We start from the raw sequence: 57,426 nt of genomic DNA, 5'->3' as shown, positions 1-57,426 counted from the left end.
TGGCCCGCAGCGGGTCGCCCCTGACCCTGGAGCAGTTCCGCCTCCAGCAGCTGGAGTGGGCGGCCGCCGGCTTCCTGGTCGCCGTGGGTCTGGGAGCCCTGGCGGCGCTGACAGGCTCGACCCGCGTGCCCGCCTTCCTCCTCCTGGCCCTGGTGGCCTCGGTGTGCGGGGCGGCACTGCGCGATTGGCGCCTGTCCCAGGCCGTGCGTGCCCGGCGCGAGCGGATCGAGGCCCAGCTGCCCGACGTCGTCGAGCTGCTGGCCCTGGCGGTGGGCGCCGGGCAGGGGCCCGTGGCGGCCATGGAGCGGGTGGTGGCGCTGGGCCGCGGCGAGCTGGTGGCCGAGCTGGCCGCCACCCTGACCGATATCCGCTCGGGCACGGTCCTGACCACGGCCCTGGACCACCTGGAGTCCCGGGTGGGCTCCCTGCACGTGACCCGACTGTGCGAGGCGATCTCCGTGGCGCTGGAGCGCGGCACGCCCCTGGCCGAGGTGCTGCGCTCCCAGGCCGCCGACGTGCGCGAGGCGGCGCGCCGCGACCTCATGGAGGAGGGAGGCCGCAGGGAGATCGCCCAGATGGTGCCCGTGGTCTTCATCGTCCTTCCCATCACCGTGGTCTTCGCCCTCTTCCCGGGGCTGTTCGTCCTGCGACTGGGGCTGTGAGGCGCATGCGTCCCGCACCGGCCCGGTCCCTGAGGGCCCGCCAGATCCCAGTCCCCACCGATCCCCGCCGGATCCCCGTCGCTGAGCGGCACCAGAGAGCCCACACAGAGCCGATCCAGGGCCCAGATAGAGCCCAGCCAGCAAGGAGAAAGCAGATGAAGCCCATGCTCCGCCGGTCGCACCGCACCGCTGCCCGCCCGCTGCCCCGCCATCGACACCTGGTCCAGCGCCGCCCGCGCTGCCGGGGGCTTGCCCACCGCTGGTGGCGCGGCCTGCGAGGTGATGAGCGCGGGGATGTTCCCGGCTGGGTCCTGGTGACCCTCATGACGGCGGGGCTCGTCGTGGCCCTGTGGACCGTGGCCGGAAGCACGCTCACCCAGGTGTTCCTCGACGCCATCGCCAAGGTCACCGGTGCGATCTGAGCGGCAGCCGGCCGGCTGCCCGCCCTCACCGCGGCGCCCGCCGCGCCGCTGGTCTGTGCCGCCGCTGCGCCGTCGGGCGTGGGGGTACTGGGCCCCACGGTTGTCTGCCCGCTTGCGGGGCCTGGCCGGCCGACTGCTGAGGCCGTCCCTCCTGCCGGGCCGGTCGCGGGGGCAGGAGGGATCGGCTGTCGTCGACTTCGTGCTGGTGAGCATGCTGGTCCTGGCCGCGGTGGTGGCCCTGCTCCAGCTGGCGCTGGGGCTGCACGTGCGCAATGTGCTCATCGACGCCGCCGGGGAGGGGGCGCGGCGCGCGGCCCTGGCCGGTGGCACCCCCGCTGAGGCCCAGGCGCGCGTGCGCGCCCTGAGCGACGCCGCCCTGGCTGACGGCTACGTCCAGAGCGTGGAGGTCTCCCGTGCCCGCATTGATGGGCTCAGCGTCGTGGTGGTCACCGTGACCGCGCCCCTGCCGGTGCTGGGGCTCCTGGGCCCCGGAGGCGCCCTGCGGGTCCAGGGCCGTGCGGTCGACGAGATGGCGCTGCTGGAGGCCGGCCAGGACGCCGCACCGCCGGGTATTGCCGGCAATGGCGGGGATCGCGCCGGCCGGCCCGAACCCGCCGGGCCCGCCGATCTGGAGGAGGCGGCCCGGGCAGTGGGGCCGCCGGCCGTGGAGCCGCCGGACGCAGGCCCTCCGGCGGCCGCACCCGACGGCGATGAGGAGGTAGAGGCCGATGAGAATCCCGACGACGGTGCGGGCGAGCACGGGGCAGGGCGGTGAGGCCCCCGCCGCGCCCCGTGGCGCCGGGGCCGGCAGACCGCGCGCGAGACGGGCATGGCCGCCCGACCCCTGGAGGTCTCCGGCGTGGACGAGAGCCCTGGAGTCACTGAGGCGGCCGGGCCGCGCGGTGGACCAGGAGCGGGGCAACGCCTCGGTGGAGTTCATCGGCTGGAGCGTCATCCTCCTCATCCCCACCCTCTACCTGCTGGTCACCCTGTCCCAGATCCAGGCGGCGTCCTTCGCCGTGGCCTCGGCGGCCGATATCGCCAGCCGCATCCTGGAGGTGGACCACTCCCCGCAGGCGCTGTCCCATGCGCGCACCGCCGCCGGCCTGGCCCTGTCGGATCAGGGGGTGGAGGCCGATCCCGCCACGGCGGTCTCGGTGTCCTGCGAGGGTCGGTGCACAGGGACGGTGGTGCTGCGGGTCGAGGCCGCCGTGGACCTGCCGGGACTGGCGGCGATCGGGCTGGGCCGCGACGTCGTCGTCCTGGAGGCCCAGCGCGCCGTCGATCTGTCCGCCAAGGAGGAGTCGTGAGAAGAAGCACAGGCAGCACCCGCCCGGGCAAGCAGTCGAACCGCGCGCAGCGGCCACCGCGCCCCCGGCCTGAGGCCCTCGGGAGTGCGGTGCCGCGGCTCGCGATGCGGCGGCGACGGCGGGCGTGGCCGCGCCTGATGCGGCGGCTGCGCGGTGGCGAGGAGGGCCAGATCCTGCTGCTGGGCATCGGGATGGTCACCCTGATCCTGGCCCTGCTCCTGGTGACGGCCTCGGCTACCGCCGTCTACCTGGACCTCAAGGCCCTGACCTCGATGGCCGATTCGGCGGCCGCCGCCGGAGCGGCAGGGGTGGGCGGGCAGCCCTATTACGGCGGCGGGGTGCCGGATGCCGCCTCAGGGGCATTGACCTCGCAGGCGGTGCGCGCCGCGGCCCTGGAGGACCTCGCCGCCCAGGCCGGGGTCGTCGACGGCGTGGGGCTGAGCGGCGTCGAGCTCGTCAGTGCCCAGGCGCAGGAGGGGAACACCGCCGTGGTCACCCTGCGTGCTCACTGCCAGCCGCCCTTCCTGCCCTGGGGGATCATCCCGGCCCAGGGCTTCACCCTCACGGCCACGGGCACTGCTGCGATCACCACGGTGCCCTGAGCACCGGGGCCCTTGATCCCGGATCGGATCAGCGCGGCCCGGCGGGCGGGCGCGGCCTCGTCGGGTTCAGGCGCGCTCCAGGGGCGCCGCCATGCTCGGCAGGGAGGTGGAGGAGCGGCGCAGACGGGCCATGAGCTCGGCGCCCTGGCGGCGCGAGAGCTGGGCGATGTAGGCGCGCTTGACCGTCAGCAGGATGTTGATGCCCACCACCAGGTAGAAGAAGTTGGCGATGACGCTGGGCCAGGCCCCCGTGTAGGCGCAGTTGGTCATCAGCAGCAGGGAGCCGGAGATGTTGAGCGCCTGGTACCTCAGGGAATCGCCGGCCATGGAGCCCTTGGAGACCAGGACGTAGGCGATGAGGAGCTCGGCGGCGCCGATCCAGGCGCCGGCGGCGATGAGAAGGGGGAGGAGGTCGTTCACGACGACGATCGTGCTGCCTCGAGCGGTGAAGGTCAATCGCATCTATCTGCATGGGGCATGTAGTTTTTCTTCATGGAGATCTCCACCAACCGCCTCGCCGTCCTCTTGGCGGTCCACCGCGCCGGGGGAGTGGTGGCAGCCGCCGATACCCTGCACATCAGCCCCTCGGCCGTCTCCCAGCAGGTGCGCCAGCTGGAGCGGGAGTGCGGCAGCCGCCTGCTCCACCGCATGCCCACCGGCGCCACCCTGACCGAGGCCGGCCGTATCCTGGCCGAGACCGCCGAGCGCATCGAGGAGGAGCTGGTCACTGCCCGCCGCGAACTGGCGGGACTGGACGACTCGGTGCCCTCCGGGGTGGTGCGCGTGGGCACCTTCGCCTCGGCGGTGCGCGCCGTGCTCCTGCCCGTGCTCTCCACCCTGGAGCAGGTCCAGCCCGGCCTGGAGCTCATCATCGAGGAGGTCGAGGAGCGCGGCGGCCTGGCCCGTCTGCGCCGCGGGGAGTTGGACATGGTGCTCATCGAGCGCGATGAGCACACCCTGCCCAGCGCGCCGCGAGGCATGGCGGACGTGCCCCTGCTCGATGAGTCCTGGCTGGTCGTCGTCTCCCCGGGGCAGGCCCTGCCCGCCACCCTGGCCGACCTGGTGCGCGCCACCTGGATCGACCTGGCCCCCTCCACCGCCGGCGCCTTCGCCCTGGATCGCCTGGAGCGCCAGCTCGGCACGCCCCTGACCACCCGGCACGTGGCCGACGACTACGACGTCGTCCTGGCCATGGTCAACCAGGGCCTGGGCTGCGCGCTCCTGCCCGAGCTGGCCGTCTACTCCGGAGGGGTGCCCGAGGGGGTGGGGGTGGTGCGCCTGCCGGGCCTGGGAACCCGGCAGCTGGTGGTCCGGCACCGCGCCACGCGCACCGAGCCGGGCCCGGCCACGCGCGCGGTTCTCGAGGCGCTGCTCACCCAGGCCCAGAGCCTGGAGCTGGGCTGAGGATGCGCGGGCCGGGGCTGCCGTAGACTCGGGTCCGTGGCCACTGACTTCCCCGCCGAGATCGAACGACTCCGACACACCTACGCCTCCATCGCCGCGGTGACCGACCCCGAGGTCCTGCGCGGGCGTATCGCCGAGCTCTCCGAGCAGGCCTCGGCCCCCAACCTCTGGGACGACCCGGAGGCCGCCCAGGTGGTCACCTCCGCCCTGTCCCACGCCCAGGCCGACCTCAAGCGCGTCGAGTCCCTGGCCGAGCGCATCGACGACCTGGAGGCCATGGTGGAGATGGCCGGCGAGGAGTCCGGCGAGGACGCCGCCGAGCTGCTGGCCGAGGCCGACGCCGATCTGGTGGCCATCGGGCGGGACCTGGCCGACCTGGAGATCCGCACGCTGCTGTCGGGGGAGTACGACCAGCGCGACGCGGTGGTGACCATCCGCTCCGGGGCCGGGGGCGTGGACGCCGCCGACTTCGCCGAGATGCTGCTGCGCATGTATACCCGCTGGGCCGAGCGCCACGACTACCCCGTCAAGGTCCTCAACACCTCCTACGCCGAGGAGGCGGGCCTGAAGTCGGTGACCTTCGAGGTCCACGCCCCCTACGCCTACGGGACGCTGAGCGTGGAGGGCGGCACCCACCGCCTGGTGCGCATCAGCCCCTTCGACAACCAGGGCCGGCGCCAGACCTCCTTCGCCGCCGTCGAGGTCATCCCGCTCATCGAGTCCACCGACCACATCGACATCCCCGAGTCCGACATCCGCATCGATGTCTTCCGCTCCTCGGGCCCCGGCGGCCAGAGTGTCAACACCACCGACTCGGCGGTGCGCATCACCCACCTGCCCACCGGCCTGGTGGTCTCCATGCAGGATGAGAAGTCCCAGATCCAGAACCGCGCCGCGGCCATGCGCGTGCTCCAGTCCCGCCTCCTGCTGCTCAAGCAGCAGGAGGAGGATGCCAAGAAGAAGGAGCTGGCCGGGGACGTCAAGGCCTCCTGGGGGGATCAGATGCGCTCCTACGTGCTCAACCCCTACCAGATGGTCAAGGACCTGCGCACCGGCCACGAGGTCGGCAACCCCGACTCGGTCTTCGACGGCGATATCGACGGCTTCATCGACGCCGGCATCCGCTGGCGCAAGCAGCAGGACGGCGCCGAGGGCTGAGGAGGGGACCAAGCAGGGGGTCCGTCTGCGGACCCCTGTCATGGGGCGCCAGGACGCTGGCTCCGACGGCGGGATCAGGGGATGCGTAGGGGGCCGGCGGAGTAATATGGGTGGGCCACCGTAGGCCCACCTGACGTCGGGGTGTCGGGTGGCCGGTTAATACTCAGGGAGGTCCGGTGTCAGAGACCCAGGACAAGGACGTTGACGGACTGCCAGAGGGCGAGGAGATGTCGGTGGAGCTGGTTGAGATAGAACCAGGCTCAGGCTACGCGGTTCTCCTGAGCAGGTATCCGACGGTGGACCTTGCTTTCCCCTGGATCTGTCCCGTGGAGGAGAAGGACCTGGACAGGTGGCCCGGGTTGGGGGACGCGCTCGCGGCCGCCACGGGTGGTGCGAACGTGGCCGCTCAGGCAGCGGCAGCCGCCGTCGATGTGCAGGGGTTGGTCAAGCTCGCGCCGGAGACATTGGCCAGCATGAAGAGCGGTATGGTTCCCCTCACGTCGGGCGGATGGAACCTCGGGTCGCTCTCCGTCAACGGGAGCATAGCTGCCCAGGTGCGTTGGCTGCCCGCGGCAGGCACTCAGGCGGTGCTGGCGCTGTCATCCGTTGCTCCTGCGTTGGCACTGGTGGCGGCGCAGTGCCAGCTCATGTCGCTCTCAAGGCGGGTGAAGGGGCTCGCCAACGGGATCGAGGAGTTGAAGGAGGAGAATCGTAAGAATCGCCGCACGGGCCTGCTCAGCAAGTACCAGGAGGTCCTCAACACCGTTGACGAGGCGATCGCTCTAGGTTTCGTTAACCGTGATATGTACTCCAAAGTCGACGGGATGCTGGAGGGCCTTAGAGTCGGCCTGGACTCGTGCATCCAGGCGGTTAATGGTCACTGGGAGAAGGTGCGGGCAGGGGGGCTGGGGTCACCCAAGGATTCTGCAGGCGAGGAATGGGACGTGGTGTGCGAGGACATCTGTCTTATGGTTGCCATGCGGGAGGCGAAGTACATGGCCGACGCTTTGTGCTGCATGCATCTGAGGAGGGAAGGGGAGACCGAGGGTGACAGGAAGCGCCTTGCGGTGAGAATCAGGAACGCGGAAGAGGAGAACGGCCGGGCGCTGGAAGGTGTGCAGAACCTCCTGTGGGGGCTGGGCTGCCGGATTGGCCTCATGACTGACCTGTCGGCCAAGAACGCTTCTGACGGCAAGGAAGACGGCGGTGACGGCGACCGCCTTAAGGGGCTGTTAGGGGAGGTTGCCGAGATGGCCGGCAGGGTCGGCGTAGGATTTCCGGACTTCCCTGACTATGATGTCAAGGACAGGGTCGAAAAGGCGGGAGACGGCACCCTCAAGGCGGTGCGGTGGGTTCTGGAGCGGGGCGAGAGGCCGTTTGAGGTATCCTTGGTCAAGGAGCTCGTTGCGGGTTGTGGTGCGGATGTGGGAAGAAGGGTGCGGGAGAAGCTCGGAGATAAAGGGAAGAAGGCGGCTGAGTGGGTTAAGTCAGGTACAGATAAGAATGCCCGTACCGCAGTCACGGAGAGTCCTTTTATTGTGACGGTGACTTCTGAATGCGTTCGCTGGGGGCGGCGACGTGACCTGGAGAACAAAGGTGTTCTTGAACGCCGGATCCCGCTCGATGATGTGCGCTACGTGCGGTTCGTGACCGAAGGCGTCGTCTCGAAGGTCGACATTCTTACCGTGGGCCGTGACAATGATCTCCACCTGTCATTCAGTGGCGGCTATAGTAAGGCCGCGGAACACATCGCTGACCTCCTGGCGACCGTTATGCATGTCCCTGAGGACGAGATGAAGGAGGAGCCTTATATGGTCGAGGCACGTCGGGAGCTTCGGGAGATCGAGGCGGCACAGTAGGCGCAGTAGGTGTGCCAGGCTGGGACGATGCCGTGCCGGGCTCTGTGGCTGGTGGTGGAGGTGGGCATCGGCGTCGTCCACCTGCGGTGCTCCCGCAGGGCCGCGCGTGCTGATGACGCGGTACAGTACCACCACTGAGCCGCGAGGTGCTGCTGCGAAGGTGGGGGCTGGGGCGGGCTTGGGGGCTCCCGGTCCCAATCTGTTGCACATCTTCGGCCCTTGGCGGCCGGGTGCACGAAATGACTATCGGCATGATCGTGCGGCTCATATCTACACCGGGGAACTGAAGATGTGCAGAGCCGTCCGCGTTGCACATCTTCAAACTGCTGGCGCCTACCCGAACCTTGGAATCATGAGGATCCCGGAGGTCGGCCGCGCCTGGTAAGCGCTGAAGATGTGCAGTTCCAGCACAAGCACAGCAGCCTGAGCTCCCCGGCCAGCGCGACGCCGTTTCGTGCCGTGGTCCCCGCCAGTTCGCGACTGTCGGGACGATCCGCCTCCGCACTTCCAGGTGAGAGCGGACGTGCGGGCCGCCGTCGTCGTGCCCGGTGAGGATCAGGTGGACGGGGAGCCCGGCGCGTGCACTGCCTCACGGCGCTGCGCCGTCGCCAGGGCCACGGGGCTCCCGTAGGCTGGGGCGCGGTGCGCGCACGGCCCCGGGACGCCCTCGGGCCGCGGCGCGCAGGCGATCACCACTCACACCCTGACGAAAGGCGCAGCGAAGCAGTGGCTGAGTACATCTACCAGATGATCAAGGCGCGCAAGGCCCACGGCGACAAGGTCATCCTCGACGACGTCACCATGGCCTTCTTCCCCGGGGCCAAGATCGGCATGGTCGGCCCCAACGGGGCGGGCAAGTCCTCCATCCTCAAGATCATGGCCGGCATCGACCAGCCCTCCAACGGCGAGGCCCGCCTGACCCCCGGCTACTCCGTGGGCATCCTGCTCCAGGAGCCCCCGCTCAACGAGGACAAGACCGTCCTGGGCAATGTCGAGGAGGGCGTGGCCGGCATCAAGGCCAAGCTGGACCGCTTCAACGAGATCAGCGCCCTCATGGCCGACCCCGACGCCGACTACGACGCCCTCCTGGCCGAGATGGGCACCCTCCAGGACGCCCTGGACGCTGCCAACGCCTGGGACCTGGACTCCCAGCTGGAGCAGGCCATGGACGCACTGCGCTGCCCGCCGCCCGACGCCGAGGTCAAGCACCTCTCCGGTGGTGAGCGCCGCCGCGTCGCGCTGTGCAAACTCCTCCTGGAGGCCCCCGACCTGCTCCTGCTCGATGAGCCCACCAACCACCTCGACGCCGAGTCCGTCCTGTGGCTGGAGCAGCACCTGGCCGCCTACAAGGGCGCCGTCATCGCCGTCACCCACGACCGCTACTTCCTGGACCACGTGGCCCAGTGGATCGCCGAGGTCGACCGCGGCCACCTCTACCCCTACGAGGGCAACTACTCCACGTACCTGGAGACCAAGGAGAAGCGCCTGGAGGTCCAGGGCAAGAAGGACGCCAAGCTCGCCAAGCGCCTCAAGGAGGAGCTGGAGTGGGTGCGCTCCTCGGCCAAGGGCCGCCAGGCCAAGTCCAAGGCCCGCCTGGCCCGCTACGAGGAGATGGCCGCCGAGGCCGAGCGCACCCGCAAGCTCGACTTCGAGGAGATCCAGATCCCGCCGGGCCCCCGCCTGGGTAACCAGGTCCTGGAGGCCACCGACCTCAACAAGGGCTTCGACGGGCGCACCCTCATCGACGGGCTGTCCTTCACCCTGCCGCGCAACGGCATCGTCGGCGTCGTGGGCCCCAACGGCGTGGGCAAGTCCACCCTGTTCAAGACCATCGTGGGCCTGGAGCCCCTCGACGGCGGGGACCTCAAGATCGGCCAGACGGTCAAGTTGTCCTACGTGGACCAGTCCCGCGCCGGCATCGACCCCAAGAAGACCCTGTGGGAGGTCGTCTCCGACGGCCTGGACTACATCAAGGTCGGCAACGTCGAGATGCCCTCGCGCGCCTATGTGGCCTCCTTCGGCTTCAAGGGCGCCGACCAGCAGAAGCCCGCCGGCGTGCTCTCCGGCGGTGAGCGCAACCGCCTCAACCTGGCCCTGACCCTCAAGCAGGGCGGCAACCTCATCCTGCTCGACGAGCCCACCAACGACCTGGACGTGGAGACCCTGTCCTCCCTGGAGAACGCCCTGCTGGAGTTCCCCGGCTGCGCCGTGGTCATCACCCACGACCGCTGGTTCCTCGACCGCGTGGCCACTCACATCCTGGCCTGGGAGGGCACCGATGAGGACCCCGCCCACTGGTACTGGTTCGAGGGGAACTTCGCCTCCTACGAGGAGAACAAGGTCGAGCGCCTCGGCCCCGAGGCCGCCCGCCCCCACCGCGTCACCTACAGGAAGCTCACACGCGACTGAGCCGAGTCAAGCCGAGCTTGCTCGAGCTTGCGAGGCGATGGAGTGTGTCGGACCCGCAGGGGAGCACACGCGACTGAGCCGAGTCAAGCCGAGCTTGCTCGAGTTTGCGAGGCGATGGAGTGTGTCGGACCCGCAGGGGAGCACACGCGACTGAGCCGAGTCAAGCCGAGCTTGCTCGAGTTTGCGAGGCGATGGAGTGTGTCGGACCCGCAGGGGAGCACACGCGACTGAGCCCCGCACCCTTTGCCGAGCCCGGCACTCCTACCGACAGACGGCGCCACCGCCCGCCTCGGTCAGGAGTGCCGGGCTCGGCGCTACGAGCCCTCCGCGGAGGCCCTGCGGGCCTGATGCTGGTCAGGCTGGTTGACCAAGGGTAGCCAGGTGGGGAGAATGGCTTCATGAGAACGGTGAAGGTGCAGGAGGCCAAGACCCACCTGTCCTCGCTGCTGGCGGAGGTCGAGCGCGGCGCCACGATCAGTATTGCCCGAGGGCCGCAGACCATTGCGCGACTCGTTCCCGCTCGCACTGGCGAGCGGGAGCTCGGCTTCGGCGGCTACCGATTGCCCGACTCGTTCTTCGATGAACTGCCCCCGGAGGAGCTCAGCGCCTGGGAGGGGGAGTGAGCGGCTACCTGCTCGATACCCACGCCCTCCTATGGGCCATCCATGAGCCCTCTCGCCTCGGTGAGCGCGCCTTTGAGGTGCTGCGGGAGCGGGAGAGCCTCCTGGTGGTCTCCACGGCGAGCGCTTGGGAGCTGTTCACGAAGCACCGTATAGGCAAGCTGCCCGGTGCGGGGCCGTGGCTCGATGCTCTTGAGGACCACGTGGCCCGGCTCGGAGCACAGGTGCTGCCGATCGGCTGGGGCGATGCCCGTCTCGGCTGCCAGCTCGAGTGGGACCACCGCGACCCGTTCGACCGGATGCTGGCAGCACAGGCGATCAGGGAGTCACTGGTCCTCATCACAGCCGATTCGGCCTTTGATGCGCTTCCAGGGCTCAGAACCCTGTGGTGACCTGAGGTCGGAGTACCGGTGGGGGACTGCCTTCCGCCTCCCCGCCCGCCATCGACCGGTCCGGGCCCGGTGCAGAGGAGCGTGCTCTCAGCCGGCCTCGCCGTCGAGGCGCACCTGCCAGCGGCCCGAGCCGTGGTCCGCGCCGCCATCGTCCCGGGGCATGCGCACCATGCCCTCCTGGGCGATGGTGCACACCAGGCGGCCCTGGGCGTCGTAGACCCGGGCCCGGCCCAGCCCGCGCCCGCCCTGGGAGCTGGGGGAGTCCTGGGCGAAGAGCAGCCACTCGCCCACATTGACATCCCGGTGGAACCACTGGGCGTGATCCAGGCTGGCCAGGCTCAGGCCCTGGCTGCGCCAGCACAGCCCCTGGCTGCGCAGCACCGGCTCCAGCATCACCTGGTCGCACACGTAGGTCAGCAGGGCCCGGTGCACCGTCTGGGAGGCCTCCGCGGGCACGGGGCCGCGGGCACGCATCCACAGGTGCTGGGTACTGGAGGGCTCAGGAGCGGGCCGCAGGTAGAGGTTGCCCTCCACATGCTTGATGTCGAAGGCCGCGGTGCGCCCCAGGAACTTGGCCACCGGGTGATCGATGGTCCGGAAGATCTCCAGGGCGCTGGTCAGCTCCTCGGGACCCGGCACCTCGGGCGCCTCCAGCTGTACATCGCTGCCCTCCTGCTCCTCCTGGTAGGAGGAGATCATGCTCAGGATCTCCACCCCCGCCTGGGAGGCCGTGGTGCGGCGCTGGGAGAAGGAGCGCCCATCGTGCAGGCGCTCGACCCGGAAGGTGATGGGCTCCTCCAGGCGCCCGCCCCGCATGAAGTAGGCGTGCACCGAGTGCGGCAGGCGCTCGCCGTCACCGTCGTCGGGCACCGTGGCAGCGGCCGCCAGCAGGCCCTGGGCCACCACCTGCCCGCCGTAGACGCGGCCTGAGAGCTGGGGCAGGGAGGAGGCGGTGAACTCATCCCTCCCGCCCCCGGCATCGAGGTTCAGGATCCTGGCGACTGAGCCGAGTGGCTCCTGAGCGATGCTGGGGACGGGATAGGGAATCGTCACAGGCCGAGCTCCTCCAGGATCGCCAGCCTGGAGCGGACGGCCTCGCGGGCGTCCTCGGCGGTGGGGGAGTCCACGGCGAGGCGCGCCAGCTCCTGGCACTCGGCGAAGGTCACCGACTTCAGCACGGCGTCGACATCGGGCAGGGCGCGCGCCGTCATCGACAGGGAGGCCACGCCCAGGCCCACGAGCACCGTGGCCAGGGCAGGATCGGCGGCGGCCTCACCGCACACGCCCACCGGGCGGCTGCGGTGCGTCGAGCCCTCACAGGCGGCGGCGATGAGCCGCAGCACGGCGGGCTGCCAGGCCGTGGACAGGTCGGCCAGGGAGGACAGCAGGCGGTCGGCGGCCATGACGTACTGGGTGAGGTCATTGGTGCCGATGGAGGCGAAGTCGGCGTGCTCGAAGAGCTTGTCGGCCATGAGCGCGGCCGAGGGCACCTCGATCATCATGCCGGCGGTCTGCAGGCCGTAGGAGCGGGCCTTCTCGGTGAAGGCCCGGGCCTCCTCGGTGGTGGAGATCATGGGGGCCATCACCCACACCTTGGCCTCCGTGGCGGCCTCGGCCTTGGCCAGGGCCTCGAGCTGGTGGTCCAGCACATCGGGGTCACGGCGGGTAGTGCGGTAGGCGCGCACGCCCAGGGCCGGGTTGGCCTCCGTGGCGTCAGTGAGGAAGGGCAGGGGCTTGTCGGCCCCGGCGTCCAGGGTCCGCACCACGACCTTCTTGCCCGGGAAGGCGGCCAGTACCCCGGTGTAGGCCTCCACCTGCGCCTCGACCGTGGGCTCCTCGGGCTGGTCCAGGAAGCAGAACTCGGTGCGGAACAGGCCGATGCCCATGGCGCCGGCCTCGGCGGCGCTGCGCGCACCGGCGGCGTCCCCGACATTGGCCAGCAGCTGGACCTCGCGGCCGTCCTTGGTGGCGCCGTCGCCGTTGAACACGCGCACCCGGGCCGCCAGCTCCTTGGCACGGCGCAGGGCGTCCTCGGAGGGGTTGAGGGTGATGGTTCCCTTGGTGCCGTCCACCAGGACGATGTCGCCGTCGGACAGGGCGTCGGTGACCTCCTCACCGGTGCCCACGATCGCGGGCATGCCCAGGGCGCGGGCGAGGATCGCGGTGTGGGAGGTGGGCCCGCCCTCGGAGGTGATGAAGGCCACGACCTTCTCGGGATCCAGCAGGGCGGTGTCGGCGGGCGCCAGGTCCTCGGCCACCAGCACGAAGGGCTCGGGCAGGCGGGGGATGCCCGGCATGGGGGAGTCGGTGAGCACCGCCACGATGCGGTCGCGCACATCGGCGACGTCGCGGGTGCGCTCGGCCATGTAGCCGCCCAGGGACTCCAGCATGGAGGCCAGGGTGCCGGCCGCCTCCCACACGGCGCGCGCCGGGACCAGGCGGCGCTCGCGCACCATCGCCTGGGCCGAGGAGGTCAACGTGGGGTCGGCGGCCATCTGAGCGGTGGTCTCCAGCAGGGTGCGGGCCTCGGCCTTGGCCTCGGCCGCGGACAGCTCCAGGCCCTTCTTGACCCGCTGCGCCGCCTCGGCGATGCGCTCGCACTCCTTCTCCAGGTCGGTATCGGAGGGCAGAGTCGCGATCTCGGGCTCGGGAATCGACGGCGCCATGCGGGCGACAGGCCCGGCGACCAGGCCGGGGCTCACGCCGATGCCTGCGAGGGTGGTAGGGGTGACGTCTGACGCGCTCATTGCGTGCTCCTCATCGGAGGCGATACGGGATCAGCGCTCATTGTGCCCTGCCTGCACCCCATCCGAGGGCATTCCGCCAGGGGAATAAATCTTGCACGGTGGTTGACGCTGCACTCACAGCGAAGCCTCCCGGGTCGGGACCTGAGATAAAGTGATGACGAGCACGACTGGTCCCGAACCGTCCCCGCTCCCGCCTCCCGGCACCGCCGGCGCCGGAGGGCGGCCGGAGGACATGAGCACGAGGAGTTTTCATGAGTAAGGCAGCACAGATCATCGCCGGACTGGGCGGTCAGGAGAACATCGTCGACCTGGAGCCCTGCATCACCCGCCTGCGCGTGGAGGTGGCGGACCAGGACAAGGTCGAGGAGGAGGCCCTGCGCGCCGCCGGCGCCTTCGGGGTCGTGCGCTCGGGCAGCGTCGTCCAGGTCGTCGTCGGCCCGACGGCCGATGACCTGGCCTCGCAGATCGCCAAGCTCTGAGGCCAGGGGCCCGGCGCCGGGCGGGCCCGTGTGGCGCGGACCTGAGGCGCTCCGGGCCGGGCCCACCACGGATGGCGCCCCGGGGCGCGGCGGAGTGGACCAGGACCCCACCCGTTGTGCAAACTTTGCTGCAACGCATGGATCGCCCAGCGCTCGGCAGCGTCGCCCCCGGACGGCGAGGCACACGTGGGCACGGCACCACGCGCCCCATCCCTGCGGGCTGGCCCCGGCCTCCCGCGCACAACTGCAAACGGCAAGGCTGGCCCAAGCACATGACTGAGATCAACGACGACCACATCCCGGCTTCTGAAAGCCTCAAGCACCTGGCGGAGGTCCACGGAGTCTCCACCGAGTACTGGGACTACCACGGCAGGCTCGCCTCGCCCAGGCGCGCCACCCTCGTGGCAGTCCTGGCCGCCCTGGGCGTCAAGGCCCGCGACGAGGAGGAGATCGAGGAGGCCCTCAAGGAGCACGACATCGCCCCCTGGCGGCGCACCCTGCCCCCCACGGTGGTCATGCGGGCCGGGACGCCCTCCGGCGTCGTCGTCCACCTGCCCGACGGTGCCTCGGTGAGCCTGCGCGTGCGCCTGGAGGGCGGGGGCGAGAGAACGCTGCTCCAGACCGAGGACTTCACCGTGCCCCGACAGGTCGATGGGGTCCTGCGCGGCCGGGCCTCCTTCAACCTCCCCGGCGACCTGCCCCTGGGCTGGCACACGCTGGTCGCCCAGGTCGGCCCCGCCCGCGGCCAGGCCGCCACCACCGCCACCGCCGCGCTGGCCGTGACCCCCGAGCGCCTGGAGCTGCCCGAGTCCCTGGGCGGCCGCGGCTGGGGCGCCATGGCCCAGCTCTACTCCGTGCGCTCGCGCCAGTCCTGGGGAGTGGGCGACGCCGACGACCTCACCGAGCTGGTCAGCTTCCTGGGCGATGAGGGTGCCGACTTCCTGCTCATCAACCCCCTGCACGCCGCCGAGCCGGCGGGGGCCATGACCCCCTCGCCCTACCTGCCGGTCACCCGCCGCTTCATCAACCCCATCTACATCCGCCCCGAGAACATCCTGGAGGTCTCGCGCCTGTCCGGGCCGCGCCGCTCCCTGGTGCAGTGGGCGGTCGAGGAGGTCCAGGAGACCAACCTGGATACCGAGCCCATCGACCGCGACGCGGTGTGGAAGGCCAAGCGGGAGGCCCTGGAGGTCATCTTCGCCGTGGGCCGCTCCTACTCGCGCCAGCGCGACTTCGAGCGCTTCAGGGCCGAGCAGGGCGAGGGCCTGGAGCGCTTCGCCCTGTGGAGTGCCCTGACCGAGAAGTACGGCCCCCTGGAGGAGTGGCCCTCCACGCTGCACGACGCCGACTCCGCCTACGTGGCCAATGAGGCCCACAGCCTGGCCGAGCGCATCGACTTCTACGCCTGGCTGCAGTGGATCGTCGACGAGCAGCTCGCCCGCGCCCAGGCCACCGCCCTGGAGTCGGGGATGGCCCTGGGCATCATGGGGGACCTGGCCGTGGGCGTCCACCCGCGGGGGGCCGACGTGTGGTCCGACCCGCAGGCCTTCGCCCCGGGAGTCACGGTGGGCGCCCCGCCGGACATGTACAACCAGCAGGGGCAGAACTGGTCCCAGCCGCCGTGGAGCCCCGAGCACCTGGCCGAGTCCGCCTATGCGCCCCTGCGCGAGGTCGTGCGCTACGTGCTGCGCCACGCCGGGGCGCTGCGGGTGGACCACATCATCGGCCTGTTCCGCCTGTGGTGGATCCCCGAGGGCCTGGGCGCCGACGCCGGGGCCTACGTGCGCTACGACCACGAGGCCATGGTCGGCGTCGTGCTCCTGGAGGCCTACCGGGCCGGCGCCACCATCATCGGCGAGGACCTGGGCACCGTTGAGCCGTGGGCCCGGGAGTACCTGGCCAGCCGGGGGGTGCTGGGCACCAGTGTCCTGTGGTTCGAGAAGCAGCACGACGGCTGGCCCCTCCAGCCCGAGGTCTACCGCCACCTGGCCCTGTCCACCGTCAACACCCACGACCTGCCCCCCACCGCCGGTTACCTGGCCGACGAGCACGTCGAGCTGCGCGAGCGCCTGGGCCTGTTGAGCGAGCCCGTGGACCAGGTGCGCGCCGAGGCCCGCCTGGAGCGCGATCGCATGATCGTGCGGCTGCGCGAGCACGGCCTGCTGGGGGAGAGCCCCACCGAGCGCGAGATCGTCGAGGCCCTCCACCGCTACGTGGTGCGCACCCCCTCGGCCCTGGTGGGTGTGGCCCTGGTCGACGGCGTCGGCGAGCGCCGCACCCAGAACCAGCCCGGCACCGATGAGGAGTACCCCAACTGGAAGATCCCGCTGGCCGACGGTGCCGGCGAGGTGGTCCTGGTCGAGGACCTGCCCGGCAATGTCCGCCTGGGCAGCCTGCTGGCCGCCGTGCGCGAGGAGATCGACCTGCGCTCCTAGCGCCGGGCTCCCGGCTCCTAGCCCCAGCGCAGCAGGGCCTGGCCCGCCCGGACCCGCGTTCCCGGTCCGGGCAGGCTCAGGTCGCGCTCCCGACCACCCAAGGCCACCAGGGGCACGATCGGGTTAAGACCCGCGGCCTCCACCGCCGCCGGGGACCAGGAGACCACCGGTCGGCCCGCCTCGACCTCCTGACCGCGGTGGGCCAGGACCTCGAAGTGCCGGCCCTCCAGCCCCACCGTCTCCAGGCCCAGGTGGACCAGGACCTCGCGCCCATCGGGAGCGGTGATGACGAAGGCATGGGGGTGGAGGGAGGAGACGGCGCCTCCCACTGGTGCCAGGGCCGGGGAGCATCCCGGCGCCCGCTCGGGCGCGATGGCCAGGCCCGGTCCCAGGAGACGGCCGGAGAAGACCGGATCGGGGACCTCGGCGATGCCCACCACCACGCCGCTCACGGGCGCCAGGATGCTCAGGCTCACCGCAGCTCCGTCTCCGCCTGCTGGGCCCTGGCCGTGCGCTCAGCCGCATCCAGATTCTCGCGCACGGTGCGACGCAGCGCGGCCGGCGCCTGCTCGTGCTCGGACAGCCAGGCGCGCAGCGCGCCGATGGGGTCGGCCCCCTCCAGGCCCACCGTGGCCGAGGACCACAGACCGCTGAGCAGGTTCTCGGCCATGTGGAAGGTCCGCGACTCCCAGATCCCCTCGGCCTCGCGCACGTACTCGGCGATGTAGGGGACGAGCAGCTCGGGGCTGCGCCCCACATTGGTCAGGCCCCGCAGGACGCGCACCTGCGTCTCATTGGGCATGGAGGCGTTGTCCACCAGCTCGCGCCACGTGGCCTCCTTGGCCTGGGGGGTGGGGATGGAGGCCCGGGCCTCGGCGGCGCGCTCGCGACCCGTGGTGGTCACATCCCGCTCGGCCTCGGCCTCGATCTGCTCCTGGCCGTAGCGCCCGGCGGCCACCAGGCCGATGAGCAGCTCCCAGCGCAGGTCCTGGTCCACGGCCAGGCCCTCCAGCACCGCCGTGCCCTCCAGGATGCCGGCCACCGCCTCGAGCTGGTCGGGGGTCGTGGCGTGGGCGGCCACGGCGCGCACGAGCTGGAGCTGCTTGTCGCTGCCGGGCCGGGCCGCACGGGCCAGGTCCAGCAGGCCCTGGGCGGTGGGGGCGGCCAGCTCGCGGCGCCGCTGCGGGGGCAGGTAGGCCGACAGGCAGGTGGCGATCCGGCTGAGCAGCCCCTGGAGCACCGAGGAGTGCTCCTCGACCTCCAGGGCGCGCAGGGCCGCCTGGATGAACCGCGAGGAGGCCAGCTCGCCGTCGCGGACCATGTCCCAGGCCGAGGCCAGCACCACCGAGCGCGGCAGGGAGTCGGTGAAGGCCTCGATGTGCTCCAGGCCCAGGCGCAGGGAGTCCTCATCGAGGCGGGCCTTGGCGTAGGTGAGGTCCTCGTCGTTGAGGACGACGACGTCAGGGCGGGGCGAGCCGACCAGCTGGGGCACCGGTGTCAGTTCGCCGTCGACGTCGAGCTCCACGCGCCCGGTGCGCTCCAGGCGGGCCTGCTCGCCCTGGCCGGTGAGGCTGTAGAGGCCCAGGACCACGCGGTGGGGGCGCAGCGAGGCCGGGGAGCCCTCGGGGATCTCCTGGCGGATGGCGGCCTGGGAGACCAGCCCGTCGGTGAGCGCGAGCTCGGTGCGCAGCGTGGTCACCCCCGCCTCCTGGAGCCAGACCCGGGTCCAGGCCGACAGGTCGCGTCCCGAGACGGCCTCGAGCTCGGCCAGCAGGTCGGTCAGCTCGGCGTTGGCGTAGGCGTGGGCGGCCAGGTAGTTCTTGATCCCGGTGAAGAAGTTCTCCCGGCCCACGTAGCCCACGAGGGCGGCCAGCACCGAGGCGCCCTTGGCATAGGTGATGCCGTCGAAGTTGACCTCGACGTCGTGCAGGTCGTTGATCTCGGCGGCCACGGGGTGGGTGGAGGAGAGCTGGTCCTGGTTGTAGGCCCAGCCCTTCTCAATGGTCTGGAAGGTGGTCCAGGCATCCGACCAGCGCGTGGTCTCGGCGGTGGCCAGGGTGGAGGTGTACTCGGCGAAGGACTCGTTGAGCCACAGGTCGTTCCACCACTTCATCGTCACCATGTCGCCGAACCACATGTGGGCCAGCTCGTGGAGGATCGTCACGGCGCGCCGCTCCACGCGGGCCTCAACCGGCCGGGAGCGGAAGATGTAGTCATCGCGGTGGGTCACGCAGCCGGCGTTCTCCATGGCCCCGGCATTGAACTCGGGCACGAAGATCTGGTCGTACTTGGTGAAGGCGTAGGGGGTGCCGAACAGCTCCTCGTAGTAGGCGAAGCCCTTCTTGGTGATCTCCAGGATCTCGGCCGAATCCATGTGCTGGGTCAGGCTGGCGCGGCAGTAGACGCCCAGGGGGATGACGCGGCCGTCGTCGGCCACGTACTCGTCCCTGACCCCCTCGTACGGCCCGGCCACGATCGCGGTGATGTAGGAGCTCATGCGCTCGGTGGGGGCGAAGGCGAAGGTGTGGGCCTCCGGCCCGGCGTCGGTGGGCTCGGGCGTGGGGGAGTTGGACAGGACGGTCCAGGGGCGCGGGACGGTGACGGTGAAGGTGAAGGAGGCTTTGAGGTCGGGCTGCTCGAAGACGGCGTAGACGCGGCGGGAGTCGGGCACCTCGAACTGGGTGTAGAGGTAGGTCTGGCCGTCGGCGGGGTCGGTGAAGCGGTGGAGCCCCTCACCGGTGTGCATGTAGGAGCAGTCGGCCTCCACGACGAGCACGTTGTCCTGCGCCAAGTCCTCCAGGGCGATGCGCGAGTCGGCGTAGACCTCCTGGGGGTCCAGGACGCGGCCGTTGAGGACGATGCGGTGGACCTCCTCGGCGATGAGGTCGATGAAGGTGGAGCCGCCGGGGGTGGCGCTGAAGCGCGCGGTGGTGGTGGAGCTGAAGGTCTGCTCGCCGCGCGTGAGGTCCAGGACGACGTCGTAGCTGGTGGTGGTGACGGTGGCGGCGCGTGCGACGGCCTCGTCGCGGGTCAGGTTCTGACCGGGCATGTGTGCTCCTCGATAGGGGTCGATGGGATGGCTCGGCCGGGTCTGCCGCACCGGCGCGGGAGTCGGGGCCGGAGCCGTCGCCGATTGTCTCACCGCTCCCGCCCGGGGTGAAACACCGCCGGCCCCGGCCCGCCACCCCGGGGCGTCGCGTCGCACTGCGCCCGTCCCGCCCCGGCGGGCCCGGCCTCACCGGTCTCGACGGCCCAGTACCGGCCGACCGCGTTGACAACCCCCGGGCAAGCGCGGCTAAGGCGTGGCCGGGGTGCAGGCCCCGCGGGTGTAGCCGTGCTGGGCGAGGACCTCGTGGCTGCGCTCATCGGGGAAGGCCATCACGCTGCCGGCCTGGATGGGCAGGGGCAGGCCCTCCACCGTGAGGGTGCCGGCGCGGTGGGCGCGGGAGGCCGAGCGAGCCAGGGAGAGCAGGTCCAGGGTGCCGGTGCCCTCATCGAGGGAGAGGTGGGAGGCGATCTGGTGGATCCGTGTGCGCATCGTCCACGGGTTGGCCGAGCCGTCACTCAGGGCGCTGAGCATCGCCGTCATGACGGTGGAGGTCGACTCGCTGCGACGCTGGTTCCCCTCGGCCTCGTCCAGGGGCGTCCAGGAGCCTCCGCGCAGGACCTCGGGGTGGCGGGAGCGGACCAGGGCCAGGGCCTGGATACCGTCCAGTCGCTGGCGCCCCGCCTGGGGCAGGTCCAGACCGGAGTAGCCGTCCCGCACGGGCTCGGGGATCTCGACCTCCACGCCGCCCAGGGAGTCGATGATCGCGGCGAACTGGGCCATGTCGATGGTCACCAGGTGGGTGGTGGTCACCCCCAGGGCGCTGCACAGGAGGTCGACGGTGTACTGGGGGCCGTGCAGGTAGCTGGTGGCCAGTCGCTCCAGCTGACCGCCGGGGGCGCCGGCGGTCAGCTCGCGGGGGAGGGTGAGCACGGACAGTCCCTGCTCGCCGGGCCGGACCAGGGCGATGATATCGGCCCGGGAGCCCTCCACCTCGGCGGTGGTGCCGTAGTGGTTGGGGCCCGCGGGCACTGTCTCGCGGGAGTCCAGGCCCAGGATGAGCCAGGTCTGGGGGGAGGCGGAGGCCTGGGCGGTGGGCCGGGGCAGGGCCACCTCCACCCGCTGGGGCCGGCGCGAGAGGACCGCGAGGTCGGTGCAGACCGCGACCACCAGGGCCAGGACGAGGCCGACGACGATGAGCCCCAGGCGCCGTCGTCGGGACCAGCCAGGGGGCGGCGACCAGTGGCGGCGGGGCGTTCCCTGTGCGCTGGGGGAGGAGGAACGGGATGAGAACTCCGCCGGGGAGGGCACGGTGGGCGTGCCCTCCCCGGCGGAGGAAGTGGACGTCTGGGTCATCCCAGCATCATGCAGGCTTCTCAGGCCTTGCGACGACGGACGTAGAGCACGCCGCCACCGATGGCCACCAGGGCCAGGGCGATGCCGCCGAAGAGCATGCCGTTGGCACCGGTGCGGGCCAGGGCCGAGTCGCCCCGGGCGGGGGCGGCGGCCTGGGTGGCGCCGGCGGTCACCGAGACGGTGGCGCCGTTGCCCTGGGCGGAGGCGGGCTGCTGGGCGGCGGCGGTACCGGTGGAGCCCACGGTGCCGTCATTGCCCTGGGAGCCGGTGCCGGTGCCGTCCTCCACGGCGCTGTAGGTGCCACCGGAGACCTGGATGAGCTTGATCGAGTTGGCCGACTCGCCGTAGCGGCTGCCGGTGATGACCAGGCGGTAGGTGCCGTCGGGCACGTCCGTGGGGGCGGAGAAGGAGCCGCTGCCATCGCCGTTCTCGTCGATGGTGATGCTGCCCAGGGTGGCCACGACGGCGCCGTCCTCAACCGTGTTGAGGGTGACGGTGGCGGTCTCGCCGTTGGAGAAGCCGCCGACCTTCACGCTGATGGTCTGGGCTCCGGCCTCGCCCTCGATGGTGTAGCTGCCGGTGACCTCGGTGGTGTCGAAGACGACGCCCTCGGCGTCGGTGCCGGTCAGACCGCTGTAGGTACCGCAGGCGGCGGCGATGTGCCAGCCGTCCTGGTTCGGGTCGCCGCCGCTGGCCTTGATGGCTGCGGCAACGTCCAGGGTGGTGCTCCAGGAGCCGTCCGCGGCGGGCGTCACGGTCACGCCGCCGGAGACGTCATTGCTGCCAGGGGGCAGCAGGGCCACGCCGACGGTGGCGTTCTCCCCGGTGCAGCCGACGCCGGAGACGGCCAGCGCGGTGTCCGCGGGGTTGAGGACATTGTTGACACTCGTGATGTCGAACTGGCTGTCAGTGGATGTGGACTCGTCGGCCAGGGCCGGCGCAGCGACAAGGGAGGCGCCGAGGATGGTGGCGCCGACGCTGACGGCGATGAGGGGGCGTCCGGGACGCATTGAGACCTCCAAGGGTGGGATTGGGTTCTGTTGGGTTCTAGTGCGGGCTACGCCTCGAACGGGATCGTGACGTTGCTGTGATCACGACGAGGCTAGCGCGAAACCCCCGGGGCGCGCCATCTTTGACGGTGATGAAAATGTGATCTTCCTCGGATGCCTGCGGCTTGCGGCGTCGTGGCGCGGTCCGGTAAGGCTCGGCCGGGAGCGCCTTCGAATGGGAACGGCGCTGGTCAGGGGATGAATGCCTTGCCTCCGGGGTGCGGTGGAGGCATGCGCGGGCCCTGGGACGGCACACGCGGCTCCCCCTGGGAGCCGGCACCGGCCCGAGTGCCTCCCGGGCGCGTCGCGGGCCGGCCCGTTCACCGGGCCGGCCGGCTCACCAGATGGAGACCCGCTTGTCGGGGTCCAGCCACAGGGCGTCGTCGGGGCCCAGGTCGAAGGCCTCGTAGAAGGCGTCCATATTGCGCACGATCCCGTTGCAGCGGAACTCCGCGGGGGAGTGCGGGTCGATGGTCAGCAGCAGCTCGGCATAGTCCTCGCGGTTCTTCGAGCGCCAGATGCGCGCCCAGGAGTAGAAGAAGCGCTCCATGGCGGTCAGCCCCTCGATGACCGGGGCCTGGTCCACCGACTCGATGCCCTTCGCGGCCAGTGCCAGGCGGTAGGCCTTCAGGGCGATGCCCAGGCCGCCCAGGTCGCCGATGTTCTCCCCGATGGTCAGGGCGCCATTGACATGGGGCACCTCCTGGGCGGGGGTACCGGCGGCCTCGGCGCGCTCCACCAGCTGGGCGGGGCGGTAGGCGTCGTACTGAGCGATGAGGGCCCGGGTGCGCTCGGTGAAGGCCTCCCGGTCCTCGGGGGTCCACCAGTCGCTGACCTTCCCGGTCCCATCGAAGGTCGAGCCCTGGTCATCGAAGCCGTGCCCGATCTCGTGGCCGATGACCGCGCCGATGCCCGCGTAGTTGACGGCGTCGTCGGCCTGCGGGTCGAAGAAGGGCGGCTGGAGGATCGCGGCGGGGAAGACGATCTCATTCATCGTCGGGTTGTAGTAGGCGTTGACCGTCTGGGGCGTCATATGCCACTCATCGCGGTCCACCGGGCCGGTGAGCTTGTCCAGGGCCCGGGCCAGGTCCGCGGCCTCCACACTGCGCACCGAGGACATGACATCGCCCGGGGTCACCACCACGGCGGAGTAGTCCCGCCACTTGACCGGGTAGCCGATCTTGGGGGTGAACAGGGCCAGCTTCTCCAGGGCCCGCTCGCGGGTGGTCCGGCTCATCCACTCCAGGGAGGAGATGGACTCGCGGTAGGCCTCGATGAGGCGGGCCACCAGCTCCTCCATGGCCTCCTTGTGCGGGGCGGGGAAGTGGCGCTCGACGTACAGCTCCCCCAGGGCCTCGCCCAGGCAGGACTCCACCAGGCCCACCCCCCGCTTCCAGCGCGGCCGCAGCTCATCGGTGCCCTGGAGGGTGCGCCCGTAGAACTCGAAGCTCTCCTCCACGAAGGCCGCCGGCAGCAGGGAGGCCCGGCCGTGGACCACGTGCCACGCCGCCCAGGCCCTGAGGTCCTCCAGGTCGGTGGACTCCCACACGCCCGCGGCATGCGGCAGGTAGTCGGGCTGGGTGACGATGGCCTCATCGAGCAGGCGCGTGTGCTCCACGCCGGCCGCGGCGGCTGCCTGCTCCACCCCCGCGCGCCACTCCCGCCAGGGAAGGCCCGGGGCCGAGTCCGCCGCCTCCTGCCAGGACATCGGGTTGTTCATCCTCTCGATGTCACGGCAGGCCACCCGGTCCCAGTGCCCCTTGGCCAGCGCCGTCTCCAGGGCCATGATCCGACCGGCCAGATCCTCGGCCGGGGCGCCCAGGCGCTGGGGCAGGCCCGCCAGCCCCAGCATCCTGGCCACATGCGCCGTGTAGGCCCGCCTCAGCTCGGCCTGGGCCTCCTCGCGGTAGTAGGACTCGTCGGGAAGGCCGAGCCCCGACTGCCCGATCCAGGTGGTGTAGCGCTGCGGGTCGTTGAGGTCCACCTCCACGGCGGCGTCGATGACACCGGTGAAGCCGGTGGCGATCATGGCCCCCAGGGCCCGGGCCAGCTCCTCCTTGGTCGAGGCCTCCAGCACCGGGGCGAGATCGGCCTCCAGGGGGGCGGTGCCCAGGGACTCGATGCGCTCCTCATCCATGAAGGAGGCATACAGGGCGCCGATCCGCTCGCTATTCGATGCGGCCGGAGCCTGCGCGCCGGAGTCCTGCACCTGGCGGGCCGCCTCCTCGACGATCTCGCGGCAGGCCTCCTCCGAGGCGTCGCGCAGGGCGATGAAGGCGCCGGTGCCGGGCCGGTCGGCGGGGATCTCGGCCGTGGCCAGCCAGGATCCGTTGACGTAGCGGTACAGGTCGTCCTGGGGGCGTACGGCGTCGTCGACGGCACTGGTCTCCAGCACCCCGGCGATCGCCCGCGACTCTCCTGAGGACTCGGCGGCCCCGGCCGGCGCCGTCGGGTTGCCGGTTCGGTGGGAGGAGGACGAGGCGGGGGAGGCGGGGGCGTCAGTCATGGCGCCACGCTAGCGCCCTGCGAGCAGGACGGACCTCACGGCCCCGCTGCTGCGCGCAGGTGTTCGCGTGAGGCACAATCCCTGACATGCGTATCCACATCGCCTCCGACCATGCGGGCTTCGAGTTCAAGGCCGCCCTCAGCGAGCACCTGACGGGGCGCGGGCACGAGGTCATCGACCACGGCGCCTTCGTCTACGACCCCCAGGACGACTACCCCGCCTTCTGCCTGGCCTGCGGCGAGGCCGTGGTGGCCGACGCCGGGAGCTTGGGCGTTGTCCTGGGCGGCAGCGGCAACGGTGAGCAGATCGCCGCCAACAAGGTCGACGGCGTGCGCGCCGCCCTGGCGTGGTCGGTGGAGACCGCCCAGCTCGCCCGCCAGCACAACAACGCCAATGTGGTGGCCCTGGGAGGGCGCATGCACTCCCTGGACCGCGGCCTGGAGATCATCGATGCCTTCATCGCCGAGCCCTTCAGCGGTGATGAGCGGCACACGCGCCGCATCGCCCAGCTGGCCGACTACGAACTGCGCGCCCATGACGGGCTGGGGGCCGCCCAGGCCCCCGCGCCGGCCGCACCGCAGGACCCTGCCGACTCCCAGGACTGAGGGCCCCGGCCGATGCCCGAGGGCCATACCATCCACCGCCTCGCCGCTGCCCTGAGCGAGCTCTACGGCGGGCAGCCGCTGCGAGCCTCCTCCCCGCAGGGCCGCTTCGCCGCAGGCGCCGAGCGCCTCGACGGGCAGGTCATGCTCGGGGCCCAGGCCCACGGCAAGCACCTCTTCGTCCCCTTCGGCCCGCAGGCCGACCTCGCCGTGGATGATGAGGCCGTCACCTGGCTGCGCATCCACCTGGGCCTCTACGGCTCCTGGACCTTCGACGGGGACAGCCAGTTCACCGCGCCCCACGCCATCGGCGCGCCCCGGCGGCGGGTGGGGGAGCGGGGCGAGTACGCGCTGGCCCGCGGTGGGGGCTCGGCCCTGTCCGGTCTCAGGGGCGAGGATCCCCAGGCCGGGCCTGAGGGCGTCGCTGTGCCGGGGGATCCTGCCGCCCCGGCGCCGCTGCCATGGCAGCCGCCCGAGCCGCGCGGGGCGGTGCGCCTGCGGCTCCAGGGCGAGCACGGCGTCGCCGACCTCACCGGGCCCGCCGCCTGCGAGCTGCTCGACGCCGAGGGGGTGGCAGCCGTGCGGCGACGCCTGGGCCCCGACCCGCTGCGCCCCGACGGGGATGCGCAGGCCTTCGTCTCCGCGGCGCGGCGCCGGCGCAAGGCCGTGGGCGAGCTGCTCATGGACCAGTCGGTCCTGGCAGGAGCCGGCAACATCTACCGCGCCGAGACGCTCTTCCGCACCGGGACCAGCCCCTTCCGCCCCGGCAACCGGGTCAGCGAGCAGCGCCTGCGCGCCATCTGGGAGGACCTCAGGCCGCTCATGGAGTACGGGGTGGACACCGGCTTCATCACCACCGTCGATGAGCAGGATGTGCCCGAGCCTCTGCCCTCGGGCGACCAGGAGGCCGGGCGCTGGTACGTCTACCACCGCACCGGCCGGCCCTGCCTGCGCTGCGGGACGCCCATCGCCGAGAAGGAGGTGGCCGGGCGCCGTCTCTTCTGGTGCCCGCGCTGCCAGGCCCGCTGAGCGCTGTCGACCTAGAGTGCGTCCATGACGACCTCGCCCGCCTCGCTCCTGCACTCCACCGCCTGGTCCACGGCCACCGCCGGGCTCCTCACCCGCGAGCACCGCCTGGCCGTCCCCCTGGACCGCAGCGGCCAGGGGGACCGCATGCCCGACGGCGGGCTGACCCTGACCCTCTACGCCCGGGAGGTCGCACTGGCCGGCGAGGACCCGACCGCCAAACCGCCACTGGTCTTCCTCCAGGGCGGACCGGGATTCGAGGCACCGCGCCCCAGCGCCGATGCCGGCCTGGGATGGCTGGGCGCCGTCCTGGAGCACCACCGCCTCATCCTGGTCGACCAGCGCGGCACCGGCGCCTCCACCCCCATCGACCGCCCCGACGCCGGAGGGGAGGCCGCCGGCACGGCCCGCCTGCTCACCCATATGCGCGCCGATGAGATCGTGGAGGACTGCGAGGACCTGCGTCGCGGCCTGGGCCTGGAGCGCTGGAGCGTGGCGGGCCAGTCCTTCGGGGGCTTCTGCGTCACCCGCTACCTCTCGGCCCATGCCGGCAGCCTGGAGCACGCCTACCTCACCGGCGGCCTGCCCGCCGTGGGCCACGGCATCGAGGAGGTCTACGCCCTGACCTTCGAGGCGATGCGGGCGGCCAGTGAGGACTACTACGCCCGTCACCCCGCCGACCGCGACCGGATGGCCGCCCTCATGGAGGCCGCCGCCCGCGGCGAGATCCTCACCCCCGAGGGCCACCCGGTGGGCCCGGCCCGCCTGCGCGGCATCGGCATCGCCCTGGGCGCCAGCGGCGGCATCGACGCCCTCCACCACCTCCTGGAGGCCGACCCGGCCTCCGCGCGCTTCCGCCACGACCTGGCCGGGATGCTGCCCTTCGGCGCCCGCAACCCGCTCTACGCCGTCGTTCACGAGTCCTGCTGGGCCGATGGCGGGGTGACCGCCTGGGCCGCTGAGCGCGGCCTGCCGGCGGCCTTCGCCCAGGACCCCACCCTGCTCACCGGCGAGCACCTCAGCCACCCCCATCTGGCCGAGGACCCCCTGCTCGCCCCCTGGCTGGAGGTCGCCGACCTCCTGGCCGAGCAGGAGTGGCCGCGCCTCTATGAGGAGGACTCCCTGAGAGCCGCGCAGGTTCCCAGCGCGGCCGCCGTCTACGCCCGGGACGTCTTCGTGCCCATGGCGCTGTCCCTGGAGACCGCCTCCCTGATCCCGGGCCTGCGCACCTGGATCACCAGCGAGTACGAGCACAACGGATCGCGGGCCTCGGGCGGCGCGGTCTTCCGCCGCCTGCGCGACCTGGCCACCGGCGTGGTCCTGCGCTGAGCCGCCCGGAGCCCTCCTTCATCAGAGACGCTCAGATGTAGATGGTGGGGTCGAGCATGAGCTCGGGATCCGTGCGCGGATCGCGGGCCCGACTGGGCACGCCCACGGCCACATGCCCCTGGGGAAGGTTCTTGACCAGCACGGCATTGGCACCGATCTTGGCGCCGTCCTCCACCGTCACCGGCCCCAGGACCTTGGCCCCGGCCCCGATCTGCACGTTATTGCCGATGGTGGGGTGGCGCTTGCCCGGGTTCATCGAGACTCCGCCCAGGGTGACGCCGTGGAACATGAGGACGTCGTCGCCCACCTCCGCGGTCTCACCGATGACCACGCCCATGCCGTGGTCGATGAAGAAGCGCTCGCCGATCCTGGCGGCCGGGTGGATCTCGATACCGGTGGCGCCCCGGGCGATCTGGGCCAGTGCGCGCGCCGAGAAGTGGTGTCCGCGGTTCCACAGCTGGTGGGCGGCGCGGTAGGCCCACAGGGCATGCACCCCGGGGTAGAGCAGGGCGACCTCCAGGCTGGAGCGCGCCGCGGGGTCGCGCCTGCGTGCGGCGGCCAGGTCGCCGCGGGCCTGCTCCAGCAGGCGGCGTATCGGCGTGGCCGGTCTGGGCGGCTTGGGCATGGTGTTCTCCTCGATGGTGGGACGAGGCCGACCGGTGCGGCACGCCCGTGGTGCCCGCCCTGAGCGTGAGGGCGGGCACCACGGGCCCGTGGCTTTAGTTGAGCAGGTCCTGGAACAGCACCGTGGACAGGTAGCGCTCCCCGGTGTCGGGCAGGACCGTGACGATCGTCTTGCCCTCGAACTCGGGGCGCTTGGCCAGCTCGGCGGCCGCCGCCAGTGCGGCGCCGGAGGAGATGCCCACCAGCAGCCCCTCCTCGGCGGCGGCGCGGCGGGCGTAGGCGATGGACTGCTCCGAGCTGATGTGGAGCAGCTCGTCCCAGACCTGCTGGTCCAGGACCTCGGGAATGATGTTGGGGCCCATGCCCTGGATCTTGTGCGGGGACCAGGAGCCCTCGCTCAGCAGCGGGGACTCGGCGGGCTCGACGCCGTAGATCTTGACCTCAGGCTTCTCCCGGCGCAGCACCTGGCCCACACCGGTGAGGGTGCCGCCCGTGCCGATGCCCGCCACGAAGACGTCGAGCTCGCCGCCGGTCTGCTCCAGGATCTCCCGGGCCGTGGTCTCGCGGTGGACCTTAGGGTTGGCGGGATTGGTGAACTGGGAGGCCAGGATCGAGTTGGGGGTGGCGGCCTGGATCTCCTCGGCGCGCTTGACCGCTCCGGCCACGCCGCCCTCGGTGGTCAGCACCAGCTCGGCGCCGAAGGCGCGCATGATGGCGCGGCGCTCCTTGGAGAAGGTCTCGGGCATGGTGATGACCACCCGGTAACCCAGGGCGGCCCCCACCATGGCCAGGCCCACGCCGGTGTTGCCGGAGGTGGCCTCGATGATGGTGCCCCCGGGCTTGAGCTCGCCGGAGGCCTCGGCGGCGCGCACGATGGACAGGGCGATGCGGTCCTTGACGCTGGAGGCCGGCTCGAAGGCCTCCACCTTGGCCAGGACGGTGGCTGGAGCGCCGTCGGTGATGCGGTTGATGCGGACCAGGGGGGTGTTGCCGACGAGGCCGGTGACGTCGCTTGCGTAGGCCATGGTGATTCCTTTACTTCTGCTTCTGCGTGCGTGGGCGGGCTGGCAGGGCCTGGGCCGGTGCGGGGCCGGTTGCAGCGCCTGAGGGCAGTGCCGATCGGGGTCTGATCGGTGGCTGTGCCCACCGGGGCTCCGGGGTCCCGGAGTCGGCGTGAGAGCGCCGGCGGCACCAGACCTGTTCGAGGCGGGCCCGGGTGCGGTTCGCGGCCGCATGGGGTGGCAGCAGGATAGGGGCTGCACGGGGAGCGCCGGGCATGCGCGCAGCGACGCGCGCACTGGATATCGTGGCCTGGCGCCCTACCGACACCGACAGCAGGAGGACATGCGACGCATGACGGGCATGGCGGGAACAGCCCTCATGATGTCCTCCTTTCGAATCATCCCGGTCCCGGCTCCCGTGCTCCGGGTGCCCGGAGGGCCGCCCGGACGGGGCGTGGGGTTCGGTCGGTATGTGCAGCTCGGGCATGGAGCCCCTCTACGACGCCCATCGGCCACCGGCGTGGCGGCCTTCGAGTGACGGCGCTTGGCGGCACCCTACCGTCGTCCTGGGGTGTGGTGACCTGCAGGATCGCATCGTGGGCACTGTTTCGCCGTCGGCTTGACGGCCGCCGCATGTTCTGCTGGGTCACTCGCATCACGCTGGGCCGGTTCGTCCGTTCTGACCGGGCGGCATGCGTGTGAACCAGCAGAAGGCGTTCAGCTATGGGGCCACGGTGGCGGGGGCGCCGTCGGGGTCTCGATGAGGCGGCTGCCCGCGGGCTCGGGCACCGCCTGCCCCTGGGTGCGCGAGGCCAGGACCTCGGTCAGGGTGACGGCGTCGGGGGAGGTGGTGGTCAGGGTCAGGACGGCGTGGGTCGGCCCCCAGATGGTCTCCTGCGTGCCGATCCCCATCTGCGCGGGCAGTGCCCGCAGCTCGGCCTCCAGCCGGCCGGCCTGCGCGATGGGAATCCGGACCTCCCACAGGTGGACACTGCCCAGCGCTACCCACGACGCCGCGGCCAGGGCTCGGGAGGTGGCCTCGGAGTAGGCGCGCACCAGGCCGCCCGTGCCCAGCAGGGTGCCGCCGAAGTACCTGGTCACCACCACGACGGCGTTGACGGCCCCACTGCCGCGCAGGACCTCCAGCATGGGCTGGCCCGCGGTGCCCGAGGGCTCACCGTCGTCGCTGGAGCGCTCCACGGGCTGGGCGCCCTGCGGGGCCAGGAGGAAGGCCGAGCAGTGGTGGCGGGCGTCGGGGTAGGTCGAGCGGATGCGGGAGATGAAGGCCCTGGCCTCCTCCTCGGTGTCCGCGCGGGCGGCGCGCCCCAGGAAGTGGGAGCGCTTGACCTCCAGGTCGACCTGCGGGTGGTCGGTGCGCGCCGGGGCCAGGGGTGCCCGGGCTGAGGAGAACGGCTCGCTGGCCTGGGACGGGCTCATTCGCTCATCCTCCCATGGGGGAGAGCCCGACCGGTGAGGTGTCGCGGCGGGCGGGCCGGTAGGCGGGGGTCGGAGGCGGCCAGCGGTGGGTGGCTCGTCGGGGCCGGGTGACGGGACCGATGTCACATGGTCGACAGTGGTTTCGGGCTGGATGCCCCAGCCCCGGAGTCGTTATGGTGTCCCTCGGTCCAGTTTTCGCCGGATCGGATGATCCCCAGAATCTTTGAGAGGAGCGGCTCCATGGCAGTGCCCAAGCGGAAGATGTCCCGCAGCAACACCCGCAACCGCCGTTCGCAGTGGAAGGCCGAGCTCACCACGCTCGACACCATTCGTATCGGTGGCCGCAAGATCACTGTGCCCCGCCGTCTGGTGCGGGCCTACAAGGCCGGTCTCATCGAGCACTGAGGCCGGTGGTGGGGCTGGCAACCAGTCCCCACTCCTTGCGGGTGTAGCTCAATGGTAGAGCCTCTGCCTTCCAAGCAGATTGCGCGGGTTCGATTCCCGTCACCCGCTCTGAGAGTTACTCGGGGTCGTCGATCACGGCGGCCCCGACGGCTCTTCCGGGCTGTGGCGCAGTTTGGTAGCGCACCTGCTTTGGGAGCAGGGGGCCGCGGGTTCAAATCCCGCCAGCCCGACCCACCTCCTTCGGGCCCCGGCTCGACGTGACGACGCTGTTGACAGTGTGCCGCGGTCACGAGTGCCTGGCCTCCACACCTGCTTCGTGGATATGTGGACATGATGAGCCGCCGCTCCGCTTTCGTGCTGTCCGCCATCGCTTTGAGCGTCATCGGCGATTCGGTGGTCTACGTCCTGCTCCTGCTGTCGGCCTCGCGCCTGGCCGTCTCATGGTGGGTCACGGGCGTTGTCCTGGCGAATCTGCTCCCGCCCGTGCTGCTCGCCCCGATTCTCGGCTCACTGGTGGATCGCGCGACGGGGAGAACCGCCTGGATCTCGGCCATCGCGGCCTCCGCGCTGTGCGTGCTGGGGATGGCGGTGTCGACCCGTGCCTGGCTGGTGGTGGCCTGCGGCGCCCTGCAGTCGCTGTGCGCCGTTGTCGTGGCCGCCGGCTCCTTCGCCTTCCTGCCCAGGCTCCAGGGCATGACCCAGTCGCGGGCGAGCTCCTGGATTGTCGGGATGGGGGCGGTCGCCTCCATCGTGGGCCCGCCGGTGGCCGCACTGCTCTTCGGAGGTGGACGGATAGTCGCCTTCGGGGCCGTGGCGCTCGCCTTCCTCATCGCGGCACTGGCCATCGCCTGGCACGGGCCGGGCATGGGCCGGTTGGAGGTGGACAGGAGCACCCTGCCGGATGTGCGGGCAGGACTGGGGGCCGTGGCGCGGTCGGCCCCCGTGCGGCGCCTGCTGCCCTTCGTGCTCATCGTGGTCACCGCGACCTCCATCGAGGGCGTCGCCGGGGTCTACTACCTCCAGGACGTGGCCCAGGGGTATGTGGGCTATTCCCTCATGCTCGTGTGCTGGGCTGCGGGGACGCTGGCGGGCGCCGCGCTGGGGGCGCGGTATGAGTTGACGCCCAGTCGTGCCGCCTGCGTGGTCTACGGAGGGCTGGGCGTTTCGGTGGCGATCCTCATCGAAGGGGCGGTCGCCGTGCCCGCGGTCATCGCCGTGGTCTTCCTCGCCGGCGGCTTCGCCAACGCGATTCACAACATCGGTGTGCGCGACATGGTCTACAGCACTGTGGATGCGCGGCACCTCGGGCAGGCCTGGGCGATGGTGGGGGCCGGATTCTCCGCCTTCTCCGCGATCGGCAATGTGCTGGGCACCCCGGCGATCTGGGGAGGGGCGCGGCCCGCCGTGCTCATCGCCGGCGCGATCGGCACGCTTGCGGCGATTGCCACCATGCTGGCCCACCGCACGGTCGGTGCCCCGCAGGGGTCACAGTGTCACGATGCCTAAGGCCGTGCGGAGGCCTCGTTGATGGGGTCGCGCATGGACACGCCTCCCAGGCCTGGTCCGCTGCGCCATGTGATGCCCCTGCCTCCGAGGTGGCTGGACCGGCGCTGCGGCCGGGAAGGCCTGCGCTGACCAGGGCAGGACCAGGGGGAGAGGATGGCCGACCGCCCCCGAGGCTATCCTCGCAAGCATGCCCTCCTACCGCTCGATCCTCACCGTGACGGCCCTGCGCCCCGGTCGCGACCCGCGCGATGTCGAGACCGCGGCCCGCAGTGCCGTTAAGGCCACCACCGTCCTGGAGTCCTTCGACGTCGGCATCGTGGCCGGGCGGCCGCGCGTCACCGTCCGCTTCACCGGCGTCGATGATGCCGAGGCGCGCGAGGTCCACGAGCGCGTCCTGGCCGCGGTGCGCCAGGACGCCACCGTCCCGCAGGCCGTCCTGGCCCGGGTCAGCGGCGGGCGCAGCGTGCCGGTGCCCACCGTCCCGTAGCCCTGGGCCCGGGGCGCTGCGGTGGCGCCCCGCTGCGTGCCCGCGAGCCCGACCCGCCCCGGAGCGGCGGACCAGAGGCGCAGGCCGGCCTCGGGCTGTCACCGATCAGTTCGCCCGCTCAGTTCCCCGATCCGCCCGGGCCGGGCGCCGGGCCATGAGTGCGGGGCCGCCTGCGGAACCTGTGTCTAGGCTCATGAAAGCGCTGTCGCTGTCACGGTGCTGGTGCCCTAAGATGGCACGGATCGACGCCGGCAACGGGCGTCCGCCGGTGCCCGGCGTTTCCACCGACTCAGAACCTATGGGAGCAGCCCCCGTGAAGACCACTGTCGAGAACCTCGATCCCAGCCGTATCAAGCTGACCGTTGAGGTCCCCTACGAGGAGCTCCAGCCCAGCATCAACGCCGCCTACAAGGAGATCGGCTCCCAGATCCAGGTCCCCGGCTTCCGCCCCGGGCACGTGCCCACCCGGATCATCGACCAGCGGGTGGGCCGCGGCGTCGTTATCCAGGAGGCCGTCAACAACTCGCTGTCCGACCTCTACCGCGATGCGATCACCGAGGCCGAGCGCATCCCTATGCTCCAGCCCGAGGTCGAGATCACCGAGCTGCCCAATGTCGAGGGCGCCCCGGGCGGTGAGCTGGTCTTCACCGCCGAGGTCACCGTCCGCCCCGAGATCGAGATCCCCGCGCTGGAGGACATCGAGCTGTCCGTGGACGCCATCGAGGTCAGCGACGAGGAGCTGACCGAGGAGATGGACAATCTGCGCGCCCGTTTCGGCTCTCTGAAGTCGGTGGGCCGCAAGGCCAAGACCGGCGACTTCGTCACCATCGACCTCAAGGCCGTTATCGACGGCGAGGAGGTCGACTCGGTCTCCGGCGTCTCCTACGAGATCGGCAAGGGCAACATGCTCAAGGGCCTGGACACCGCCCTGCGGGGCCTGAAGACCGATGAGTCCGCCACCTTCACCACCGAGCTGGCCGGCGGCGAGCACGCGGGGGAGCAGGCCGAGGTCACGGTCACCGCCACCGCCGTCAAGCAGCGCGAGCTGCCCGAGGTCGACGACGAGTTCGCCGAGATGGCCTCGGAGTTCGACACCGTTGAGGAGCTGCGCGAGGACCAGCGCCGCCAGATCACCGAGCGCAAGACCAGCGAGCAGGCCGTGGCCGCCCGCGACGCGCTCCTGGAGCGCCTGCGCGAGAAGATCGACTTCGAGGTCCCCGAGGCCGTGGTCGAGCACGAGGTCGCCCAGCACCTCCAAGCCGAGGGCAAGGAGGGCGACGACGAGCACGGCAAGGAGATCCGTGAGGATGTCGCCAATGGTGTGCGCGAGCAGATCATCCTCGACGTCCTGGCCGAGCAGACCGAGGTGGGCGTGAGCCAGGAGGAGCTGTGGGACTTCCTGTTCCAGACCTCCCAGCAGTACGGCATCGAGCCCGCCCAGTTCATCCAGGGCGCCCAGCAGGCCGGCCAGATTCCCGCCTTCGTCTCCGAGATCGCCCGCAACAAGTCCCTGGCCATCGCCCTGCGCCGGGTCAGCGTCAAGGACTCCGAGGGCAAGGAGGTCGACCTGAGCGCCTTCATCGGCTCCGATGAGGCCGACGCCGCCGAGGTCGTCTCCGAGGTCGCCTCGCCCACCGACGTCGAGGCCGCCGGCTCGGGATCCTCGGCATCCTCCGCCTCCTCGGCCAGTGCCGCCAGCGCGGCCTCCGCCGGCTGAGTCCCGCCGCTCGATCCCGTCGGGCCCCTGCACCGCCTCCGGTGCGGGGGCCCGACGGCGTCCGGTGGCCCAACCCTCCCGGAATGCGGTTGGGGCGGTCCTAGCACCCGAGACGGGTGGGCCCGAATCTGGGACTTAGGGCTTCACCCGGGGCGGACGCCGACTATGGCATTGTCCACCTTCACCGGGATGGCAAGGCCCTGAGGCGGCGGTCATCGGCGGCATGACGGGGATAGGAGCCACTCGACGGCGCTGGCGGCGCTGACGGACAGCCCAGGACGGTACTCGCGCTCCTTGGAAGAATGCCTCTATGGCACGTGTGTTTGTTGTGACACCTCCCCAGGACGTGCAGCAGGTCCAGACCCTCGGCGCCCCGGTGGAGGACGAGGACTCCTCCCTGTCGCCCCAGGCGGTCCGCGACGCCCAGCTCGTCGCCGACCGCTTGCAGATGCTCATCCCCTTCGATGTCACCCCTGCCCTCTACACCTCGGACCGCTCCCGCGACTCTCAGACGATGGGCCTCATCGCCGAGGCTTTCGGCGCCTGCCCCACCTATCTCAGCGACCTGCGCGCCATGGGGCCCCTGCCCCCGCGGATCGCGGCGCAGGGCGGCGCTGGTGCTCTGGAGTCAGATGCTGTCGAGGCGGTGGGCCCTGCGACGCGGCCGGAAAGCCTTCCCCTGGAGCTCGGGCAGGACGGCCTGGGCCGGGCTCATCACGGTGATCGGGCGTGTCGCCAGGAGGGTCCGCCTGCCGAGGTCGTGGCCTCCCGGCGCGAGTGGGTGGAGCAGGCCTACCGGGCCATGGCGACGATCGAGTCTGACCCTGTCGACCAGCGGATCGTCGTCACCCATGGGGGCGCCTTCAGCGCGGTGGTGGCGGCCTGGCTGAGGATCCCGATCGAGGCGTGCTGCCAGATGCTCTTCCACGCCCAGCACGGCAGCATCACCGTGCTGGAGGAGGACGGGGAGCAGGACCGGGTCCTGCGCGCCCTGGGCGACACCGCCCACCTCATGGTCTAGGCGCGCCCGGGCGGGCGCGGAGGCTCCGCGCAGCGGGGCTCGGGGCGCCGATAGGAGTGCGCCGATGGGCGGGCCGCGCGCTGCGGGCGCGAGGGGACGCGCGGGCCGGCGCCCTCCCGCGCGTCCCCGGCCGGCGTGATCCCTCAGCCCTCGTGGCTCCGATCCCCGACCGCCACCATGACCAGCTGCATGCGGCAGGCGGTCACCGCCGTCAGGGCGTGGCGGTCGTCGGGCGCCAGGTAGAGGACGTCGCCGGCGCTCATGCGCTCGGTGCGGCCACCGACGGAGAAGTCCATCTCGCCCTCCAGGATGGTGACGACCACGGCCCTGGGGGAGGCGTGCTCGGTCAGCTCCTGACCGGCGTCGAAGGTGAACATGACCGTGCGCAGGACATCGTTGTTGACCACGACGCGCGAGGTGGTGGCGTCCTGGCTGATGGGCAGGGCCTGGCTCAGGCCCAGGCTGAAGAGGGACTCGCTGACGCCGGTGGTGGGCATGGGGCTCCTTGCTCGCGGTGGTGCACGATGACGCCCCCACTCTAGAGGGCCGTAGCCGGCTCCGCCCTATGTGCCGCGTTTCGCTGGCTCAGCCGCATCCCGCCCGGTCAGATCGGGCGTTCTGAGCCGGCGGTGAGCGTGTGAGCCAGCGGGAATCGCATGATCACGCGGGATGCCGATCTCCACAATCGAGGTTTTGACGGGGCCGATCCACAGGGATGGATGGGTCGCCTGCAGCCGACCCATGACCGGGTGCACCGTGGGAGCCATGAACCGCAGGATCGCCAGCCCCCTCGATCTCATCACCCGCCAGGACGCCGTCATGCGAGGAGCGCCGGCCGACTCCCTGAGCCGGCGCAGCCGCGGGTCCCAGGCCGACCTCATCCGCCTGCGCCGAGGCGTCTATGCGCGCAGGGACCAGTGGAAGGGTCTGCGCCCCGAGCTCCAGCACCTGGCCCGCATCTGCGCCAGCCGAGCCTGCGGACGGTCACGGGGCTCCGGGGCGGCGCTCGCCCGGGAGTCCGCGGCCATCATCCACGGACTGCCCATGATCGGCCCCCTGCCCGATCGCCTGCAGTACGCCTCACCGGGCGCCAGTGGGGGAGAGGTCAATGCCGTCTCCCGCCTCCTGCCCGCCCCGGAGGCAACCCCGGTGGAGGTGGTGGACGGACTGGTGGTGGTTGACGCCGTGCACACCGCCGCCGAGCTCATGCGCCGCCGGCCCTTCCGCTCCGGCCTGGTCACCGCCGACCACGTTCTGCGCGAGGGCATGGCCACCGTCGAGGAGCTCACCGGGGTCATCGCCTCCGGCTCCAGGCGGCACGGCAATGCCCGGGCGGCGCTGTGCCTGCGCTACGCCGACCCCGCCTCGGAGTCGGTCGGCGAGTCGCTGAGCCGGGCGGTGATGATCGAGCACCGCCTCCCCCTGCCGCGGCTGCAGGAGACCTATCGCGCGCAGGACGGATCACTCCTGGGTCGGGTGGACTTCGTGTGGCCCGAGCACGGGGTCATCGGCGAGTTCGACGGGGCGGTGAAGTACTCCCGCCAGCTCGCCGTCGCAGACCCGTGGCAGACGGCCCAGGCGGAGCGGCTCCGGGAGAACCGCCTGGAGCGCGCCACCGGGATGAGGGTGGTGCGCTGGATATGGAGGGACGCCTTCGAGACCGAGCCGCTCCTGAGGATCCTGGCCTCCGTCGGGCTGCTGCCCGGGCACTGACGGGTCAGTCGCATTCTGCTGGGTCACTCCCATTTCGCCCGGCCAGATCGGGCGTTCTGGGCCAGCGTGATGCGTGTGGGCCAGCGGGGAGCGTGTGAGCCGGCGGGATGGCAGGGCGGGCAGGATCGCCAGGGCCCTCAGGGCCGGCGGATACCGGTTCGATGAGCACCTGCGCCGTGGGCGAAAAGGCCGTCAGCGCGGGCATGAAGGCCCCTGCCGGAGGGTTAGCGTTGGCGACATCGATTATGGAAGGACTGACGTGAGCGAGCTCTACACGCCTGCCGCACCCCGAGCGGCTGACGGCAACGGTGCGGGCCTGGGCCTGACCGACTCCATCTACAACCGCCTGCTCAAGGAGCGCATCGTCTGGCTCGGCTCCGAGGTGCGCGACGCCAACGCCAACGCCATCTGCGCCCAGATGCTGCTGCTGGCCGCGGAGGACCCTGAGCGGGACATCTACCTCTACATCAACAGCCCCGGCGGCTCGGTGACCGCCGGCATGGCCATCTACGACACCATGCAGTACGTCCAGCCCGACGTCGTCACGGTCGCCACCGGCCTGGCCGCCTCCATGGGGCAGTTCCTGCTCTCCGCGGGCGCCAAGGGCAAGCGCTACCTCACCCCCCACGCCCGGGTGCTCATGCACCAGCCCTCCGGCGGGGCCGGCGGCTCGGCCACCGACATCCGCATCAACGCCGACCTCATCATCAAGATGAAGCAGGAGCTGGCCGAGATCACCGCGGCCAACACCGGCCACACGGTGGAGCAGATCATCGCCGACTCCGACCGCGATCACTGGTTCTCCGCCCAGGAGGCACTGGAGTACGGCTTCGTCGACCACATCGTGCGCTCCAGCCGGGAGATCGGCCAGCAGAACGGGGGGAACTGACCCATGACCACTCGCCCCTACTTCGAGGCCATCGCCCGCCAGGCCGAGCGCGCCGCGCACAGCGGCCAGGCCGGCCCCCTGCCCTCCTCCCGCTACGTGCTGCCCCAGTTCGAGGAGCGCACCGCCTACGGCTTCAAGCGCCAGGACCCCTACGCCAAGCTCTTCGAGGACCGCATCGTCTTCATGGGAGTGCAGGTCGACGACGCCAGCGCCGACGACATCATGGCCCAGTTGCTCGTCCTGGAGTCCCAGGACCCCGACGGGCTCATCACCATGTACATCAACAGTCCCGGCGGCTCCGTCACCGCGCTGACCGCCATCTACGACACCATGCAGTACATCAAGCCCCAGGTGCAGACGGTGTGCCTGGGCCAGGCGGCCTCCGCCGCCGCGGTGCTGCTGGCCGCCGGCAGTCCGGGCAAGCGCCTGGCCCTGCCCAACGCCCGCGTCCTCATCCACCAGCCGGCCCAGGACAGCGTACACGGCCAGGCCAGCGACATCGAGATCATCGCCGACGAGATCGACCGCATGCGCGCCTGGCTGGAGGACACCCTGGCCTTCCACACCGGGCGGGACCGCGAGCTCATCCACAAGGACCTGGAGCGCGACAAGTTCCTCAGCGCCCAGGCGGCCCTGGACTACGGCATCGTGGATCAGGTGCTCACCTCCCGCAAGGCCCCGGCCTCCCCGCACTCCTCCTGAGTGCTGCTGAGCACTGCTGAGTGCTCCGGAGTCGGGCACTCACGTGCTCGACGACGTCACCGGCGCCCGGCTCCACGGTGCCCGCCCCCGCGGCGCGCCCCACCGAGCCGGGCGCCGCTCTGCGTGGCCGGCCGACGGCGGTGGATCGGCCCCAGCAAGGTGGCGAGGTCGTGGAACGGAGTCGGTGCCGGGGAGGAGCAAGGACGACTTGCCCATTCCCCCCATTGGGGTGGTACCGAGGTGAGGAACATGGCATATTGCGGACGGACACGCCGAGACGCCCAGGGCGCGCCCTCCCATGGCACCCGTAGGCTGAGGCCCGGGCCCCAGGGTCCTGGAGGTTACCCCGATCCGGAGGAGATGAACCGTGGCACGCAACGCTGAGAGCGTCGATCTGCTCAAGTGCTCCTTCTGCGGCAAGAGCCAGAAGCAGGTCAAGAAGCTCATCGCCGGTCCGGGGGTCTATATCTGCGATGAGTGCATCGAGCTGTGCAATGAGATCGTCGATGAGGAGCTCAGCGACTCCGGTGCGGGCGTCCCCCTGGAGCTGCCCAAGCCCCAGGAGATCTTCGACTTCCTCAACCAGTACGTCATCGGCCAGGAGGCCGCCAAGCGCGCCATGAGCGTGGCCGTCTACAACCACTACAAGCGGGTCCAGGTGCGCGAGCGCTCGGTGGCCGAGGGCGATGGCCTGGAGCTGGGCAAGTCCAACATCCTCCTGCTGGGACCCACCGGAACCGGGAAGACCCACCTGGCCCGCACCCTGGCCCGCCTCCTGGACGTCCCCTTCGCCATCGTCGACGCCACCGCCCTGACCGAGGCCGGGTATGTGGGCGAGGACGTGGAGAACATCCTGCTCAAGCTCATCCAGGCCGCCGACGGGGACGTCAAGCGGGCGGAGAAGGGCATCATCTACATCGACGAGATCGACAAGATCGGCCGCAAGGCGGAGAACCCGTCGATCACCCGGGATGTCTCCGGTGAGGGCGTCCAGCAGGCCCTGCTGAAGATCATCGAGGGCACCACCGCCTCCGTGCCGCCCGGCGGTGGGCGCAAGCACCCCCACCAGGAGTTCCTGGAGATCGACACCACCAACGTCCTGTTCATCGCCGCCGGCGCCTTCGCGGGTATCGAGGACATCGTGCGCCAGCGCCAGCGCAAGGAGTCCGGCTCCCAGTTCGTGGGCTTCGGCGCGGACCTGTCGGCCTCGCGGGACGAGGATGTCTTCTCCTCCCCGGTCCGGCCCGAGGACCTCCACAAGTTCGGCCTCATCCCGGAGTTCATCGGCCGTCTGCCGGTCATCGCCACGGTGCAGAACCTGGGCGTCCCCGAGCTCGTGCGGGTGATGACCGAGCCCAAGAACGCCCTGGTCTCCCAGTACCAGTACCTCTTCAGCCTCGACGGCGTCGAGTTGGAGCTGACCGAGGAGGCCATCGAGGCCGTCGCCTCCCTGGCGCTGGAGCGCCAGACCGGGGCTCGGGGGCTGACCTCGATCGTCGAGGAGGTCCTGGGCCAGGCCATGTTCGAGGTGCCCTCCATGCCAGAGGTGGGGCGCGTGGTGGTCGATGCCGACGCCGTGCGCGGGCAGGGCCGCCCCCGCTACGAGGCGGGATCGGGCACCCTGCGGGCCGCCTCGAAGGCGGGGGAGAGGACTCGCACCGCATGAGTGGCCAGCAGGTCGCGGGTCACGGCTGGGATGCCGTGCCCGCCGTCGGTGGCGAGCCCGCGGTCCTCCGCGAGGTCCCCCCGCAGCTGGCCCGCTACCGCGCCACCATCGACAACCTCGACGCCGCCCTGGTGCACCTGCTGGCCGAGCGCTTCCGCTGCACCCAGCAGGTCGGCCACCTCAAGGCCGAGCTGGACCTGCCGCCGGCCGACCCCGAGCGCGAGGCCCGCCAGATCGCCCGGCTGCGGGAGCTGGCGCGCGAGTCGGGCCTGGACCCGGTCTTCGCCGAGAAGTTCTTCTCCTTCGTCGTCGCCGAGGTGATCCATCACCACGAGAAGATCCGCGCCGGGGGCGGGCAGGAGCACTGAGGGCCGCCGGGCGGACCGGCCCACCTGTCCTCAGGCCCGCGCCCCGCGGTCGGGCAGCCGCGTGTAGAGCTCGTCGATCTCCTCGGCGAAGCGAGTGAGCACCTCCTCGCGCTTGACCTTGAGCGAGGGCGTGAGCAGGCCATTGGCCACCGTGAAGTCGGTGGGCAGGATGGTGAAGGTGCGGATGGACTCCGCCCTTGAGACGGACTCGTTCGTGCGGGTCACCGCCCGCTCCAGGGCCGCGCGCACCCGCGGATCCCGTGTGGCGTCGACGACGTCCATCTCCGCCAGCCCATGAGAGCTCAGCCACAGGGGAAGCATCTCGGCGTCCAGGGTCAGCAGCGCACCCACGCAGGGGCGGTTGTCCCCCACGACGAGCACCTGGCTGACCAGCGGGTGTCCCCGCAGACGGTCCTCCAAGGGGGCCGGCGCCACGTTCTTGCCACCCGCGGTGACGATGATCTCCTTCTTGCGCCCGGTGATCCGCAGGAAGCCGCCGGCCTCGAAGGAGCCCAGGTCCCCGGTGCGCAGCCACCCGTCCTCGGTGAAGGCCTCCCGGGTCTCCTCGGGCGCCTCGTGGTAGCCGGTGAAGGTGCCGATGCCCTTGACCAGGACCTCCCCGTCGTCGGCGAGGCGCACCGAGCAGCCCGGCAGGGGCAGGCCGACGGTGCCGATGCGGGTGGCGCTGGGCAGGTTGACGGTGCACGGGCCCATCGTCTCGGTCAGGCCGTAGCCCTCTAGGACGCTGACCCCCGCTCCCCGGTAGAAGTGCCCCAGGCGCTCGCCCAGGGGCCCTCCACCGGAGATGACGTAGGAGACGCGCCCACCCAGGATCGCGCGCAGCTTGCTGAAGACCAGGCGGTCGAAGGCGGCGCGCTGGGCGCGAAGGCCCCGCGAGGGCCCCGCGGGGGTGTCCAGGGCGCGGGAGTAGGCGATGGCCGTCTTGGCGGCCATGCGGAAGACCTTCTGGCGGGTGCCGGTGGCCCGGACATCGGCGGCGTTGTAGATCTTCTCGAAGACCCGGGGCACCGCCAGGACGGCGGTGGGGCGGAAGGACTCCAGGTCGGTGACGAGGTTGCGCACATCGGGCACATGACCCAGCACGCCGGCGGCCGAGCACACGATCGCGATCTCGATGAAGCGCCCCAGCACGTGGGCCAGGGGCAGGAAGAGCAGGATGCGCACCTCCGGCGCCTTCATCACCTCCGGGACGTGCTCGCACACATTGGCGCACAGCTGGACCAGGTTGCCGTGGCTGAGCTCGGCGCCCTTGGGGCGGCCGGTGGTGCCCGAGGTGTAGACGATCGTGGCGGTGGTCGAGGAGGTCAAGGCTGCGGTGCGACGGTCCAGCTCTGCGGTGTCGACGCCCTTGCCGGCCTTGGTCAGCTCCAGGACCGCCTCCCGCTCCAGGCACAGCACCTGGAGGTCGGCGAGCTCGGGGACGCTGCCGCGCAGGGAGGCCACCATGGTCTCCATGGCCTCGTTCTCCACCAGCACCAGGCGCACATCCGAGTTGGTGAGGATCCACTGGGCCTGATCGGCTGAGGAGGTCTCGTAGATGGGAACGACGACGAGGCCCGCCTCCCAGGCGGCGAAGTCCATGAGGGTCCACTCGTAGGAGGTGTGGGCCATGATGCCCACGGCCTGGCCCGGCTGGAGGCCCTTGGCCACCAGGCCTGCCGCGACCTCGCGCACCTGGGCGCGGAAGGTCCTGGCACTGACCTGGCGCCAGCTGCGCCCCAATGAGGCCTTGCGGGCGATGAGGGTCCCGCTCGGGTTGCGGCGCTCACGCTCGGCCAGCGCCCAGGGGGCGGTCATCCCCGAGTGCACGGGCAGGCAGAGGCGGGTGGAGAACTCCCGGGCCTGGGTGGACTGGGATGCGCCGGGCTCATGGGGCTGGGGGGCGGTGCGGTGCGGCATGGGCCAAGTATGCCGCCTCCTTCGGCGCCCCATGGAGGTAGGCCGACGGCGTCGGGCCTCAGGAGGCGTCGGGGCCCTTGCGGGAGCCGCTGTAGATCTCGGCAATGGTCTGGGCGTGGGCCCTCATGACCTCGGCCCGCTTGACCTTGAGGGAGGGGGTCAGCAGGCCGTTGGCCTCGGTGAAATCGGTGGTCAGCACCCGGTAGGAGCGGATGGACTCCGCGCGCGAGACGGCCCGGTTGGTGCGCGCCACCGCCCGGTCCAGGGCCGCCAGGACCTGGGGGTGGGTGGAGGCCTCGACCACGCCCATCTCGGGCAGCCCGTGGTTGCGCAGCCACTGGGGCAGCATCTCGCGGTCCAGGGTGATGAGGGCTGAGATGAAGGGCTCGCCGTCACCCAGGGCCACGACCTGGCTGACCAGCGGGTGGCCGCGCAGGCGGTCCTCCAGGATGCTGGGCGCCACGTTCTTGCCGCCGGCAGTGATGATGAGCTCCTTCTTGCGCCCGGTGATGCTCACGTACCCGTCGGCGTCCAGGGAGCCGATGTCGCCGGTGCGGAACCACCCGTCGGGGGTGAAGGACTCTTCATTGGCCTGGGGGTTGTTGTGATAGCCGGAGAAGACGCCCAGGCCGCGGACCTGGATCTCGCCGTCCTCGCCGATGCGGATCTCGTTGCCGCACACGGGCGGGCCCACGGTGCCGATCTTGTTGAGCCAGTCGGGATTGACCGAGACCGGGCCGATGGTCTCGGTCAGGCCGTAGCTCTCCAGGATCATCAGTCCCATGCCGCGGTAGAAGTGCCCCAGGCGCAGGCCCAGGGGGCCGCCGCCGGAGATGATGCAGCGCGCGTGGGGGCCCAGCAGGGCCCGGATCTTGCGGAAGACGAGGCGGTCGGCAAGGCGGTGGGCGCTGCGCAGGGAGCGCGAGGGGCCCTCGGGGGCCTCCAGGGCCCGGGAGTACTCGATGGCCACCTTCGCGGCCCACCGGAAGAGCTTGAGCCTGGCACCGCTGCCGGCCTTGGCGTCGGCGGCGTTGTAGATCTTCTCCAGCACCCGGGGGACGGCCAGCACATAGGTGGGGCCGAAGAAGGAGAGGTCGGCCAGGAGGGTCTTGACATCCGGGGTGTGCCCCAGGACGCCGTCGCCGGCCAGGGACAGCAGCTGGAGGCAGCGCGCGTAGACGTGGGCCAGTGGCAGGAAGAGCAGCAGGCGCACGTGGGGGCCCTCCAGGACGCCGGGCAGGTAGCGCACCCCGTGGTAGGGGATGCCCACGGCGTTGCGGTGGGTGAGCTCCACGCCCTTGGGGCGCCCGGTGGTCCCGGAGGTGTAGATGATCGAGTACAGGTCGTCGACCCTGAGGGCCTCGGTGCGCTCATCGACCTGCGCCGCGGTGATGTCCCGGCCGGCCTCGATGAGCGCGGTGATGGCGTCGGCGTCCAGGGCCAGGACGTCGACCTCCTGGCTCGTGCGCTGCGCGGCGCCGCGCACGAGCTCGGCCAGGGCCCCGCTCTCGGTGATGACCATGCGCACCTGCGCGTCGGTGAGGATCCATTCGATCTGCTCGGCCGAGCTGGTCTCGTAGATGGGCACCGAGACCAGGCCCGCCCGGGCAACGGCCATGTCCAGCAGGAACCAGTCGTAGGAGGTGTGGGCCATGATGCCCACGGTCTGGCCCGCCTGGAGGCCCCGCCCGATGAGGCCGGCGGCCACGCGCGCCACCTCCTGGCCGAAGGTGCGGGCCGAGACCTCCTGCCAGGTCCCGGTCACCGCCGACTTGCGCGCCACCAGGGGGGCATCGCCGCTGCGGGCGATGCGCTGGGCCAGCATCCAGGGCACGGTCCAGTGCGGCTCGGGGGCGAAGGGGATCTCGGTGGCCGAGACTCCGTCGACGACGGCGGCCGGGTACTGCGACGGTCGCGCGATGGTCTGGGAGGAGGAGTCGTTGCGGGTGCTCACCCCGCCATTGTCGCAGGGGCGGAGAGGCCGTCAGGCCGCCCAGGGGCACAGAAGTGCAGCGGCGCTGTGGAGGATTTCACAGGATCGGCCGGCCCTGCCCGTCCACCCCGGCGGCCCGGGCCGGGCTCCTCGGGTCCCTGGGGCGGGAGTCCTGAGCCGCTGTGAGGGGCGGGGGAGAGGAGGCGGTGCGGGTCGGTCGCGATGCCGGTACCCGGCCCCGGCGGGTGGGGCGGCTGGCAGGGGCGGCTGGCCGCCCGTGGCTGCCGGTTCTGCGGCGGCGCGCGGAATTGACCGCGTCTGTCACTCCACGGTAACGTGTCCTCTGACACACAGTCGACGCGCGTCGACTGCGGATGGGGAGCGCGGATCTGCCGCTCCCTCTCACGGGAGTTTCAAGGAGGAAACACTATGGCTACCTTTCCCCGCCGCCGTTTCATGCAGGGATCGACGCTAGCGATCGCGCTGGCATGCGCGGCCGCCTGCTCCAACAAGGGCTCCGGATCCTCGTCCGGAGGGCCGGTCGCCTTCGAGGGGACCGGGCCGATCACCTGGGTGCAGGGCAAGGACAACTCCGGGGGCAAGGTCCAGGAGCGCATCGATGAGTGGAACAAGCTCTACCCCGACGAGGAGGTCAAGCTCATCGAGCTGTCGGCCGAGGCCGACCAGCAGCGCAGTGAGTTCATCAACAACGCCCAGACCGGCTCCAGCAGCTACGACGTCATCTCCGTGGACAACATCTGGGTCTCGGAGTTCGCCGCCAACCAGTGGATCGTCGAGCTGCCGGCCGATGAGCTGAAGAACGACGACATCATCCAGGCGGTGTGGGACACGGGCGTGTACCGCGAGAAGTTCTACGCCATGCCCTTCGCCACCGACGCCCCCATCATGTTCTACCGCAAGGACCTGCTGGATCAGGCCGGTGCGAAGGTGCCCACCACCTGGGACGAGGTCAAGGCCGCCGTCGACGCCGTGCGCAAGCTGGAGGGCTATGAGTCCATCGGCGGCTTCGGCGGGCAGTGGGCCAAGTACGAGGGCCTGACCTGCAACATCTCGGAGTTCATCCACACCGCCGGCGGCGCCTTCTACGACGAGCAGGGCAAGCTCATGCTCAACTCCCCCGAGAGCATCGCCGGGATGACCAACGCCGTCAACGGCTTCAAGGACGGCTACATCCCCAAGGAGGCCCTGGAGTGGAAGGAGGAGGACGGGCGCAACGCCTTCGAGTCCGGCAAGGTCCTCTTCTACCGCCAGTGGCCCTACCAGTACGCCAACAACCTGGAGAACCTGGGCACGGAGAAGTTCGGCGTGGCCGCCCTGCCCAGCATCGACGGCAAGGACTTCGTGCCCACCCTGGGCGGCCACAACTGCGGCATCACCACGAACTGCAAGAACAAGGCCACCGCCCTGAAGTTCGTCAAGTGGTTCACCAATGAGGAGTCCGAGCGCTACGCCCTGGACACCCAGACCCTGGCCCCCATCCTGGGCTCCCTCTACGAGGACGCCGAGATGCTGGAGAAGTTCCCCTACCTGCCGATCCTCAAGGACTCCCTGGACAAGGCCAAGGGCCGCCCCCACGCCGTGCAGTACGGGGACGTGACCGCCGCCATCCAGGACGCCACCTACCCGGCCATCAAGGGGGAGACCACCGCCGAGGAGGCCATCAAGTCCATGGAGACCACCCTCCAGGGCATCGAGAGCTGACCCCGAGTCGAGCTGTCAGCAGACCCAGATAGTGCGGGCGGCGGGCCCGCGCCCACCACGCGCATGCCGCTGGTGCCGGCCAGAGGACCGGCACCAGCGGCCCGTGAGGCGCCAGGACGCCGCCCCCGGCCCGCGCAAGCGGGGACGGCACGCGAAGGACACCCATGACCACCCATACGCCGGCCCAGGCGGCCGATCCGCATCACCGCTCCAAAGGGGCGAAGGCCCAGTCGCGGCTGGCGATGATCCTCATCGCCCCCACCGTCCTGGTCCTCACCATCGTCATCGTCATCCCCATCATCCAGTCCCTCATCCAGTCCCTGTACGGCAAGCCCGGGCTGGACCCCGAGACCGGCTTCTACACCGAGGGCGAGCCCTTCATCGGGCTGGAGAACTACACCAACATCTTCACCGCTGCGGGCAGCCGCTTCTGGACGGCCATGCTCAACACCACGCTCTTCGGCGTGGTCACCGTCGTCCTGGAGACGATCCTGGGCGTGGCCATGGCCCTCATCATGCACCGCGCCATGAGGGGCCGCGGGATCGTGCGCGCCTCCATCCTGGTGCCCTGGGCCATCCCCACCGCCGTCTCAGCCATCCTGTGGGGCTGGATCTTCAACCAGAACGGCGTGGCCAATGCGATCCTGGGCCAGCACATCATGTGGGCCTCGGGGAACTGGGGCGCCAAGTGGGCGATCATCATCGCCGACGTGTGGAAGACAGCGCCGTATATCGGCCTGCTGACCCTGGCGGGGCTCCAGGTCATCCCCGACGAGGTCTACGAGGCCGCCAAGATCGATGGCGCCAACGCCTGGAAGCGCTTCACGGCCATCACCCTGCCCCTGGTCAAGCCGGCCCTGGTGGTCGCGGTCCTCTTCCGCGCCCTGGACGCCCTGCGCATGTTCGACCTGCCCTACATCCTCATCGGGCCGCGCAAGGCCTCGGTGGAGACGATGTCCATGCTGGTTCAGGATGAGGCCTCCAATACGCGCTACGGCAGTGCGGCGGCCTATGCGCTCATCCTCTTCCTCTACGTCTTCATCATCGCCTTCGCCTTCGTCAAGATCCTGGGAGCCGACCTGGGCGCCTCCACTGAGCGCAAGCCGCGCAAGGGCGCCAAGCTCCCCGTCACCGCCTTCCTGCCCAAGCGCCGTCGTCCCGCCGACGGATCCGCTGCCCAGGGAGCGAACAGGAGTCAGTCATGAGCACCTCAGTCGCAGCAGCCCCGACGTCCTCGACGGCGGACAACGGCAAGGAGTACCGCGTCAAGCGCCACATCTGGGGACAGGTCTTCTCCACCCTGGGCATCGGGCTCATCGTCATCTACTGCCTGGCGCCCTTCTACTGGATGCTGGTCTCCTCCCTGCGCCCCGACGCTGAGATCTTCGACAACAGCTGGTGGCCGGCCAACCCGTCCCTGGAGAACTACGAGGCGGTCTTCTCGGCCAAGAACAACTTCGTCTCGGGCCTGGTCAACTCACTCATCGTCTCGGTGGCGGTGACGATCATCGCCCTGGCGGTGGCGACCTTCACCTCCTACGCGCTGGCCCGCCTGGACTTCCGGGGCAAGGGCATGCTGCTCATGCTCATCATCGCGACCTCGATGTTCCCCCTGGTGGCCATCATCGTGCCGCTGCTGAAGAACTTCTCCAACTGGGGCTGGGTGGATACCTACCAGGCGATGATCATCCCGGACCTGTCCTTCTCCCTGCCCCTGGCGGTGTGGAACCTGACGACCTTCTTCCGCCAGATGCCCCAGGAGCTGGAGCAGGCCGCTATGGTCGACGGGTGCACCCCGGGCCAGGCCTTCCGCAAGGTCATCCTGCCGCTGGCCGCCCCCGGCATCTTCACCACCGCGATCATCATCTTCATCGGCGCCTGGAACGAGTTCCTCGTGGCCGTCACGATGATCAAGAACCCCGCGATGCAGCCCGCCACGGTGCTGCTGGCCAAGTTCACCGGGGCCACGCAGTTCAACACCCCCTTCGGCTCGCAGATGGCCGCCGGAGTGGTGATGACCCTGCCACTGGTCCTCATGGTGCTGTTCTTCCAGCGCCGCATCGTGGCCGGACTGGCCGCCGGGGGCGTGAAGTAGCCCCGGCCCGTTCTCTCACTCTCACAGTCACGACCGGCTCGTCGGCCTGAGCCGCCCGCGGCCCGCCTCGCTGCGGGCGGCTCAGGCCGACGCGCGCCCGATCCATCCACGCCGGTCTTCGGCCGGCGCCACCAGTCGCCCACTGGCGCCCGCCGCCCCTTCCTCCTGGAGTCCCCATGCCCCACTTCGATGCCCCCGATCGCGCCGATGCCGGCGCCTGGTGGCGCGACGCCGTCATCTACCAGGTCTACCCGCGCTCCTTCGCCGACTCCGACGGCGACGGCGTGGGCGACCTGCCCGGCATCCGCCAGCATGTGGGGCACCTGGCGGCCCTGGGCGTGGACGCCGTGTGGCTCTCCCCGTTCTACCCCTCCCCGCAGGTCGATGCGGGATACGACGTCTCGGACTACTGCGGCGTCGCACCGGAGTACGGCACCCTGGAGGACTTCGACGCCCTCGTGGGCGACCTGCACGCCGCGGGCATGAGGGTGATCATCGACCTGGTCCCCAACCACAGCTCCTGGGACCACCCCTGGTTCCGCCAGGCCCTGGCCGCGGGGCCGGGCTCGCCCGAGCGGGAGCGCTACCTCTTCCGCCACAGCCCGGGGGCCGAGCCCAACAACTGGGGCTCCCTGTTCGGCGGTCCCGCCTGGCAGGAGGTCGAGCCCCTGACCGGGCGGGCGGAGGACCGCGGCTGGTGGTACCTCCACCTCTTCGCCGCCGAGCAGCCCGACCTCAACTGGGCCAACGAGGAGGTGCGCGCCTCCTTCCGCGACATCCTGCGCTTCTGGGTGGCGCGCGGGGTGGACGGCTTCCGCGTGGACGTGGCCCACGGCCTGGCCAAGGCCCCGGGCCTGCCCGACGACGATCTGGGCCCGGACCGATGGAATGTGGCCGGGGCGGCGCAGGGCGGCGCCGTCGAGAAGCGCCCCGACTCCGGGCCCGCCTTCAACCAGCCCGGCGTCCACGACATCTACCGCGAATGGCGCCGCGTCCTGGACGAGCTGGGTCCCGACCTGCTGCTCGTGGCCGAGGCCTGGGTCGAGCCGGAGGAGGAGTCCGCCCTCTACGTGCGCCCCGACGAGATGGGCCAGGCCTTCAACTTCGCCTTCCTGCGGGCCGGGTGGCGGGCGGCCGAGATCCGCCGGGTCATCGACGCCTCCCTGGCGGCCAACGGCGCCGTGGGCGCCCCGACCACCTGGGTGCTGTCCAACCACGACGTCGTGCGCCACACTACCCGCTTCGGCTACCCGCCCGGGACGCCCACCGATCCCGGTATCGGCCCGGGCGACCCCCAGCCCGATACCGCCCTGGGCCTGGCCCGGGCACGGGCCGCCACCGTCTTCATGCTGGGCCTGCCCGGCGGGGCCTACCTCTACCAGGGCGAGGAGCTGGGTCTGCCCGAGCACACCGCCATTGAGGATCAGGCCCGCCAGGACCCCACCTGGGCGCGCACCGGGGGCGCCGTGCGGGGGAGGGACGGCTGCCGCGTGCCCCTGCCCTGGAGCCGGGAGGGGGACTCCTGCGGCTTCAGCAGCACCGGCCGCAGCTGGCTGCCCCAGCCGCAGGGGTGGGGCGCCTACAGCCCGCCGGCCCAGGAGCCGGATCCAGACTCCACTCTGAGCCTGTACCGCCGATGCCTGGCGCTGCGGCGCGAGTTGGGCCTGGGGCGGGGGGACCTCCGGTGGCTGAGCACCCCGCCGGGAGTGCTGGCGCTGCGCAACCAGGGGACGACCATCGTGCTCAACACCACCGGCACCGACTACCACCACCGCGAGCCCGGCAGTCTTCTCCTGGCCTCCTGGGCGGCGGGCGAGGAGGGCCGGGGCGGCCCGGCCCGGCTGCGGAGCGACGGCGTCGTCGTGCCCGCCAACGGCTGCTGCTGGTGGCAGGCGGAGGCCCCCGCGCTCGCGGGGCGGGCCGCAGGGAAGGACCAGGGCGCCGGCGGTTGCGGCGAGCGCCGCGAGGCGGACGGGCCCACCCGCTGAGGGCCGGCGCAGCAGTGCAGGCGGGCACAGGACAGGAGGATGGCGATGGCCGCGACGCGCGCTGAGGTTGCCCGGCTGGCCGGAGTCTCCCCATCCACTGTCACCTACGTGCTCACCGGGCAGCGCTCCACCACTCCCGCCACTCGCGCGCGGGTGCTGCGGGCTGTTGAGGAGCTGGGCTACCTGCCCAACACCGCGGCCCGGTCCCTGGCCTCCCGGGGGCTGCGCTCGGTGGGCGTCCTGTTCCGCAGGCAGCGCACGACCATCGACGCCAATGACCTGGACTATGTCGATGGGGTGCGCGCGGCGTTGGAGAGCCGGGGGATCCAGGTGGTCCTGCCGGTGCTCAGCTCGGGGGCGGTGGCCACCGAGCTGGACACGATGGTGCGCTCTCAGTCGGTGGATGGGGCCATCCTCATGGATGTGGTGCGACGCGACCTGCGTGAGAGCCTGCTGCAGGAGGCCGGCCTGCCCACGGTGATGATCGGGACCTCCGGCCTGGCCGGCGGGGCGCCCTCCATCGACGCGGACTTCGACCATATGGCGCTGTGCGCCCTGGAGCACCTGAGGGCCCTGGGCCACCGGAGGATCCTGGGGCTCATGCGCCGCGTGGGCGGTCGGGACGCCAACGCCTACCATGCGGCCACCCGTGGGGTGAAGCGGGCAGCCGCCCGGCTGGGCATGGAGGCGGTCATCCGCAGTGAGCCGGACAGTGCCCCGGTGGGGGTGGACCTCGTGGAGCGCCGGGGGCTGGTGGAGGGGTGTACCGCGGTGGTCACCAACAACCCGGTCGCCGTCATCGGGGTGGCCTGCGCGACGCGGGCCTATGGGCTGCGCATCCCCGAGGACCTGTCGGTCATCGCCCTGGGGGTCACCGAGTACCGGGGGCGCTCGGATGCCGCCTTCAGCGAGTGCAGCGTGGATCGTGAGGCGATGGGGCGCACCGCTGGCGAGATGCTGCTGCGCCATGCGCGCGGCGAGCCGGTGGCCCCACGGGTCCTCATGCCCTCGCGCTTCATCGACCGGGGCTCGACGGCGCCGCCGGCCTGAGGTCCTTTCGCTCCAGCACCAGCGGCGGGCGCCTGGCCTACTTCTTGGCCGGGGCCTGGCCCAGCTCGACGGCGGTGACGGCCACCGGGGAGGCCCCGTCGGCCTCGGCGCCGCCCTCGGTCCCTTCCTCCGGGAGCGCCTCCACGACATCCAGGGTGAGCAGCCCCGTGACCTTGGCGGCCTCGATCAGGTCGGTGCGCACGGCCTCGATGGCCTGGGCGTACTCGGGCGCCGCCGCCAGGCTCACCGAGAGGATCGGCGTCCTCTGGCTGGTCTTGGCCTCCGACTTCACCTTGCGCAGCGCCGCCAGGGCCGCGCCCGCCTGGGCCACCAGGGCCGGGTCGGCGCCGGCCGCGGCCCGGTGCAGCGCCTCGGCGTCGGGCCAGGCCGCACGGTGCACCGAGCCGGTGCGGTACCAGGACCACACCTCCTCGGTGGCGAAGGGCAGGAAGGGGGCGAAGAGCCGCACGAAGGTGTCCACCGCGATGGCCAGGGTGGTGCGGGCACTGCGCACCGCCCCCGCTCCATGGGCGCCCTCCAGATCGTTGGCACGGTCCTTGACCAGCTCGATGTAGTCATCGCAGAAGGTCCAGAAGAAGGCCTCGGTGACCTCCAGGGCGCGGGCGTGGCCGAAGTCCTCGAAGGCGGCAGTGGCCGCCTCGACCACGTCCGCCAGGGCCGCCAGCACCGCCCGGTCGATCGGCTCGGTCACCTGGGAGGCCTCCAGGCTCGGGGCGGGCGCCGCCGCCAGGGCCGCCTCATCGGCGTCCCAGGGGATGCCCATGGACAGGGCGAACTTCGAGGCATTGAGGAGCTTGATGGCCAGGCGGCGGCCGATCTTGATCTGGGTCTCCTCGAAGGCGGCGTCCATGCCCAGGCGGGCCGAGGCCGCCCAGTAGCGCACCGCATCGGAGCCGTACTTCTCCAGCAGGCCCATGGGGGTGACCACATTGCCCTTGGACTTGCTCATCTTCTTGCGGTCGGGGTCCAGGATCCACCCGGAGATGCCCGCGTGCCGCCACGGCAGGGCGCCGAACTCCAGGGTGGCGCGCACCACCGAGGAGAACAGCCAGGTGCGGATGATGTCCTGGCCCTGGGGCCGCAGGTCCATGGGGTAGGTGGCGGCGAACAGCTCGTCGTCGCTCAGCCAGCCCGTGGCCAGCTCCGGGGTGAGGGAGGAGGTGGCCCAGGTGTCCATGATGTCGAGCTCGCCGACGAAGCCGCCGGGCCTGCCGCGCTGGTCCTCGGTGTAGCCCGCGGGCACGTCGGAGGAGGGGTCGACGGGCAGCGCCGACTCCTCGGGCACGATGAGCTCGTCGTAGTCCACCTCGCCGTCGGCTCCCACGCGGTACCACACGGGGAAGGGCACGCCGAAGAAGCGCTGGCGGGAGATGAGCCAGTCGTTGTTCAGGCCCTTGACCCAGTTCTCGTAGCGCACCCGCATGAAGTCGGGGTGGAAGTCCAGCTCCTGCCCGCGCTCCAGCAGCTCGTCGGCCAGGTCCTTGCCGGAGGCCGGGTTGGCCCACTCCTTGCCGCCGTTGCGGATGTACCACTGGCGGGAGGTGACGATCTCCAGGGGCTTGTCGCCCTTCTCGAAGAAGTTCGTCTGGCGCACGGTCCTCACCGGCTCCCCGCGCAGCTCCCCGCTCGCGGCCAGCTCGGCCACCAGGGCCTCCCGGGCGGAGAAGGCGGTTTTGCCGGCCATGGCCGCGTAGGCGGCGCGCCCGCTCTGGGAGGTGATCCACTCGGGGGTCTCGGTCTCGATGCGCCCGTCCTTGCGCAGGATGGCCCGCAGCGGCAGGCCCAGGTCCCGCCACCAGTCGATGTCCGTGGTGTCACCGAAGGTGCAGCACATGGCGATGCCCGCGCCCTTGTCCCTCTCCGCGGCGGGATGGGGCAGGACCGGGACCTCCACGCCGAAGACGGGGGAGGCCACCGTCGTGCCGAACAGTGGCTGGTAGCGCTCGTCGTCGGGGTGGGCCACCAGGGCCACGCAGGCGGCCAGTAGCTCGGGGCGGGTGGTCTCGATGCACACGTCCTGGGTGCCGCCTGGGCCCTGCTCCACCGGGGCGCCGGCAGCACTGGCGCGCTGGGCGGCCTCGGCGTCGACGAGGTGGAAGGCCAGGCGGTGGTAGAAGCCGGGGTACTCGCGGGACTCCAGCTCGGCCTGGGCCACGGCGGTCTGGAAGGTCACGTCCCACAGGCCGGGGGCGGCGGCCTGGTAGGCCTCGCCACGGGCCAGGTTGCGCAGGAAGGCGGCCTGGGCCACCTGGCGGGCGCGCCTGCCGATGGTCTGGTAGGTGTGCGACCAGTCCACGCTCAGGCCCAGGCGCCGCCACAGGGCCTCGAAGAGCTTCTCGTCCTCCAGGGTCAGGCGCTCGCACAGCTCGACGAAGTTCCTGCGCGAGACCGGCACCTGGTCCCTGGCCTTGATGGACTTGCCCTCGCCGCCCTCATGGGGCGGGGCGAAGTCGGGGTCGTAGGGCAGGGACGGGTCGCAGCGCACCCCGAAGTAGTTCTGGACCCGGCGCTCGGTGGGCAGGCCGTTGTCGTCCCAGCCCATGGGGTAGAACACCGCCTTGCCGCGCATGCGCTGGAAGCGTGCCACGGTGTCGGTGTGGGTGTAGGAGAAGACGTGCCCCACGTGCAGGGAGCCCGAGACGGTGGGGGGAGGGGTGTCGATGGAGAAGACCTCGCAGCGCTGGGCGCTGCGGTCGAAGGCGTAGATGCCGGCCTCCTCCCAGCGCTCGCCCCAGGCGGCCTCCAGGCCGTCGGCGCTGACCCTGTCCGGCACGCGCGGGCTGTGGAGCTCGGAGGGCAGGAGGCGGGAGGGCCGCTCGGAGGAGGAAGTCTCAGACATGGGCGTGATTCTGTCACGTCTGACGCGAGGGCCTCGACACGGCCCGCTGTGAGGTCGGCTGTGAGGTCGGCTGTGATGCCACCGGCGGGCGCCCGCGGCACCCGCCGGTGGCATCCGCGCCTGTGCTGGCGCCTTGATCCCGCCTGTGCGGATTCGCGCACGGAGTCGTGGGCACCGGCCTCCTGCGCAGGCGTCCCGGCCGGGGCTGTTGGTACACTCGTACCACAGCGGGATCGAGGAGGAGCCCCGCGGGCAGGAGACGAGCGGAGACCATGGCAGGCACGATTCCGAACCCATCCGAGAATCCGTCGGGGCACTCGCCCGCGGAGCCCGCCGACCGCCCCGATGAGCCCGGCCCCGCCCTGCCCGGTGACGAGGGCTCCCGGCGCCTGCGCGAGCTGACCGAGCACGCGGGGGTCCTCACCCGCAAGAACACCCACCTGGCCAACGCCCTGCGCGCCGCGCGCACCGAGCTGGCCGCCCTCCACGAGGACATCGAGGCCCTCCAGCGCCCGCCCCTGGCCCACGCCACCGTCCTGGCCGTCGATGCCGCCGAGCGCACCGCCGACGTCTCCATCGCCGGGCGCCGCCACCGCGTGGGCATCGGCCCGTCCGTCGTGGCCTCCACCCTGGAGCCGGGCACCGACGTCGTCCTCAACGAGCACCTGGTCATCACCACCCGCGCCGACTCCCCCCGCTTCGGGGAGGTCGTCACCGTCAAGGAGACCTACGACGACGGCACCGTCCTCGTCCTGGCCCGCCATGACGAGGAGCAGGTCCTGGCCCTCTCCGGCGCCCTGGCCGCCCGCCGCCCCCGGGTGGGCGACGCCCTGGTGGCCGACCTGGCCGTGCGCATGGCCCTGCGCCCCGTGGTGCGCTCCGAGGTCGAGGAGCTCGTCCTGGAGGAGGTGCCCGACGTCGACTACAGCGACATCGGGGGACTGGGCTCCCAGATCGAGCTCATTCGCGACGCCGTCGAGCTGCCCTTCCTCCACCCCGACCTCTACCGCGAGCACCGGCTCGCGCCCCCGCGCGGAGTGCTCCTCTACGGGCCGCCCGGCTGCGGCAAGACCCTCATCGCCAAGGCCGTGGCCGCCTCCCTGGGCGGTGGGCAGCGCGAGGAGGCCTACTTCCTCAACATCAAGGGCCCCCAGCTGCTGGACAAGTACGTGGGGGAGACCGAGCGGCGCATCCGCGTCATCTTCGCCCGTGCCCGGGAGAAGGCCGCCACCGGTGTGCCCGTCGTCGTCTTCTTCGATGAGATGGACTCCCTGTTCCGCACCCGCGGATCGGGCCGCTCCTCGGATGTGGAGACCACCGTGGTGCCCCAGATGCTCGCCGAGATCGACGGCGTCGACGAGCTCGACAATGTGGTGGTCATCGGCGCCACCAACCGGGAGGACATGATCGACCCCGCGATCCTGCGGCCCGGCCGCCTGGACGTCAAGATCCACATCGGGCGCCCCGACGCCGGCGGGGCCGCCGAGATCCTGGGCGCCTACCTCACCGCCGACCTGCCCCTGGACGAGGCCCTGGTCCAGGAGCACGGCGGGCGCCGGGAGGCCGTGGAGGCCCTCATCGACCAGGTGGTGCGGCGCCTCTTCACCCGCAGCGAGCGCACCGAGATGGTCGAGCTCACCCACGCCGACGGGCAGGTCGAGATCCTCCACGTCGCCGACCTGGTCTCGGGCGCCATGCTCGCCAACATCGTGGACCGGGCCAAGAAGGCCGCGGTCAAGGACCTGGTGGCCCACGGGCGGCGCGGCCTGCGCCCCGAGCACCTGGAGCGGGCCGTGGGCGAGGAGATCGCCGAGAACGAGGGCCTTCCCGCCACCGTCCACCCCGATGACTGGGCGCGCGTCTCCGGGCGGCGCGGGGCCCCCGTGGTCTCCATGCGGGTCCTGCACCGCGCCCGCCAGGAGTGAGCCGCCATGGAGCACGTGCACGTGGAGGACACCGACGCGGAGCGGGCGGGTGGGGCCGCGGGCCCCGTCGGGGCCACGGGGGGCAGAGGCGTCATGGGCGTCATGGGCCTGGAGACCGAGTACGGCATCCTGGGGGCCAGCAGCGAGGAGGTCGTCTCGGCCTGCCTGGAGGTCGCGCGCGGCGAGGGCCGGGCCGAGGGCGTGCGCTGGGACTACTCCGGGGAGTACCCGCTGCGCGACGCGCGCGGCTTCGAGGTCGACCGCTCCGCCGTCGACCCCTCCCTGCTCACCGACACCGGCGCCTCCGTGGAGGGGCCCGTGCCCGGGCGCACCCGCACCAGCGCCGTCGTGCGCCTGACCGCCCAGGAGGAGGCCTGGCAGCGCGGCACCGCCACCTGCCTGCCCGACGGCGGGCGGCTCTACGTCGATCACGGCCACCCCGAGTACGCCACCCCCGAGTGCACCGGCCCGGCCCAGGCCGTGCTGGCCGACCGCGCCGGGGAGCTGCTGCTCACCCGCGCCGCCGCACTGCTGGGATCGCGGGGTACGGCGGCCCGCCTGTTCAAGAACAACATCGACGGCAAGGGCGCCACCTACGGCACCCATGAGAACTACCTCGTGCCCCGCGCCATCGCCTTCGAGGACCTGGTGGCCGCCCTGGTGCCCTACCTCGTGGTGCGCCCCCTGCTCACCGGCTCGGGCCGCGTGGGCACCGGCGCCATCAGCGACGGCGCCGACTTCCAGATCTGCCAGCGCGCCGACTACATCGAGCGCGTCGTGGGCCTGGGCACCACCGTGGACCGGCCCCTGATCAACACCCGCGACGAGCCCCACGCCGACCCCCAGCGCTGGCGGCGCCTGCACGTCATCGTCGGGGACGCCAACACCTTCGAGACCATCACCTGGCTCAAGCTCGGCATGACCTCCCTGGTGCTCCAGGTCCTGGGCGAGGGCCTGCCCGAGGCCTGGCGCGCCCTGGAGCTG

48 protein-coding genes and 2 tRNA genes (2 of these 50 running past the window's edge) are annotated in these 57,426 nt (G+C 71.3%); 35 read left to right on the top strand and 15 right to left on the bottom strand.

The window, feature by feature from the left end; genetic code table 11:
- The 5 genes from MANAM107_RS01445 to MANAM107_RS01425 all read left to right on the top strand — a co-directional run.
- A protein-coding gene (locus MANAM107_RS01445; RefSeq protein WP_223910197.1) for a type II secretion system F family protein crosses the window boundary here: on the top strand, positions 1-662 show its 3' portion. 265 nt of this gene lie to the left of the window's left edge; the window shows 662 of its 927 coding nt (coding positions 266-927); its start codon lies beyond the left edge, outside the window; it ends in the stop codon at positions 660-662.
- Between the two features lie 164 nt (positions 663-826).
- Complete coding sequence (locus tag MANAM107_RS01440; protein WP_373314079.1) at positions 827-1,084, top strand: hypothetical protein; 258 nt, start codon at positions 827-829, stop codon at positions 1,082-1,084.
- Between the two features lie 211 nt (positions 1,085-1,295).
- Entirely contained in the window at positions 1,296-1,859 is a 564-nt protein-coding gene (locus tag MANAM107_RS01435) for a hypothetical protein (protein ID WP_263421939.1), read from the top strand.
- 127 nt (positions 1,860-1,986) lie between these two features.
- On the top strand, positions 1,987-2,394 hold the full coding sequence (locus MANAM107_RS01430) for a hypothetical protein (protein WP_223910191.1): 408 nt from the start codon (positions 1,987-1,989) through the stop codon (positions 2,392-2,394).
- Between the two features lie 137 nt (positions 2,395-2,531).
- Positions 2,532-2,996 carry a glycosyltransferase gene (locus tag MANAM107_RS01425; protein WP_223910189.1) on the top strand — a complete coding sequence of 155 codons (465 nt, stop codon included), beginning with the start codon at positions 2,532-2,534 and terminating at the stop codon, positions 2,994-2,996.
- Positions 2,997-3,062: 66 nt separating this feature from the next.
- Here MANAM107_RS01425 and MANAM107_RS01420 read toward each other — a convergent pair whose 3' ends face one another.
- Positions 3,063-3,416, bottom strand: a complete 354-nt coding sequence (locus MANAM107_RS01420) for a CBU_0592 family membrane protein (protein WP_223910185.1) — start codon at positions 3,414-3,416, stop codon at positions 3,063-3,065.
- A 72-nt stretch (positions 3,417-3,488) separates the two neighbouring features.
- On the opposite strand from MANAM107_RS01420, the gene MANAM107_RS01415 reads away from it, so the two are divergent.
- From MANAM107_RS01415 to MANAM107_RS01390, 6 genes are all read left to right on the top strand, one after another.
- Positions 3,489-4,400 (top strand): LysR family transcriptional regulator, encoded by a 912-nt coding sequence (locus tag MANAM107_RS01415; protein WP_179899897.1) that lies wholly within the window; start codon positions 3,489-3,491, stop codon positions 4,398-4,400.
- Between the two features lie 36 nt (positions 4,401-4,436).
- The gene (gene prfB, locus MANAM107_RS01410; RefSeq protein ID WP_223910173.1) at positions 4,437-5,558 is read left to right on the top strand and encodes a peptide chain release factor 2; all 1,122 of its coding nucleotides are present in this window, start codon (positions 4,437-4,439) and stop codon (positions 5,556-5,558) included.
- 176 nt (positions 5,559-5,734) lie between these two features.
- The gene (locus tag MANAM107_RS01405) at positions 5,735-7,417 is read left to right on the top strand and encodes a hypothetical protein (RefSeq protein WP_223910170.1); all 1,683 of its coding nucleotides are present in this window, start codon (positions 5,735-5,737) and stop codon (positions 7,415-7,417) included.
- 726 nt (positions 7,418-8,143) lie between these two features.
- Positions 8,144-9,826, top strand: coding sequence for an energy-dependent translational throttle protein EttA (gene ettA / locus MANAM107_RS01400; RefSeq protein WP_223910167.1), 1,683 nt, complete (start codon positions 8,144-8,146; stop codon positions 9,824-9,826).
- Between the two features lie 398 nt (positions 9,827-10,224).
- Positions 10,225-10,449 carry a type II toxin-antitoxin system Phd/YefM family antitoxin gene (locus tag MANAM107_RS01395; protein ID WP_223910164.1) on the top strand — a complete coding sequence of 75 codons (225 nt, stop codon included), beginning with the start codon at positions 10,225-10,227 and terminating at the stop codon, positions 10,447-10,449.
- Positions 10,446-10,838 carry a type II toxin-antitoxin system VapC family toxin gene (locus MANAM107_RS01390; RefSeq protein ID WP_223910161.1) on the top strand — a complete coding sequence of 131 codons (393 nt, stop codon included), beginning with the start codon at positions 10,446-10,448 and terminating at the stop codon, positions 10,836-10,838. The genes MANAM107_RS01395 and MANAM107_RS01390 overlap by 4 nt, the downstream gene beginning before the upstream one ends.
- An 87-nt stretch (positions 10,839-10,925) precedes the next feature.
- Here the strand turns inward: MANAM107_RS01390 and MANAM107_RS01385 are convergent, their stop codons facing one another.
- Together MANAM107_RS01385 and ptsP are read right to left on the bottom strand one after the other, a co-directional pair.
- Positions 10,926-11,891 carry an acyl-CoA thioesterase gene (locus tag MANAM107_RS01385; protein WP_179899892.1) on the bottom strand — a complete coding sequence of 322 codons (966 nt, stop codon included), beginning with the start codon at positions 11,889-11,891 and terminating at the stop codon, positions 10,926-10,928.
- A complete protein-coding gene (ptsP, locus tag MANAM107_RS01380) occupies positions 11,888-13,585 on the bottom strand; it encodes a phosphoenolpyruvate--protein phosphotransferase (RefSeq protein WP_223910158.1) in 1,698 nt (565 codons plus the stop codon). The genes MANAM107_RS01385 and ptsP overlap by 4 nt, the downstream gene beginning before the upstream one ends.
- 251 nt (positions 13,586-13,836) lie before the next feature.
- On the opposite strand from ptsP, the gene MANAM107_RS01375 reads away from it, so the two are divergent.
- Positions 13,837-14,064 carry a PTS sugar transporter subunit IIB gene (locus MANAM107_RS01375; protein ID WP_179899890.1) on the top strand — a complete coding sequence of 76 codons (228 nt, stop codon included), beginning with the start codon at positions 13,837-13,839 and terminating at the stop codon, positions 14,062-14,064.
- Between the two features lie 272 nt (positions 14,065-14,336).
- Entirely contained in the window at positions 14,337-16,499 is a 2,163-nt protein-coding gene (gene malQ / locus MANAM107_RS01370) for a 4-alpha-glucanotransferase (RefSeq protein WP_223910156.1), read from the top strand.
- Between the two features lie 17 nt (positions 16,500-16,516).
- On the opposite strand, the gene MANAM107_RS01365 is transcribed toward malQ, so the two are convergent.
- From MANAM107_RS01365 to MANAM107_RS01345, 5 genes are all read right to left on the bottom strand, one after another.
- Entirely contained in the window at positions 16,517-16,975 is a 459-nt protein-coding gene (locus tag MANAM107_RS01365; protein ID WP_223910153.1) for a PTS sugar transporter subunit IIA, read from the bottom strand.
- The gene (gene pepN / locus MANAM107_RS01360) at positions 16,972-19,548 is read right to left on the bottom strand and encodes an aminopeptidase N (RefSeq protein ID WP_223910150.1); all 2,577 of its coding nucleotides are present in this window, start codon (positions 19,546-19,548) and stop codon (positions 16,972-16,974) included. The genes MANAM107_RS01365 and pepN overlap by 4 nt, the downstream gene beginning before the upstream one ends.
- Before the next feature lie 246 nt (positions 19,549-19,794).
- A complete protein-coding gene (locus MANAM107_RS01355; protein ID WP_223910147.1) occupies positions 19,795-20,901 on the bottom strand; it encodes an LCP family protein in 1,107 nt (368 codons plus the stop codon).
- 20 nt (positions 20,902-20,921) lie between these two features.
- Complete coding sequence (locus MANAM107_RS13005; protein WP_263421909.1) at positions 20,922-21,911, bottom strand: LPXTG cell wall anchor domain-containing protein; 990 nt, start codon at positions 21,909-21,911, stop codon at positions 20,922-20,924.
- A gap of 376 nt (positions 21,912-22,287) precedes the next feature.
- Positions 22,288-24,456 carry a M13 family metallopeptidase gene (locus MANAM107_RS01345; protein WP_223910144.1) on the bottom strand — a complete coding sequence of 723 codons (2,169 nt, stop codon included), beginning with the start codon at positions 24,454-24,456 and terminating at the stop codon, positions 22,288-22,290.
- Between the two features lie 86 nt (positions 24,457-24,542).
- Between MANAM107_RS01345 and MANAM107_RS01340 the strand changes: the two genes are divergently transcribed.
- The 3 genes from MANAM107_RS01340 to MANAM107_RS01330 are packed head-to-tail and all read left to right on the top strand — an operon-like array spanning position 24,543 to position 27,413.
- Positions 24,543-25,061 (top strand): ribose-5-phosphate isomerase, encoded by a 519-nt coding sequence (locus MANAM107_RS01340; protein ID WP_223910141.1) that lies wholly within the window; start codon positions 24,543-24,545, stop codon positions 25,059-25,061.
- A 12-nt stretch (positions 25,062-25,073) separates the two neighbouring features.
- On the top strand, positions 25,074-26,087 hold the full coding sequence (locus tag MANAM107_RS01335) for an Fpg/Nei family DNA glycosylase (RefSeq protein WP_223910138.1): 1,014 nt from the start codon (positions 25,074-25,076) through the stop codon (positions 26,085-26,087).
- Between the two features lie 24 nt (positions 26,088-26,111).
- Positions 26,112-27,413, top strand: a complete 1,302-nt coding sequence (locus tag MANAM107_RS01330) for an alpha/beta fold hydrolase (protein ID WP_223910135.1) — start codon at positions 26,112-26,114, stop codon at positions 27,411-27,413.
- 31 nt (positions 27,414-27,444) lie between these two features.
- On the opposite strand, the gene cysE is transcribed toward MANAM107_RS01330, so the two are convergent.
- From cysE to MANAM107_RS01315, 3 genes are all read right to left on the bottom strand, one after another.
- Positions 27,445-28,038 (bottom strand): serine O-acetyltransferase, encoded by a 594-nt coding sequence (gene cysE, locus MANAM107_RS01325; protein WP_179900730.1) that lies wholly within the window; start codon positions 28,036-28,038, stop codon positions 27,445-27,447.
- A gap of 94 nt (positions 28,039-28,132) precedes the next feature.
- Positions 28,133-29,062, bottom strand: coding sequence for a cysteine synthase A (cysK, locus tag MANAM107_RS01320; protein WP_223910132.1), 930 nt, complete (start codon positions 29,060-29,062; stop codon positions 28,133-28,135).
- Positions 29,063-29,755: 693 nt separating this feature from the next.
- A complete protein-coding gene (locus MANAM107_RS01315; RefSeq protein WP_223910129.1) occupies positions 29,756-30,475 on the bottom strand; it encodes an IMPACT family protein in 720 nt (239 codons plus the stop codon).
- A gap of 240 nt (positions 30,476-30,715) precedes the next feature.
- On the opposite strand from MANAM107_RS01315, the gene rpmF reads away from it, so the two are divergent.
- The 7 genes from rpmF (at position 30,716) to MANAM107_RS01280 (ending at position 35,611) form a co-directional block, all read left to right on the top strand.
- Positions 30,716-30,880, top strand: a complete 165-nt coding sequence (gene rpmF / locus MANAM107_RS01310) for a 50S ribosomal protein L32 (RefSeq protein ID WP_179899546.1) — start codon at positions 30,716-30,718, stop codon at positions 30,878-30,880.
- 37 nt (positions 30,881-30,917) lie between these two features.
- A tRNA-Gly gene (locus tag MANAM107_RS01305) sits at positions 30,918-30,988 on the top strand.
- Positions 30,989-31,036: 48 nt separating this feature from the next.
- Positions 31,037-31,110 (top strand) — tRNA-Pro (locus MANAM107_RS01300).
- Positions 31,111-31,213: 103 nt separating this feature from the next.
- The gene (locus MANAM107_RS01295; protein ID WP_223910126.1) at positions 31,214-32,386 is read left to right on the top strand and encodes an MFS transporter; all 1,173 of its coding nucleotides are present in this window, start codon (positions 31,214-31,216) and stop codon (positions 32,384-32,386) included.
- Between the two features lie 187 nt (positions 32,387-32,573).
- Positions 32,574-32,873: an FMN-dependent dehydrogenase gene (locus MANAM107_RS01290; RefSeq protein WP_223910123.1), complete on the top strand. Its 300-nt coding sequence runs from the start codon at positions 32,574-32,576 to the stop codon at positions 32,871-32,873.
- Between the two features lie 313 nt (positions 32,874-33,186).
- A complete protein-coding gene (gene tig / locus MANAM107_RS01285; protein WP_223910120.1) occupies positions 33,187-34,590 on the top strand; it encodes a trigger factor in 1,404 nt (467 codons plus the stop codon).
- A 310-nt stretch (positions 34,591-34,900) separates the two neighbouring features.
- Entirely contained in the window at positions 34,901-35,611 is a 711-nt protein-coding gene (locus MANAM107_RS01280; protein WP_223910118.1) for a histidine phosphatase family protein, read from the top strand.
- Between the two features lie 143 nt (positions 35,612-35,754).
- Here the strand turns inward: MANAM107_RS01280 and MANAM107_RS01275 are convergent, their stop codons facing one another.
- Positions 35,755-36,108: a cupin domain-containing protein gene (locus MANAM107_RS01275; protein WP_223910115.1), complete on the bottom strand. Its 354-nt coding sequence runs from the start codon at positions 36,106-36,108 to the stop codon at positions 35,755-35,757.
- 268 nt (positions 36,109-36,376) lie between these two features.
- Between MANAM107_RS01275 and MANAM107_RS01270 the strand changes: the two genes are divergently transcribed.
- From MANAM107_RS01270 to MANAM107_RS01250, 5 genes are all read left to right on the top strand, one after another.
- On the top strand, positions 36,377-37,324 hold the full coding sequence (locus MANAM107_RS01270) for a hypothetical protein (protein ID WP_223910112.1): 948 nt from the start codon (positions 36,377-36,379) through the stop codon (positions 37,322-37,324).
- A gap of 259 nt (positions 37,325-37,583) precedes the next feature.
- Positions 37,584-38,213, top strand: coding sequence for an ATP-dependent Clp protease proteolytic subunit (locus MANAM107_RS01265; protein ID WP_308443628.1), 630 nt, complete (start codon positions 37,584-37,586; stop codon positions 38,211-38,213).
- Between the two features lie 3 nt (positions 38,214-38,216).
- Positions 38,217-38,915, top strand: a complete 699-nt coding sequence (locus MANAM107_RS01260) for an ATP-dependent Clp protease proteolytic subunit (protein ID WP_223910109.1) — start codon at positions 38,217-38,219, stop codon at positions 38,913-38,915.
- A 367-nt stretch (positions 38,916-39,282) separates the two neighbouring features.
- Complete coding sequence (clpX, locus tag MANAM107_RS01255; RefSeq protein WP_223910106.1) at positions 39,283-40,581, top strand: ATP-dependent Clp protease ATP-binding subunit ClpX; 1,299 nt, start codon at positions 39,283-39,285, stop codon at positions 40,579-40,581.
- Positions 40,578-40,949, top strand: coding sequence for a chorismate mutase (locus MANAM107_RS01250; protein WP_223910103.1), 372 nt, complete (start codon positions 40,578-40,580; stop codon positions 40,947-40,949). The genes clpX and MANAM107_RS01250 overlap by 4 nt, the downstream gene beginning before the upstream one ends.
- Before the next feature lie 30 nt (positions 40,950-40,979).
- On the opposite strand, the gene MANAM107_RS01245 is transcribed toward MANAM107_RS01250, so the two are convergent.
- Positions 40,980-42,869, bottom strand: a complete 1,890-nt coding sequence (locus MANAM107_RS01245) for an AMP-dependent synthetase/ligase (RefSeq protein WP_223910100.1) — start codon at positions 42,867-42,869, stop codon at positions 40,980-40,982.
- 58 nt (positions 42,870-42,927) lie between these two features.
- A complete protein-coding gene (locus tag MANAM107_RS01240; RefSeq protein WP_223910097.1) occupies positions 42,928-44,823 on the bottom strand; it encodes an AMP-dependent synthetase/ligase in 1,896 nt (631 codons plus the stop codon).
- 408 nt (positions 44,824-45,231) lie between these two features.
- On the opposite strand from MANAM107_RS01240, the gene MANAM107_RS01235 reads away from it, so the two are divergent.
- The 5 genes from MANAM107_RS01235 to MANAM107_RS01215 all read left to right on the top strand — a co-directional run bounded on the left by MANAM107_RS01235 (position 45,232) and on the right by MANAM107_RS01215 (position 51,657).
- Positions 45,232-46,524, top strand: coding sequence for an ABC transporter substrate-binding protein (locus MANAM107_RS01235; protein WP_223910095.1), 1,293 nt, complete (start codon positions 45,232-45,234; stop codon positions 46,522-46,524).
- Positions 46,525-46,688: 164 nt separating this feature from the next.
- A complete protein-coding gene (locus MANAM107_RS01230) occupies positions 46,689-47,729 on the top strand; it encodes a carbohydrate ABC transporter permease (RefSeq protein ID WP_223910092.1) in 1,041 nt (346 codons plus the stop codon).
- A complete protein-coding gene (locus tag MANAM107_RS01225) occupies positions 47,726-48,619 on the top strand; it encodes a carbohydrate ABC transporter permease (protein WP_223910089.1) in 894 nt (297 codons plus the stop codon). The genes MANAM107_RS01230 and MANAM107_RS01225 overlap by 4 nt, the downstream gene beginning before the upstream one ends.
- 176 nt (positions 48,620-48,795) lie before the next feature.
- Positions 48,796-50,607 (top strand): glycoside hydrolase family 13 protein, encoded by a 1,812-nt coding sequence (locus MANAM107_RS01220; RefSeq protein WP_223910087.1) that lies wholly within the window; start codon positions 48,796-48,798, stop codon positions 50,605-50,607.
- Positions 50,608-50,652: 45 nt separating this feature from the next.
- Complete coding sequence (locus tag MANAM107_RS01215) at positions 50,653-51,657, top strand: LacI family DNA-binding transcriptional regulator (RefSeq protein WP_223910084.1); 1,005 nt, start codon at positions 50,653-50,655, stop codon at positions 51,655-51,657.
- A gap of 37 nt (positions 51,658-51,694) precedes the next feature.
- On the opposite strand, the gene valS is transcribed toward MANAM107_RS01215, so the two are convergent.
- A complete protein-coding gene (gene valS / locus MANAM107_RS01210) occupies positions 51,695-54,517 on the bottom strand; it encodes a valine--tRNA ligase (RefSeq protein WP_223910082.1) in 2,823 nt (940 codons plus the stop codon).
- 272 nt (positions 54,518-54,789) lie between these two features.
- On the opposite strand from valS, the gene arc reads away from it, so the two are divergent.
- Together arc and MANAM107_RS01200 are read left to right on the top strand one after the other, a co-directional pair.
- Positions 54,790-56,442 carry a proteasome ATPase gene (gene arc / locus MANAM107_RS01205; protein WP_223910079.1) on the top strand — a complete coding sequence of 551 codons (1,653 nt, stop codon included), beginning with the start codon at positions 54,790-54,792 and terminating at the stop codon, positions 56,440-56,442.
- A 6-nt stretch (positions 56,443-56,448) separates the two neighbouring features.
- Positions 56,449-57,426, top strand: partial view of a proteasome accessory factor PafA2 family protein gene (locus MANAM107_RS01200; RefSeq protein ID WP_223910076.1) — the 5' portion only. The gene runs 819 nt beyond the window's last position; the window shows 978 of its 1,797 coding nt (coding positions 1-978); it begins with the start codon at positions 56,449-56,451; the stop codon falls past the right edge of the window.

The sequence above is a fragment of the Actinomyces capricornis genome (assembly GCF_019974135.1).
GTDB classification, from domain to species: Bacteria; Actinomycetota; Actinomycetes; order Actinomycetales; family Actinomycetaceae; genus Actinomyces; species Actinomyces capricornis.
The sequence above is the reverse complement of the archived record's forward strand: the minus strand, read 5'-3'. Positions and strand labels throughout refer to the sequence as shown.

Bases quoted from the DNA above. Each gene is read 5' to 3' on its own strand.
- MANAM107_RS01440 (WP_373314079.1), top strand. From the start codon at position 827: ATGCTCCGCCGGTCGCACCGCACCGCTGCCCGCCCGCTGCCCCGCCAT.
- MANAM107_RS01435 (WP_263421939.1), top strand. From the start codon at position 1,296: ATGCTGGTCCTGGCCGCGGTGGTGGCCCTGCTCCAGCTGGCGCTGGGG.
- MANAM107_RS01425 (WP_223910189.1), top strand. From the start codon at position 2,532: ATGCGGCGGCTGCGCGGTGGCGAGGAGGGCCAGATCCTGCTGCTGGGC.
- MANAM107_RS01415 (WP_179899897.1), top strand. From the start codon at position 3,489: ATGGAGATCTCCACCAACCGCCTCGCCGTCCTCTTGGCGGTCCACCGC.
- MANAM107_RS01395 (WP_223910164.1), top strand. From the start codon at position 10,225: ATGAGAACGGTGAAGGTGCAGGAGGCCAAGACCCACCTGTCCTCGCTG.
- ptsP (WP_223910158.1), bottom strand. From the start codon at position 13,585: ATGAGCGCGTCAGACGTCACCCCTACCACCCTCGCAGGCATCGGCGTG.
- MANAM107_RS01375 (WP_179899890.1), top strand. From the start codon at position 13,837: ATGAGTAAGGCAGCACAGATCATCGCCGGACTGGGCGGTCAGGAGAAC.
- malQ (WP_223910156.1), top strand. From the start codon at position 14,337: ATGACTGAGATCAACGACGACCACATCCCGGCTTCTGAAAGCCTCAAG.
- pepN (WP_223910150.1), bottom strand. From the start codon at position 19,548: ATGCCCGGTCAGAACCTGACCCGCGACGAGGCCGTCGCACGCGCCGCC.
- MANAM107_RS01355 (WP_223910147.1), bottom strand. From the start codon at position 20,901: ATGACCCAGACGTCCACTTCCTCCGCCGGGGAGGGCACGCCCACCGTG.
- MANAM107_RS13005 (WP_263421909.1), bottom strand. From the start codon at position 21,911: ATGCGTCCCGGACGCCCCCTCATCGCCGTCAGCGTCGGCGCCACCATC.
- MANAM107_RS01345 (WP_223910144.1), bottom strand. From the start codon at position 24,456: ATGACTGACGCCCCCGCCTCCCCCGCCTCGTCCTCCTCCCACCGAACC.
- MANAM107_RS01340 (WP_223910141.1), top strand. From the start codon at position 24,543: ATGCGTATCCACATCGCCTCCGACCATGCGGGCTTCGAGTTCAAGGCC.
- MANAM107_RS01335 (WP_223910138.1), top strand. From the start codon at position 25,074: ATGCCCGAGGGCCATACCATCCACCGCCTCGCCGCTGCCCTGAGCGAG.
- MANAM107_RS01330 (WP_223910135.1), top strand. From the start codon at position 26,112: ATGACGACCTCGCCCGCCTCGCTCCTGCACTCCACCGCCTGGTCCACG.
- cysE (WP_179900730.1), bottom strand. From the start codon at position 28,038: ATGCCCAAGCCGCCCAGACCGGCCACGCCGATACGCCGCCTGCTGGAG.
- cysK (WP_223910132.1), bottom strand. From the start codon at position 29,062: ATGGCCTACGCAAGCGACGTCACCGGCCTCGTCGGCAACACCCCCCTG.
- MANAM107_RS01315 (WP_223910129.1), bottom strand. From the start codon at position 30,475: ATGAGCCCGTCCCAGGCCAGCGAGCCGTTCTCCTCAGCCCGGGCACCC.
- rpmF (WP_179899546.1), top strand. From the start codon at position 30,716: ATGGCAGTGCCCAAGCGGAAGATGTCCCGCAGCAACACCCGCAACCGC.
- MANAM107_RS01295 (WP_223910126.1), top strand. From the start codon at position 31,214: ATGAGCCGCCGCTCCGCTTTCGTGCTGTCCGCCATCGCTTTGAGCGTC.
- MANAM107_RS01290 (WP_223910123.1), top strand. From the start codon at position 32,574: ATGCCCTCCTACCGCTCGATCCTCACCGTGACGGCCCTGCGCCCCGGT.
- MANAM107_RS01280 (WP_223910118.1), top strand. From the start codon at position 34,901: ATGGCACGTGTGTTTGTTGTGACACCTCCCCAGGACGTGCAGCAGGTC.
- MANAM107_RS01275 (WP_223910115.1), bottom strand. From the start codon at position 36,108: ATGCCCACCACCGGCGTCAGCGAGTCCCTCTTCAGCCTGGGCCTGAGC.
- MANAM107_RS01270 (WP_223910112.1), top strand. From the start codon at position 36,377: ATGAACCGCAGGATCGCCAGCCCCCTCGATCTCATCACCCGCCAGGAC.
- MANAM107_RS01260 (WP_223910109.1), top strand. From the start codon at position 38,217: ATGACCACTCGCCCCTACTTCGAGGCCATCGCCCGCCAGGCCGAGCGC.
- MANAM107_RS01250 (WP_223910103.1), top strand. From the start codon at position 40,578: ATGAGTGGCCAGCAGGTCGCGGGTCACGGCTGGGATGCCGTGCCCGCC.
- MANAM107_RS01245 (WP_223910100.1), bottom strand. From the start codon at position 42,869: ATGCCGCACCGCACCGCCCCCCAGCCCCATGAGCCCGGCGCATCCCAG.
- MANAM107_RS01235 (WP_223910095.1), top strand. From the start codon at position 45,232: ATGGCTACCTTTCCCCGCCGCCGTTTCATGCAGGGATCGACGCTAGCG.
- MANAM107_RS01230 (WP_223910092.1), top strand. From the start codon at position 46,689: ATGACCACCCATACGCCGGCCCAGGCGGCCGATCCGCATCACCGCTCC.
- MANAM107_RS01225 (WP_223910089.1), top strand. From the start codon at position 47,726: ATGAGCACCTCAGTCGCAGCAGCCCCGACGTCCTCGACGGCGGACAAC.
- MANAM107_RS01220 (WP_223910087.1), top strand. From the start codon at position 48,796: ATGCCCCACTTCGATGCCCCCGATCGCGCCGATGCCGGCGCCTGGTGG.
- MANAM107_RS01215 (WP_223910084.1), top strand. From the start codon at position 50,653: ATGGCCGCGACGCGCGCTGAGGTTGCCCGGCTGGCCGGAGTCTCCCCA.
- valS (WP_223910082.1), bottom strand. From the start codon at position 54,517: ATGTCTGAGACTTCCTCCTCCGAGCGGCCCTCCCGCCTCCTGCCCTCC.
- arc (WP_223910079.1), top strand. From the start codon at position 54,790: ATGGCAGGCACGATTCCGAACCCATCCGAGAATCCGTCGGGGCACTCG.